General features: G+C 67.1%; 59 protein-coding genes and 2 pseudogenes (2 of these 61 cut by a window edge). 38 read left to right on the top strand and 23 right to left on the bottom strand.

Features of this window, described 5'->3' with window-relative positions:
* The 6 genes and pseudogenes from ABEA07_RS11950 to ABEA07_RS11925 form a co-directional block, all read left to right on the top strand.
* On the top strand, positions 1–306 hold the end of the coding sequence (locus ABEA07_RS11950) for a Bug family tripartite tricarboxylate transporter substrate binding protein (protein ID WP_345538045.1). The gene continues 663 nt to the left of window position 1, outside the view; 306 of the gene's 969 nt are visible here — the last part of the coding sequence; the start codon falls outside the window, past its left edge; its stop codon occupies positions 304–306.
* Between the two features lie 58 nt (positions 307–364).
* Positions 365–1,333, top strand: a complete 969-nt coding sequence (locus ABEA07_RS11945) for a Bug family tripartite tricarboxylate transporter substrate binding protein (protein ID WP_345538044.1) — start codon at positions 365–367, stop codon at positions 1,331–1,333.
* Positions 1,334–1,353: 20 nt separating this feature from the next.
* Positions 1,354–2,304: a quinone oxidoreductase family protein gene (locus ABEA07_RS11940; RefSeq protein ID WP_345538043.1), complete on the top strand. Its 951-nt coding sequence runs from the start codon at positions 1,354–1,356 to the stop codon at positions 2,302–2,304.
* Positions 2,304–3,134 carry a 2-keto-4-pentenoate hydratase gene (locus tag ABEA07_RS11935; protein WP_345538042.1) on the top strand — a complete coding sequence of 277 codons (831 nt, stop codon included), beginning with the start codon at positions 2,304–2,306 and terminating at the stop codon, positions 3,132–3,134. The genes ABEA07_RS11940 and ABEA07_RS11935 overlap by 1 nt, the downstream gene beginning before the upstream one ends.
* On the top strand, positions 3,131–3,445 hold the full coding sequence (locus ABEA07_RS11930) for a DUF1330 domain-containing protein (protein WP_345538041.1): 315 nt from the start codon (positions 3,131–3,133) through the stop codon (positions 3,443–3,445). The genes ABEA07_RS11935 and ABEA07_RS11930 overlap by 4 nt, the downstream gene beginning before the upstream one ends.
* A gap of 65 nt (positions 3,446–3,510) precedes the next feature.
* Positions 3,511–4,607 (top strand): annotated as a pseudogene (locus tag ABEA07_RS11925) (IS630 family transposase).
* 32 nt (positions 4,608–4,639) lie between these two features.
* On the opposite strand, the pseudogene ABEA07_RS11920 reads toward ABEA07_RS11925, so the two are convergent.
* A pseudogene (locus tag ABEA07_RS11920) lies at positions 4,640–5,011 on the bottom strand (CoA transferase); the annotation flags it as partial.
* Positions 5,012–5,172: 161 nt separating this feature from the next.
* Between ABEA07_RS11920 and ABEA07_RS11915 the strand changes: the two are divergent.
* From ABEA07_RS11915 to ABEA07_RS11855, 13 genes are all read left to right on the top strand, one after another.
* Positions 5,173–5,496, top strand: coding sequence for a 2Fe-2S iron-sulfur cluster-binding protein (locus ABEA07_RS11915; protein ID WP_345538039.1), 324 nt, complete (start codon positions 5,173–5,175; stop codon positions 5,494–5,496).
* Positions 5,497–5,520: 24 nt separating this feature from the next.
* Entirely contained in the window at positions 5,521–6,162 is a 642-nt protein-coding gene (locus ABEA07_RS11910) for a VOC family protein (RefSeq protein ID WP_345538038.1), read from the top strand.
* Between the two features lie 9 nt (positions 6,163–6,171).
* Positions 6,172–6,849, top strand: coding sequence for a VOC family protein (locus tag ABEA07_RS11905; RefSeq protein ID WP_345538036.1), 678 nt, complete (start codon positions 6,172–6,174; stop codon positions 6,847–6,849).
* An 878-nt stretch (positions 6,850–7,727) separates the two neighbouring features.
* The gene (locus ABEA07_RS11900; protein ID WP_345538035.1) at positions 7,728–8,066 is read left to right on the top strand and encodes a hypothetical protein; all 339 of its coding nucleotides are present in this window, start codon (positions 7,728–7,730) and stop codon (positions 8,064–8,066) included.
* On the top strand, positions 8,063–9,484 hold the full coding sequence (locus ABEA07_RS11895; protein WP_345538034.1) for a TolC family protein: 1,422 nt from the start codon (positions 8,063–8,065) through the stop codon (positions 9,482–9,484). Before ABEA07_RS11900 ends, ABEA07_RS11895 begins: the two co-directional genes overlap by 4 nt.
* Positions 9,485–9,505: 21 nt before the next feature.
* Positions 9,506–10,921 (top strand): multicopper oxidase family protein, encoded by a 1,416-nt coding sequence (locus ABEA07_RS11890; protein ID WP_345538032.1) that lies wholly within the window; start codon positions 9,506–9,508, stop codon positions 10,919–10,921.
* A gap of 37 nt (positions 10,922–10,958) precedes the next feature.
* Positions 10,959–11,441 (top strand): cupredoxin domain-containing protein, encoded by a 483-nt coding sequence (locus ABEA07_RS11885; RefSeq protein WP_345538031.1) that lies wholly within the window; start codon positions 10,959–10,961, stop codon positions 11,439–11,441.
* A 61-nt stretch (positions 11,442–11,502) separates the two neighbouring features.
* A complete protein-coding gene (locus ABEA07_RS11880) occupies positions 11,503–11,856 on the top strand; it encodes a copper-binding protein (RefSeq protein ID WP_345538030.1) in 354 nt (117 codons plus the stop codon).
* Between the two features lie 43 nt (positions 11,857–11,899).
* Positions 11,900–13,051 (top strand): glycosyltransferase family 4 protein, encoded by a 1,152-nt coding sequence (locus tag ABEA07_RS11875; RefSeq protein ID WP_345538029.1) that lies wholly within the window; start codon positions 11,900–11,902, stop codon positions 13,049–13,051.
* A 177-nt stretch (positions 13,052–13,228) separates the two neighbouring features.
* Entirely contained in the window at positions 13,229–13,495 is a 267-nt protein-coding gene (locus ABEA07_RS11870) for a heavy-metal-associated domain-containing protein (RefSeq protein ID WP_345538028.1), read from the top strand.
* Between the two features lie 46 nt (positions 13,496–13,541).
* Positions 13,542–13,946, top strand: coding sequence for a hypothetical protein (locus ABEA07_RS11865; protein WP_345538027.1), 405 nt, complete (start codon positions 13,542–13,544; stop codon positions 13,944–13,946).
* A gap of 51 nt (positions 13,947–13,997) precedes the next feature.
* Positions 13,998–16,217 carry a copper-transporting P-type ATPase gene (locus tag ABEA07_RS11860; RefSeq protein ID WP_345538026.1) on the top strand — a complete coding sequence of 740 codons (2,220 nt, stop codon included), beginning with the start codon at positions 13,998–14,000 and terminating at the stop codon, positions 16,215–16,217.
* 444 nt (positions 16,218–16,661) lie between these two features.
* On the top strand, positions 16,662–21,014 hold the full coding sequence (locus ABEA07_RS11855) for a DEAD/DEAH box helicase (RefSeq protein WP_345538024.1): 4,353 nt from the start codon (positions 16,662–16,664) through the stop codon (positions 21,012–21,014).
* A gap of 323 nt (positions 21,015–21,337) precedes the next feature.
* Here the strand turns inward: ABEA07_RS11855 and ABEA07_RS11850 are convergent, their stop codons facing one another.
* The 5 genes from ABEA07_RS11850 to ABEA07_RS11830 form a co-directional block, all read right to left on the bottom strand.
* On the bottom strand, positions 21,338–21,991 hold the full coding sequence (locus ABEA07_RS11850) for a helix-turn-helix domain-containing protein (RefSeq protein ID WP_345538023.1): 654 nt from the start codon (positions 21,989–21,991) through the stop codon (positions 21,338–21,340).
* An 11-nt stretch (positions 21,992–22,002) separates the two neighbouring features.
* Entirely contained in the window at positions 22,003–22,341 is a 339-nt protein-coding gene (locus ABEA07_RS11845; protein ID WP_345538021.1) for a 4Fe-4S binding protein, read from the bottom strand.
* A gap of 9 nt (positions 22,342–22,350) precedes the next feature.
* Positions 22,351–22,752 carry a cupin domain-containing protein gene (locus ABEA07_RS11840; RefSeq protein ID WP_345538020.1) on the bottom strand — a complete coding sequence of 134 codons (402 nt, stop codon included), beginning with the start codon at positions 22,750–22,752 and terminating at the stop codon, positions 22,351–22,353.
* A gap of 43 nt (positions 22,753–22,795) precedes the next feature.
* Entirely contained in the window at positions 22,796–24,121 is a 1,326-nt protein-coding gene (locus tag ABEA07_RS11835; protein ID WP_345538018.1) for an MFS transporter, read from the bottom strand.
* A 98-nt stretch (positions 24,122–24,219) separates the two neighbouring features.
* Entirely contained in the window at positions 24,220–24,882 is a 663-nt protein-coding gene (locus ABEA07_RS11830) for a DJ-1/PfpI family protein (protein WP_345538016.1), read from the bottom strand.
* Positions 24,883–25,121: 239 nt separating this feature from the next.
* On the opposite strand from ABEA07_RS11830, the gene ABEA07_RS11825 reads away from it, so the two are divergent.
* Positions 25,122–25,568 (top strand): response regulator, encoded by a 447-nt coding sequence (locus ABEA07_RS11825; RefSeq protein ID WP_345538014.1) that lies wholly within the window; start codon positions 25,122–25,124, stop codon positions 25,566–25,568.
* Between the two features lie 72 nt (positions 25,569–25,640).
* Here the strand turns inward: ABEA07_RS11825 and ABEA07_RS11820 are convergent, their stop codons facing one another.
* On the bottom strand, positions 25,641–26,000 hold the full coding sequence (locus ABEA07_RS11820; protein ID WP_345538012.1) for a hypothetical protein: 360 nt from the start codon (positions 25,998–26,000) through the stop codon (positions 25,641–25,643).
* The gene (locus ABEA07_RS11815) at positions 25,997–26,179 is read right to left on the bottom strand and encodes a hypothetical protein (RefSeq protein WP_345538011.1); all 183 of its coding nucleotides are present in this window, start codon (positions 26,177–26,179) and stop codon (positions 25,997–25,999) included. The genes ABEA07_RS11820 and ABEA07_RS11815 overlap by 4 nt, the downstream gene beginning before the upstream one ends.
* A 453-nt stretch (positions 26,180–26,632) precedes the next feature.
* Between ABEA07_RS11815 and ABEA07_RS11810 the strand changes: the two genes are divergently transcribed.
* The 3 genes from ABEA07_RS11810 (at position 26,633) to ABEA07_RS11800 (ending at position 27,762) form a co-directional block, all read left to right on the top strand.
* Positions 26,633–26,761 (top strand): hypothetical protein, encoded by a 129-nt coding sequence (locus ABEA07_RS11810; RefSeq protein WP_345538010.1) that lies wholly within the window; start codon positions 26,633–26,635, stop codon positions 26,759–26,761.
* A 180-nt stretch (positions 26,762–26,941) separates the two neighbouring features.
* Positions 26,942–27,202: a hypothetical protein gene (locus ABEA07_RS11805; RefSeq protein WP_345538009.1), complete on the top strand. Its 261-nt coding sequence runs from the start codon at positions 26,942–26,944 to the stop codon at positions 27,200–27,202.
* 152 nt (positions 27,203–27,354) lie between these two features.
* Positions 27,355–27,762 carry a hypothetical protein gene (locus ABEA07_RS11800; RefSeq protein WP_345538007.1) on the top strand — a complete coding sequence of 136 codons (408 nt, stop codon included), beginning with the start codon at positions 27,355–27,357 and terminating at the stop codon, positions 27,760–27,762.
* A gap of 67 nt (positions 27,763–27,829) precedes the next feature.
* Here ABEA07_RS11800 and ABEA07_RS11795 read toward each other — a convergent pair whose 3' ends face one another.
* Together ABEA07_RS11795 and phbB are read right to left on the bottom strand one after the other, a co-directional pair.
* On the bottom strand, positions 27,830–29,521 hold the full coding sequence (locus ABEA07_RS11795; RefSeq protein WP_345538006.1) for a cation:proton antiporter domain-containing protein: 1,692 nt from the start codon (positions 29,519–29,521) through the stop codon (positions 27,830–27,832).
* 142 nt (positions 29,522–29,663) lie between these two features.
* A complete protein-coding gene (gene phbB, locus ABEA07_RS11790; protein WP_345538005.1) occupies positions 29,664–30,401 on the bottom strand; it encodes an acetoacetyl-CoA reductase in 738 nt (245 codons plus the stop codon).
* A 189-nt stretch (positions 30,402–30,590) separates the two neighbouring features.
* Between phbB and ABEA07_RS11785 the strand changes: the two genes are divergently transcribed.
* Entirely contained in the window at positions 30,591–31,460 is an 870-nt protein-coding gene (locus ABEA07_RS11785) for an endonuclease/exonuclease/phosphatase family protein (RefSeq protein WP_345538004.1), read from the top strand.
* 45 nt (positions 31,461–31,505) lie between these two features.
* Here ABEA07_RS11785 and ABEA07_RS11780 read toward each other — a convergent pair whose 3' ends face one another.
* From ABEA07_RS11780 to phaC, 3 genes are all read right to left on the bottom strand, one after another.
* The gene (locus ABEA07_RS11780) at positions 31,506–32,192 is read right to left on the bottom strand and encodes an SIR2 family NAD-dependent protein deacylase (RefSeq protein ID WP_345538003.1); all 687 of its coding nucleotides are present in this window, start codon (positions 32,190–32,192) and stop codon (positions 31,506–31,508) included.
* Between the two features lie 96 nt (positions 32,193–32,288).
* Positions 32,289–33,467 (bottom strand): acetyl-CoA C-acetyltransferase, encoded by a 1,179-nt coding sequence (locus ABEA07_RS11775; protein ID WP_345538002.1) that lies wholly within the window; start codon positions 33,465–33,467, stop codon positions 32,289–32,291.
* 63 nt (positions 33,468–33,530) lie between these two features.
* Entirely contained in the window at positions 33,531–35,264 is a 1,734-nt protein-coding gene (phaC, locus tag ABEA07_RS11770; RefSeq protein WP_345538000.1) for a class I poly(R)-hydroxyalkanoic acid synthase, read from the bottom strand.
* 110 nt (positions 35,265–35,374) lie between these two features.
* On the opposite strand from phaC, the gene ABEA07_RS11765 reads away from it, so the two are divergent.
* Positions 35,375–35,671, top strand: a complete 297-nt coding sequence (locus ABEA07_RS11765; protein WP_345537999.1) for a hypothetical protein — start codon at positions 35,375–35,377, stop codon at positions 35,669–35,671.
* Here the strand turns inward: ABEA07_RS11765 and pgeF are convergent.
* Positions 35,603–36,358 carry a peptidoglycan editing factor PgeF gene (gene pgeF / locus ABEA07_RS11760; protein ID WP_345538145.1) on the bottom strand — a complete coding sequence of 252 codons (756 nt, stop codon included), beginning with the start codon at positions 36,356–36,358 and terminating at the stop codon, positions 35,603–35,605. The genes ABEA07_RS11765 and pgeF overlap by 69 nt on opposite strands.
* A gap of 2 nt (positions 36,359–36,360) precedes the next feature.
* Positions 36,361–36,999, bottom strand: a complete 639-nt coding sequence (gene maiA / locus ABEA07_RS11755) for a maleylacetoacetate isomerase (RefSeq protein WP_345538143.1) — start codon at positions 36,997–36,999, stop codon at positions 36,361–36,363.
* 108 nt (positions 37,000–37,107) lie between these two features.
* Here maiA and ABEA07_RS11750 point away from each other — a divergent pair, with 108 nt between their 5' ends.
* The 6 genes from ABEA07_RS11750 to ABEA07_RS11725 all read left to right on the top strand — a co-directional run bounded on the left by ABEA07_RS11750 (position 37,108) and on the right by ABEA07_RS11725 (position 41,190).
* Positions 37,108–37,809, top strand: a complete 702-nt coding sequence (locus ABEA07_RS11750) for a fumarylacetoacetate hydrolase family protein (RefSeq protein ID WP_345537998.1) — start codon at positions 37,108–37,110, stop codon at positions 37,807–37,809.
* Positions 37,810–37,825: 16 nt separating this feature from the next.
* Positions 37,826–38,377: an NUDIX hydrolase gene (locus ABEA07_RS11745; RefSeq protein WP_345537997.1), complete on the top strand. Its 552-nt coding sequence runs from the start codon at positions 37,826–37,828 to the stop codon at positions 38,375–38,377.
* Complete coding sequence (locus ABEA07_RS11740; protein ID WP_345537995.1) at positions 38,374–38,844, top strand: CreA family protein; 471 nt, start codon at positions 38,374–38,376, stop codon at positions 38,842–38,844. Before ABEA07_RS11745 ends, ABEA07_RS11740 begins: the two co-directional genes overlap by 4 nt.
* Before the next feature lie 113 nt (positions 38,845–38,957).
* Positions 38,958–39,485: a murein hydrolase activator EnvC family protein gene (locus ABEA07_RS11735; RefSeq protein ID WP_345537994.1), complete on the top strand. Its 528-nt coding sequence runs from the start codon at positions 38,958–38,960 to the stop codon at positions 39,483–39,485.
* A gap of 104 nt (positions 39,486–39,589) precedes the next feature.
* A complete protein-coding gene (locus tag ABEA07_RS11730; RefSeq protein WP_345537992.1) occupies positions 39,590–40,501 on the top strand; it encodes a LysR family transcriptional regulator in 912 nt (303 codons plus the stop codon).
* A 311-nt stretch (positions 40,502–40,812) separates the two neighbouring features.
* Entirely contained in the window at positions 40,813–41,190 is a 378-nt protein-coding gene (locus ABEA07_RS11725; RefSeq protein ID WP_345537991.1) for a helicase SNF2, read from the top strand.
* 111 nt (positions 41,191–41,301) lie between these two features.
* Here the strand turns inward: ABEA07_RS11725 and ABEA07_RS11720 are convergent, their stop codons facing one another.
* The gene (locus tag ABEA07_RS11720) at positions 41,302–41,595 is read right to left on the bottom strand and encodes a DUF4148 domain-containing protein (protein ID WP_345537989.1); all 294 of its coding nucleotides are present in this window, start codon (positions 41,593–41,595) and stop codon (positions 41,302–41,304) included.
* A 219-nt stretch (positions 41,596–41,814) separates the two neighbouring features.
* Here ABEA07_RS11720 and ABEA07_RS11715 point away from each other — a divergent pair, with 219 nt between their 5' ends.
* From ABEA07_RS11715 to ABEA07_RS11705, 3 genes are read left to right on the top strand one after another with little or no spacing between them, the layout of a single operon-like run.
* A complete protein-coding gene (locus ABEA07_RS11715) occupies positions 41,815–41,991 on the top strand; it encodes a DUF3606 domain-containing protein (RefSeq protein WP_345537987.1) in 177 nt (58 codons plus the stop codon).
* 40 nt (positions 41,992–42,031) lie between these two features.
* Positions 42,032–42,268, top strand: coding sequence for a hypothetical protein (locus ABEA07_RS11710; RefSeq protein ID WP_345537986.1), 237 nt, complete (start codon positions 42,032–42,034; stop codon positions 42,266–42,268).
* A gap of 19 nt (positions 42,269–42,287) precedes the next feature.
* Positions 42,288–42,572 (top strand): hypothetical protein, encoded by a 285-nt coding sequence (locus tag ABEA07_RS11705; RefSeq protein ID WP_345537984.1) that lies wholly within the window; start codon positions 42,288–42,290, stop codon positions 42,570–42,572.
* 152 nt (positions 42,573–42,724) lie between these two features.
* Here the strand turns inward: ABEA07_RS11705 and ABEA07_RS11700 are convergent, their stop codons facing one another.
* The 5 genes from ABEA07_RS11700 to ABEA07_RS11680 form a co-directional block, all read right to left on the bottom strand.
* Complete coding sequence (locus ABEA07_RS11700; RefSeq protein ID WP_345537983.1) at positions 42,725–43,072, bottom strand: hypothetical protein; 348 nt, start codon at positions 43,070–43,072, stop codon at positions 42,725–42,727.
* Positions 43,073–43,211: 139 nt separating this feature from the next.
* A complete protein-coding gene (locus tag ABEA07_RS11695) occupies positions 43,212–44,675 on the bottom strand; it encodes a DegQ family serine endoprotease (protein ID WP_345537981.1) in 1,464 nt (487 codons plus the stop codon).
* A gap of 75 nt (positions 44,676–44,750) precedes the next feature.
* Positions 44,751–46,064, bottom strand: a complete 1,314-nt coding sequence (locus ABEA07_RS11690) for an ATP-binding protein (RefSeq protein ID WP_345537979.1) — start codon at positions 46,062–46,064, stop codon at positions 44,751–44,753.
* A gap of 7 nt (positions 46,065–46,071) precedes the next feature.
* Positions 46,072–46,731, bottom strand: coding sequence for a response regulator (locus ABEA07_RS11685; protein ID WP_345537978.1), 660 nt, complete (start codon positions 46,729–46,731; stop codon positions 46,072–46,074).
* A gap of 57 nt (positions 46,732–46,788) precedes the next feature.
* On the bottom strand, positions 46,789–47,559 hold the full coding sequence (locus ABEA07_RS11680) for an IclR family transcriptional regulator domain-containing protein (RefSeq protein ID WP_345537976.1): 771 nt from the start codon (positions 47,557–47,559) through the stop codon (positions 46,789–46,791).
* A gap of 134 nt (positions 47,560–47,693) precedes the next feature.
* On the opposite strand from ABEA07_RS11680, the gene pobA reads away from it, so the two are divergent.
* The gene (gene pobA, locus ABEA07_RS11675; RefSeq protein ID WP_345537974.1) at positions 47,694–48,875 is read left to right on the top strand and encodes a 4-hydroxybenzoate 3-monooxygenase; all 1,182 of its coding nucleotides are present in this window, start codon (positions 47,694–47,696) and stop codon (positions 48,873–48,875) included.
* Between the two features lie 10 nt (positions 48,876–48,885).
* Here the strand turns inward: pobA and ABEA07_RS11670 are convergent, their stop codons facing one another.
* Positions 48,886–51,216, bottom strand: a complete 2,331-nt coding sequence (locus ABEA07_RS11670; protein WP_345537973.1) for a xanthine dehydrogenase family protein molybdopterin-binding subunit — start codon at positions 51,214–51,216, stop codon at positions 48,886–48,888.
* Between the two features lie 171 nt (positions 51,217–51,387).
* Between ABEA07_RS11670 and aat the strand changes: the two genes are divergently transcribed.
* From aat to ABEA07_RS11655, 3 genes are read left to right on the top strand one after another with little or no spacing between them, the layout of a single operon-like run.
* Complete coding sequence (gene aat, locus ABEA07_RS11665; RefSeq protein WP_345537971.1) at positions 51,388–52,140, top strand: leucyl/phenylalanyl-tRNA--protein transferase; 753 nt, start codon at positions 51,388–51,390, stop codon at positions 52,138–52,140.
* Complete coding sequence (locus tag ABEA07_RS11660) at positions 52,137–52,886, top strand: arginyltransferase (protein WP_345537969.1); 750 nt, start codon at positions 52,137–52,139, stop codon at positions 52,884–52,886. Before aat ends, ABEA07_RS11660 begins: the two co-directional genes overlap by 4 nt.
* A 32-nt stretch (positions 52,887–52,918) precedes the next feature.
* The gene (locus ABEA07_RS11655) at positions 52,919–53,719 is read left to right on the top strand and encodes an IclR family transcriptional regulator (RefSeq protein ID WP_345538142.1); all 801 of its coding nucleotides are present in this window, start codon (positions 52,919–52,921) and stop codon (positions 53,717–53,719) included.
* Positions 53,720–53,767: 48 nt separating this feature from the next.
* On the opposite strand, the gene ABEA07_RS11650 is transcribed toward ABEA07_RS11655, so the two are convergent.
* A protein-coding gene (locus ABEA07_RS11650) for a serine hydrolase (protein WP_345538140.1) crosses the window boundary here: on the bottom strand, positions 53,768–54,028 show its end. The gene runs 918 nt beyond the window's last position; 261 of the gene's 1,179 nt are visible here — the last part of the coding sequence; its start codon lies beyond the right edge, outside the window; the stop codon is at positions 53,768–53,770.

Here is a 54,028-nt window from a genome sequence, read left to right as displayed (position 1 = left end):
GTTTTGGCTCCCAAGCGGATCGCGCAACTGCCTAACGTCCCCACGGCTGCAGAAGCCGGTGTCGAAGGTGTGGAGGCCTCCCCTTGGGTGGGCGTTGCCGCTCCACGCGGGACGCCAGCGAACATCATTTCGCGCCTGAGTTCCACCATTCGCGAAGTTGTCACGAGCCCCGAGATCTCGAAGAGATTCACCGACCTTGGGATGGAGCCATTCGCGACGACACCGGAGCAGTTCAGCTCATTCGTGAAACAGGAGATCGCCCGCTGGCATCCCCTTATCAAGGAATTGAACATCCGGCTCGACTGAGCTTGGTCGTCGTGAGACCGCTGCGCTGCTCGTTATCCATATACCCACAGGAGACAACATGAAAATCACTCGGCGGCATTTCACCATCGGGGCCGCGGCAGCGGCTACCCAACCCACCTGGGCGCAGACCTATCCGTCCAAGCCAATCACCATCGTCGTCGGCTTTGCGGCTGGCGGTGGCATCGATGTGGTGATGCGCAATCTGGCACCGGGCCTCTCGCAGCGACTCGGGCAGCCTGTAGTGATCGAGAACCGTCCAGGTGCGGGTGGCATGCTTGCCGCGAGCTACGTTGCCAAGGCTGCTCCGGACGGCTACACGCTGTTACCCGGCGACGGTGCGACGCTCGCGTTGAATGGAGCTCTTTTCTCGAAGCTGCCCTACGACCCGGTCGCGGACTTCACCCCCATCTCGTTGATCATCCGCGCGCCCCTCCTCATAGTGGCGCACCCGCAAGCTCCCTATTCCGATTTGCGCGGGCTCATTGACTACGCCAAACGTCAGCCCGGTGGTGTTTCGTATGCATCCCCGGGCAATGGGACTATCCACCAGTTGGGAATGGAGCTGCTCAGGCAGCGCGCCGGGTTTCCCGTTACGCCGATCCAGTACAAGGGTGCCGGCGCCGCCATTCAGGACATCCTTAGCGGGCAGGTGCCCGTTGGGCCGATCGATACGATCGTCGCGTTGCCGCACGTGAACGCCGGCAAGCTTAAGGCGCTGGCGGTCCTCGAACCAAAACGCATTCCTCAGTTACCAAACGTGCCTACTGGCGCTGAGGCCGGTGTCCAAGGGGTGGAGGTGTACCCCTGGATCGGCCTTTCGGCTCCAAAGGGAACGCCGGCCACCATCATTGCTCGCCTGAGCTCCGACCTGCGCGAAGTGCTCACGAGTCCCGAAATTACCAGGAAGTTCACCGATCTGGGGATGGAGCCGTTCGCGACAACGCCGGAGCAGTTCGATACGTTCGTGAAGAAAGAGATCGCACGCTGGCATCCCCTGATCAAGGAACTGAACATCCGCCTCGACTGAAACCCGCTACCAGGACCCTCATGAAATCTTTTATCGCTACGACGAATGGGCTTCGGCTCGTGGACACACCGCGCCCTGTCCCCAAACCCACCGAAGTCCTCGTGCGCACGAGAGCGGTCGGCGTGAATCGCATCGACCTTCACTCGCTCGCGAATGCCGCCGACCAGGTCATCGGCATGGAATGGTCCGGCGAAGTGGTCGAGGTCGGTGCCGAGTGTCAGGGATTCAGCGTGGGTGATCGCGTGATGGGCACCGGGCCCGCCGCCTATGCTGAATACGTGGTGACGGACTACGGCCGCGCGGTGCCGATCCCCAAGGCGGAAGTCGACTGGGCATCAGCGGCGTCGGCCATGCTCGGGCTGCAGACGATGCACGATGCCCTTGTCACCCGCGGGAGGCTCCGTCCCGGGCATGCCGTCCTCATGCAGGGCGCCGCTTCCGTGATGGGGTTGATCGGCCTTCAGATCGCCAAGGCACTCGGCGCCGGCGTCATCCTCGGCACCTCCGGAAATGCGGAGCGCCGCGGCAGACTCAAGGAGTTCGGGTGCGATGTCGCGATCGACAGCAGTCAGGAGGGATGGTCGCGCGAGGTCCTGGACGCCACCAGCGGCAAGGGAGCGGACATCGTCGTGGACAACGTCTCCGGAGCTGCTTTTAACCAGTGCATGGCCGCGGCGGCGCTTGAGGGCCGTCTCGTCAACGTCGGCCGCCTCGGTGGAGCGACCGCAGCATTCGACTTCAACCTGCATGCACTTCGTCGGCTCGAGTACATCGGGGTCACGTTCCGCACTCGCACCGTGGAACAGGTGCGAACCCTGAATTCACTCATGCTCGCAGACCTCCGGCAGATGTTGGCCGATGGCGGTCCGCGGGTGCCGATCGCCGGCCGGTTTGCCTTCGACCGGGCCACGGAGGCCCTCGACACGATGCGACGCAGCGAGCACTTCGGCAAGCTGGTGCTGGAGCTTTGATGGATCGGGGGAAGGCGCTTCTGCAAGCCGCCGAGATTCTCTGGAGTGAATGGCAGCAGGGATCGGTGATCCCATCCTTGCCTGATGATTGCCGCCCCAGCACGCGTGCCGAGGGGTACCAGGTCCAGGCGGCGATCGAGGCGCGCTCGGCGGGCCCGCTCTTTGGCTGGAAGATCGCCGCGACAAGTCCTGCAGGTCAACGCCACATCAACGTGGCCGGGCCGATCGCGGGCCGTCTGCTGCGCGAGCGCGTGCACGCCTCCGGATCGCAGCTGTCGCTTGCGCACAACCGCATGGCAGTCGCCGAGCCTGAGTTCGCCTTCCGCATGCGTCGCGACATCCCCCCCAGGAAGCTGCCCTATTCCGCCGGCGAAGTCCTGGCAGCAACGGCTAGCCTGCATCCGGCGATCGAGGTGCCGGACTCGCGCTTTGCCGACTTCACCGCCGTGGGAGAGGCGCAACTCCTCGCAGACAATGCGTGCGCCCACGATTTCATCCTTGGCGATGCATCGCCGCACGACTGGCGGACCATCGATCTTTCGCAGCACCGCGTCCGGGGACAAGTCTCCGGCGAGTCACGCAGCTATGCGCGCGAGGGCAGCGGCGCGGCCGTGCTCGGCAATCCGATCGACGCACTCGTCTGGCTCGTCAACGAACTGTCCTCACTGGGGATCACGTTGCATGCGGATCAAGTGGTGACGACGGGAGCATGCACCCCTCCACTCGAGGTCCTCCCCGGGGACCAGGTCGTCGCCGACTTCGGCCAGCTCGGGACGGTGTCGGTGACCTTCGCCGATCAGCTATTCGGAACAAATGGAGAGATTAGATGACAGCAGGCAAGGGCTACCTGTTCGCGGAGCTGGACGTGGTCGACGCAGCACACTTTTACAACGAGTACATGCCGCGCGTGCACCCCGTCCTGAAGAAATACGGTGCGACCTTCCTGGCCGGCAGCGACGCTCCGATCGTCAAGGAAGGTGGCAGGAGCGTCAAGCGGGTCGTACTGCTGGAATTCGAGTCCTTGCACCGCGCCGAAGAGTTCTATCACTCCGAGGACTACCAGGCCGTCATCGGCTACCGGTTCGACTCGGCACGGTCGCATCTCTACATCTTCGAAGGATTGGGAGCGCAGCCAGGCTAGTGTGCTGTCCCGTTAATTCATAGGCACAAAAACTGCATGGGATGAGGCATCCTTGGAGATGCCCCATGCCCAACGCATACACGCGAACGACGACCATTCGCCTCACTGAAGGCGAGCGAGCGGAATTGGCCTCGATGGCCAGATCGCGATCGCTGCCGGCCGCATTGGCGTTGCGTGCGCGGATCGTGTTGGCCTGTGAAGGCGAAGACAGGGCCAGCACCGATGTAGCGCAAGCGTTGGGGATTAATCGAGCGACGGTGACGAAGTGGCGCGGCGCTATGCGCGCGATCGCCTGCCTGGGCTGTATGACGAGCTGCGCCCTGGCCGCCCGCGCACGGTAGGCGACGAGCGGGTTGCCGAGTTGATCAACAAGACGTTGCACACGAAGCCGGGCGACGGCTCTACGCACTGGAGCACGCGCACATTGGCGGGCGAAACAGGCATCAGCAAGAGCACCGTTGCGCGCTACCTGCAAGCCTTCCAGCTCAAGCCGCATCGAGTAGAGAGCTTCAAGCTGTCCACCGATCCGTTGTTCATCGAGAAGCTACGCGACGTGGTGGGGTTGTATCTGAATCCACCCGAGAACGCTCTAGTGCTGTGCGTGGACGAGAAGAGCCAGTGCCAGGCGCTGGAGCGCACCCAACCGATGCTGCCGATGGGACTGGGCTACGTGGAAGGTGTCACCCATGACTACGTGCGTCATGGCACCACCACGCTTTTTGCAGCGCTGAACGTGCTCAATGGGGCGGTGCTGGCCAGCTGCAAGCCACGCCACCGCCATCAAGAGTTTCTGGCCTTCCTGCGCGAAATCGACAAGGCCGTGCCGCAAGATCTAGACGTGCATTGCGTCGTGGATAACTACGCGAGCCACAAGCATCCGAAGGTGCGCGCATGGCTGGCACAGCGCCCGCGCTGGCACATGCACTTTGTTCCGACCTATTCCAGCTGGCTCAATCAGGTCGAGCGCTTCTTCGCAATCATCACCGACAAGGCGATCCGGCGCGGCTCGTTCAACAGCGTCAAGGAATTGACCAAGAAGATCGACAGCTTCGTCAGCCAATACAACGAAAACTGCAAGCCGTTCACCTGGACCGCCACCGCCGATTCAATCCTTGAAAAACTCGCCCGCCTGTGCGGGCGAATTACTGGGACAGGACACTAGTGCGGCGCCACCGCCCGCTTCATGCAGGCTGGCGGCGCGATCCCCGGGAGTGCGCTTCCGGCGTCACCGCGAACCGCTCCGAATGCACCGTATTCCGGCAGAAGGCTCTCCATGCAGTTGAAGACGGCCTCGTACAACCCGATATCGATCATTTGGCCGCGACCCGATTGCTCGACGGAGCGCTTGTTGCGCGACTGAACTTGCCACCAGACGGAGGTGCCGTCCTTGAGCAGGCGTCACTTGCGAAGCGGGTCACCCGCACCTGGAGGTTCGATCTTGATCACTTCGGCGCCAAAATCGGCCAATGTCTTGGCTGCGAAGGGCCCCGCAATGAGTTGGCCCATTTCGAGAACTCCGAGGCCTGTGAGCGGGGTGGTAGGAGCAGTGGGGACAAGGCAGTCAATCGTGGTTGCGCTTCGGAGCCAATGTAAATGCTCGCCGCCTCAGCGTCAGTCCCCCCGGCGGGGGCGACTCATTGCAACAGACCGGGCGGGCGCGAGGGCAGCGCCGAAACGTCCCCGCAGAGGGGACTGACACCACGATGCACGTCAGGGACATTTCACCCATGCCCCGCGTCATCTACACCCATCCCACCGGCGAGCACAGAGAGGTTGAAGTGCCCGTTGGCCAGAACCTCATGCTGGGCGCCGCCGCCCATGGCATCGAAGGCATCGTCGGCGACTGCGGCGGCGCCATGAGCTGCGCCACCTGTCATGTCATCGTGGACGCGGCGTTCGCCGCGTTGCTGCCTGCGCCGGACGACACCGAGAGCCAGATGTTGGACTTCACGGCAGCGCCGCGCGAGGCGAACAGCCGTCTTTCCTGTCAGATCGTGATGAGCGACAGGCTTGACGGGATCGCCATCCGCATCGCCGACCCCCAAGTTTGAACCGCAATCATCCGGAGAATCATCATGCAAACCACAGCGCCCGAAGCAATCAGCGCCAAGCCCTCTGCGGCCCTGACGCCCAATCCCGGCCTGACGCCGATGATGTTGAATCATGCGGCCTGGGTGACGCCCGATGCGGCCGCGACGACTGACTTCTACACGCGCATCATGGGAATGGAGCTAGCGAGTACGGTCCTCGACGACAGCATCCCGTCCACCGGCGATGACATCCCCTACTTCCATATCTTCTTTCGCATGCAAGACGGCTCGACCCTGGCCTTTTTCGAAGCACCCGGCGTGCCGCCGCCGGCGAAGGCCAGCCATCCCGCTTACGACCTCTTCAACCACGTCGCCCTGCAAGCGAAGGACCGCGCCGAGGTACTGCGCTGGTACGAGTGGCTGAAATCGCAAGGCGTGGAGGTCATCGGCCCGACGGACCACAAGGGCATGATCCTGTCGATTTACTTCCACGACCCTGCGGGTGTTCGCCTGGAAATCACGACGCCCCTCGACAAAGAGTGGAACCGCCACACCGAGAAGGGTTACGCCGACCTGAAGCTGTGGGAAGACTGCAAGGCCAAGGCCAAGGCGGAGGGAAAAGATGTGCCCGGGGCCCTCGTCGAGATGATCAAGGACGTGCGTAAGCGCTACGGGGCGAAGGCCTGACTCAGACCTATGGCCGACACGATTGACGCTCTTCCGAAGCGCCCCGACCTCTCGCTGAGTGTGTCTGGGCGCCCCAATCCCGGTCTGACCCCGATGATGCTCAATCATGCGGCGTGGGTGACCCCCGACGCCGCGGCGACGGCCGAGTTCTACACCCGGATCATGGGGATGGACCTGGTCAGCACGGTGATCGAAGACACCAGTCCGTCCACCGGCCTGAAGATTCCCTACTTTCACCTCTTCTTCCGAATGGCGGACGGCTCGACCCTGGCATTCTTCGAAGCGCCGGGCGTACCGCCGCCGGCGAAGTCCTCGCACATCGCCTACGATGTTTTCACCCACGTAGCGCTGCAGGCTGCGGATCGCAGTGAAGTCATGAGGTGGTACGAATGGCTGAAATCCAATGGCCTGGACGTTCAGGGTCCCACGGACCACAAGGGTTTGATCCTGAGCATCTACTTCACGGACCCGGCCGGTCTTCGCATGGAGATCACGACGCCGCTGGACAAGAACTGGAACCGGCACGACGCCAAGGCAAGAGCTGATCTCGACTTGTGGGTGCAGACCAAGAGCAAGGCGGAGCAGGAGGGTCGTGACGTCGTGGAAGCGCTGACTGATCTTTGCGTGGAAGTGCGGAAGCGCTATGAGCGTGAGACCGGGAGCGCAGGACACGCAGTGTCAGCATAGCTCGCGCTCGAGGCGAGCATCGGGCGCCTTGGAAGCGATGGCCGTCAGGTGGCGGATGCAGCCTCGGCGGCCTCGGGTTGGTCGACAACTACCATGGACCTGCGCCAACGGAATGTTAGGATCATCCGGTGCGATTCGGCTGCAAACTGGCGACAAGTGATGCCGGAATCGGCGTCATTCTTTGCCCAAATTAACAGCTGGCTCGAGACCCCGCTTTTCCCGAGCGCCATCAGGCCGAGGACTTGTCGGCGCGCAGAACCGGCAGCATGTCCCCCGGATACCCAGGCGTCACGGCCAGGCTCTGAAGCAGGTGAATAGCCAAGGCCGGACAACGCCTCTACAATTTTCGCGATGCTCAATCTCCGCGCAGTCCTGCTGTGGCTCATGATGCTGGCAGTGCCCTTTCAGGGCTCTGCAGCCGCGGCCATGGCGTTTTGCGCCCCGTGGCCGGCGCCCTCGAAATCGAGCGTCGTTCACGATCACAGCCGGCACGACCACGGCTCAACGGATGCGGAGCACCATCATGCGGGTGCGCACATCGATGACAGCGCGGACCACCATGAGGCACCGGGCGCGCATGATGCTTCATCCGACGCCTCGCACACATGCGGCAACTGCGCTGCATGTCACTCGGTCGGCATGACGCCGACCCTCGAAACGCCCATCCTTCACGGGCTCCCTCAGGCCGATCTCGCTGAGCCTCCGCGCGCCATGGCGACTGTGTCGCCCGGCGTCCCCCACCGACCACCTCGCGCGTAACCGCGTCCAGCGCCAGGCAGTGCTGCTGCCGGCGATGGGACGCGCATGCACCGTCCGTGCCGTCACGCCTGTCGCAGGCTCGATGACGGCATGCCGCTCATGAACACCGCGAGGATTCCATGTTTACTTTCTTGCCGGCCCCTTGGCTGGCTGCCTTCGCCGCGCTGGCTGCGTTGCCGGCTGGCGCCCATGCCGGTCAGGCGCCCGTTGCCGGCGGCGCGGCCGAAACCAATACAGTGCCTTACTTCCGCTCGGCGATGGATGGCTACAAGCCTTTCACCGACGAAAAACCAACCGCCTGGAAGGAGGCCAACGACACCGTCCTTCAGCGCGGCGGCTGGCGCGCCTATGCCAAGGAAGGCACGGGCGAGGCCGGCCACCAGCCGACCGGCGCCGCCGATCCGCATGCCGGGCATTCGACGCCCATGCCGAAATCGGCACCGAAGGACAAGCCATGACGCGACCGCCATGCATGGCCCCGATCGCACTGGCCGCTGCGCTCCTCGCCGGTTGCGCCTCGGTCAGCATCGACGACACCCTCAAGGCGACGAACACCTCGGCCGCGCAGTTCACCGGGGGACAGCTGGAGCTGAGCCGGACGGATGAGCGGCGTGAGGCGCGTGCGGCACTCGCCCAGGAGCTTCTCGAGCAGCCCTTGTCGCAGGACAACGCCGTCCGTCTGGCGCTGGTGAACAGCCCCGCCCTCCAGGCATTGATCGCACAGAGCTGGACCGACGTGGCGAGGGCCCATCAAACCAGCCGGCTGCCGAATCCGATCTTTTCATTCGAGCGTCTGCGCCTGGGCCAGGAGCTGGAGGTGGGGCGCCTGCTGTCCTTCGGCCTGATCGATCTGATCCTGCTGCCGCAGCGACTGGCGATCTCGCGCAGCCAGACCGTTCAAGCCCAGGTGCAATTGAGCGGCGCAGTGGTGGATCAGGTCACGCTGGTGCGTCAAGCGTGGGTGCGGGCGCTGGCAGCGCGGCAATTGCTGCGCTACGCCGAGCAGGTCCAGGAATCGGCGGAGGCCAGCGCCGAACTCGCAAGGCGGATGCAACTCGTCGGCAACTTCAGCAAATTGCAGCGCGCACGCCAGCAGGTGTTCTATGCCGATGCCACCACGCAGCTCGCCTCGGCGCGCCACGCGGAGACCGCCGCGCGGGAGGCCCTGGTGCGTGCCCTCGGCCTGAACGATGCGCAGGCCGCGAAGCTGACGTTGCCGGAACGCCTGCCGGATCTGCCCAAGACGCCGCGCGAAGCAAGCGAGGTGGCAGCGACAGCCAGGGAACAACGGCTGGATGTACAGCAGGCACGCGCCGAACTCGACGTCGCCGGAAAGTCGCAGGGCATCAACCTGCTGTCGACCTTCATCGACGTCGAAGCCGGCATTCGGCGCGACACCGTCTTCGACAACCAGGAAGGAACGCGCGGGACGCGGCGCGGTTTCGAACTCGACATCCGCCTCCCCCTCTTCGACTGGGGGTCCGCACGGCGAGACGCATTGAATGCCCAAACGCTCGCCGCGGCCAACCGCTATGACGCCACGGTCCGCGGCGCGACATCCCAGCTGCGCGAGGACTATTCCGCCTATCGCACGGCCTACGACATCGCACGGCACTACCGCGACGAGATCGTGCCGCTGCGCCGCACCATGCAGGACGAGAACCTGCTTCGCTACAACGGAATGCTGATCGGAGTCTTCGAGTTGCTGGCAGAGGCCCGCGATCAGATCGCCGGCGTGAAAAGCGCGATCCAGGCCCAGCAGCAGTTCTGGCTGGCCGACGCTGCGCTGGCGGCGTCGCTGATCGGCAAGCCCGCGGCGACGGCCGCCCCACTGGCCGAGGCGAGCCCGTCCGCTGCATCCGGTGCAGCCCACTGAAGGTCCATCCACCTCCACGACATGACAAACCGACGCAATTTCCTGAGCGGTGCCGGCGCCATCACAGGCGCCGTCGCAGCGGCTTCAGTCAGCAAGGCCGCGATGGCCGCCTTGCCAGAACCGGTCCTCCAGGCCCGGCCCGACACGATGCCGCCTCTCGCGCCGGCCAGCGGCCGGCCCTACAACCCCGTGGTGACCCTCAACGGTTGGACGCTGCCCTGGCGCATGAACAACGGCGTCAAGGAGTTCCACCTGGTGGCCGAACCCGTGGTGCGCGAGATGGCGCCCGGCTTCAAGGCCCACCTGTGGGGCTACAACGGCCAGTCGCCAGGCCCGACGATCGAAGTGGTCGAGGGTGACCGGGTCCGCATCTTCGTGACCAACAAGCTGCCCGAGCACACCAGCATCCACTGGCATGGCCAGCGCCTGCCCAACGGCATGGATGGCGTGACGGGCCTCACCCAGCCGGCGATTCAGCCTGGCAAGACCTTCGTCTACGAATTCGTCGCGCGCCGCCCCGGCACCTTCATGTACCACCCGCATGCCGACGAGATGACGCAGATGGCGATGGGGATGATGGGCTTCTGGGTCACGCACCCGAGGGGCAAACATCCGCTGATCGACGAAGTGGACCGCGACTTCGTGTTCCTGCTCAACGCCTATGACATCGAGCCCGGCAGCGCGACGCCGAAGATCATGACGATGCTCGACTTCAACCTCTGGTCGTGGAACAGCCGTGTCTTCCCCGGCATCGATTCGCTGAACGTACGCCTGAACGACAAGGTGCGCATCCGCTTCGGCAACCTGACCATGACGAACCATCCGATGCACCTGCACGGGCACGAATTCGTGGTGACCGGCACGGACGGGGGACCCACGCCGAGGAGCACGCGCTGGCACGAAGTGACGACCGATGTGGCGGTCGGACAGATGCGGCAGATCGAGTTCGTCGCCGACGAGGAAGGCGACTGGGCTTTTCATTGCCACAAGAGCCATCACACGATGAACGCGATGGGCCATGACGTGCCCACCATGATCGGCGTGGACCACCGGGACATGGTGAAGAAGATCACGAAGCTGGTGCCCGACTACATGGTCATGGGAGAGCGCGGCATGGCCGACATGACCGAGATGGAGATGCCCATTCCCGACAACACCGTCCCGATGATGGGCGGCCAAGGTCCCTTCGGTTCGGTCGAGATGGGCGGCATGTTCAGCGTCGTCAAGGTGCGCAGAGGACAGAAGCCGGGCGACTATTCGAATCCGGGCTGGTTCAGGCACCCCCAGGGCACCGTTGCCTACGAGTTCGAAGGGCAGCGGCCGGAGCCCCCGCGATCGCGCAGCGCGGGCGCGGCGGGCATGCCTGCGCGCGACAAGTCGGCCTCGGACCTCGAGGTCCGGATCCGCAAGCCCGCCGGCCGCCACTCAGGCCATTGACGACCTTCACTTCCCTCGTCCCTATCAAGGAAATCCCGTGAACAAATTCTTCACCCTCAGCGCCGCGGCATCGATTGCCCTCATCTCCACAGGAACAGGGGCCACCGGCAAGCATGCCGGCGGCCACGGCCACGGCGAGGCCATCGGCAAGCCCGGCATCGCTGCCAAGGCGACGCGCACCGTCCGTGTCGAGATGACGGACGGCATGCGCTTCGACCCGGCCAGCATTGACGTGAAACAAGGCGAAACGGTGCGCTTCGTCGTCACCAACGCCGGAAAGCTCAAGCATGAACTGGTGCTCGGCACCGACAAGGAGCTGAAGGAGCACTATGAACTCATGAAGAAGAACCCCGAGATGGAACACGCCGACCCGAACATGGTGACCCTCGCCGGCGGCAAGACCGGCGAGATCGTCTGGCAGTTCACCCAAGCCGGCAAAGTGGACTTCGCGTGTCTGCAACCGGGCCACTACGACGCCGGCATGAAAGGCGCAGTGAACGTCTCGAAGCCCAGGAAGTAGTCCGCCGCATTCCAGCGGCGCCGGCCGCTGGGCTCTTCATCTCCACTTGTCAAGAACGCTCATGATCAACATTCGATACGCACTCCTGGCCTCACTTTCCGCGCTCACTCTCCATCTCGCATCTGCGGCAAGCGCGCAGCCCAGCGCCAGCGCCGCGCCGGCGGCCAGCGACGCCTCGGCCGCGGCCAACGCCGAGCTGGTGGACGGCGAGGTCCGCAAGGTGGACAAGGACGCCAGAAAGCTCACGCTCAGGCACGGCCCGCTGCAGAACCTCGACATGCCGGCCATGACGATGGTCTTCCAGGTGAAAGAGGCCGCATGGCTGGACAAGATCCAGCCGGGCGACAAGGTGCGCTTCCAGGCGGAAAAGATCGACGGCAAGTTCACCGTCATCAGGCTGGAAGCAGCACGCTGATCGGGCACCAAGACGCGCCGTCTCCAATGAAAGGCATCCTTCCATGAAGATTCTGCTGGTCGGCAACTATGCGCCGGACAACCAGGCCAGCATGCAGGCGTTCCGGCGCGCCCTCGAGCGGGATTTGCCCAGGCATGGTTGCGAACTGCGGGTCATCGCCCCGCCACAGCGGCTCCATCGCCTCGCCACCGGTCCTCGCTGGCGAAAATGGCTTGGATACCTGGACAAGTTCGTCCTCTTCATCCCCAGCCTTCCAGCACAGTCGCGCTGGGCGGACGTGGTCCACATCTGCGATCACTCGAACAGCATGTACGTGCGCTGGGTCAAGGGCAGGCCGACGGTCATCACCTGCCACGACGTGATCGCCGTCCAGGCCGCCAGGGGCATGGTCGAAGGCTGGAATGTCGGATGGAGCGGCCGGATTTTCCAGCGCCTGATTTCTTCCGGGCTGGCGAAGGCTGACCTGGTCGCGTGCGTTTCGCACACGACCGCCCGCGACCTTGCCGAGCTGCAGTTGGTGGATGAGCGTCGGGTGACGACTGTGCTGAACGGGCTGAACGACAGTTTCTCCCTCGTCCAGCCCCGGGACGCCGAAGCCTTGATCCGGCGATTCGGATTGGGAGCGCAAGACAGCTACTTGCTCCATGTCGGCTTGGATCTGCCACGCAAGAATCGCCGGGCCGTGGTGGAGACTTTCGTCGCGCTGCAGCGACGGGCTGCCGAATCCGGCTCCCCTGCCCTCGTGCAGCACTTGATCCTGGTGGGTCCGATGCTGGACCCGGAGCTGAGCGCGCTGGCATCCCGCCATGGCCTCGCAGAGCGGATCAGGGCCTTTCAAGGTGTCTCGCACGAGGAACTGCGTGCCCTGTATGCCCGGGCCACGGCCTTGCTGTTTCCATCTCTGCAGGAAGGATTCGGCTGGCCGGTGATCGAAGCCCAGGCGTGCGGCTGCCCCGTCTTCACGTCGGACCTGGCGCCGATGAATGAGATCGGCGGCCCGGGGGCATGCTACGTCGACCCCCACGACCCCGAAGCGATGGCGGAAGCCATCGAACAGTCCGCCGAGCGATTCGAGTCGATGCGCGCCCAGGGCCTGGAAAACGCTCTGAACTACTCGGCTGCAACGATGATGGCCAACTACCTCGCCGTGTATCGCGAGGCGCTCAGGGCGCGGCAGCGCAGCGGCGGAGCTTAGCCTCCGGAACCCGCAGAACTCGGAGAGGCCGAAGCCCAGCGTACATCCGCGCCGCCAGCATGCTTGAGGCAGCGATTCCAGTTGATCTACATCAACAACCCGCATGCCAATGCATTGACCTTCCCATAGGGGGAGGGTTCACACTTGTCAACATATCCATTGCGAAAGGGACTTGCGATGCACACCTACCGAGTCGACGACATGACCTGCGGTCACTGCGCCAGCACCATCACGAAATACGTTCGCTCAGCCGATTCGGACGCAAAGGTGGACGTGGACCTGACACGACATCTTGTTCGGATCGAGTCGGCCAGCGTCGCGGCAGACGAACTGCTGGACGTCATCACCGCAGCGGGCTACACCCCTGTGCAGGTCGCGTCCGAGGCCAAGTCGGAGGCGGGGCCATCCACTCGCCGCGGCGGCTGCTGTGGCTGCTGCGACTGATGCGTTGACGGGCTCGATTTCTGATCCACATCTCTTGGGAATTCTTATGCGTACCTTGCTCGCAATCGTTACTTCGGCCCTTCTCGGCGGCTGTGCGCTCGCCCCCTCGGCCTCTACCGCCCCGGCCGACCACGACCATGCGAGCGTCGCCGCACCGTCCGAAGCTCAGATGGACGCCATGATGAAGTCGATGCAGGCCATGCACGACAAGATGAAGGCGGCCAAGACCCCCGAGGAGCGCCACGCCCTGATGAGTGAACACATGAAGACCATGCAGGAGGGCATGTCCATGATGGGCCGGATGCGCGGCGGCAAGGGAGCCATGGGCTCGGCCGGCGGCATGCGAATGGGGATGGGTCCGGACACCATGAGCAAACGCATGGACATGATGGAAATGATGATGCAGATGATGATGGAGCGCGAAGCGGGCCGGTCCGCTCCCCCGAAGTGATGCGAGGGTGACGCGCGCCCCCAGGCCAGCACGCGCAGGCAAGGAGAGCTGATGCCCTCATCGAGCACGAAGCGCAACAGCCATCCGGGCCACGGGCGTCACGAGCACCATGCGCAAGCGCCGGTCGTGATCAGGCCGGCTGCGGGCGACCCAAGCCCGGTCGAGTACACCTGCCCGATGCACCCACAGGTGCGGCAGATGGGCCCTGGCCACTGCCCCCTCTGCGGCATGGCGCTGGAGCCCGTTCTGGCAGCGGCAGCGCCAGGTGAAAGCCCCGAACTGCGCGACATGACGCGCCGATTCTGGTTCGGCACCGCACTCACGCTGCCGGTCTTTGCGCTCGAGATGGGCGGGCATCTTTTCAACATCCACCACCTCATTGCGCAGCCAACGTCGAACTGGGTCCAGTTGCTGTTGGGTACGCCGGTCGTCCTCTGCGCAGGCTGGCCCTTCTTCACTCGGGCAGCCGCTTCCGTGAAGAACCGCAGCCTCAACATGTTCACCCTGATCGCGCTGGGCACCGGCGCGGCCTGGCTCTACAGCATCGTCGCGACCCTCGCACCGGGCGCTTTTCCCGCGGCGCTGCGCAGCGAAGGCGGCGCCGTCGCGGTCTACTTCGAAGCCGCCGCCGTTATCACGGTGCTGGTCCTTCTGGGACAGGTGCTCGAACTCAGGGCGCGCGAGAAGACCTCAGGCGCCATCAAGGCCCTGCTGGGACTCGCACCGAAGACGGCGACCAAGGTCAACGCCGACGGCAGCGATGCGAGCGTCGACGTCGAGGCCATCCAGGTCGGCGACCTGCTGCGGGTGCGGCCGGGCGAGAAGGTGCCGGTCGACGGCGCGCTGACGGAAGGCAAGACCAACCTGGACGAGTCGATGGTGACCGGCGAACCGATGCCGGTCGCGAAGGCAGTCGGGGCCAAGGTGACTGCCGGCACGCTGAACCAGACCGGCAGCTTCGTGATGCGTGCGGAGAAGGTCGGCGCCGATACCCTTCTCTCGCAAATCGTTCATATGGTGGCCGCGGCGCAGCGCAGCCGCGCGCCTATTCAACGGATGGCCGATCAGGTGGCCGGCTGGTTCGTGCCGGTGGTCATCCTGGTGGCGCTTCTCACTTTTGTCGCTTGGCTGGCCTGGGGGCCCTCGCCGGCACTCAGCTATGCGCTCATCACCTCGGTCGCAGTCCTCATCATCGCGTGTCCCTGTGCGCTCGGCCTGGCGACGCCGATGTCCATCATGGTCGGCGTCGGCGAGGGGGCGCAGCATGGTGTGCTCATTCGCGACGCGGAGGCGCTCGAGAAGATGGAGAAGGTCGACACCCTGGTGGTCGACAAGACAGGCACCTTGACCGAAGGCCGGCCTCAAGTGGTGCACATCGAAGCGGCCGGCGGCTTCGTCGCCGACGATGTACTGCAGATGCTGGCAAGCGTCGAGCGTGCCAGCGAACATCCGTTGGCCATGGCCATCGTGGCGGACGCCCTGAAGCGCAAGTTGGCCCTGTCGCCGGTGACAGACTTCGATTCGCCGGTCGGCAAGGGCGTGATCGGCACGGTGGATGGCCGAGCGGTCGTCTCGGGCAGTGGTAACTTCCTGTCCGAACAAGGCGTCGACACTTCGAGCCTCGCGGCGCTCGCCGAGGCGCAGCGTCAGCGGGCGGCAACGGTCATCTTCGTGGGCGTGGGCGGGCGACTGGCAGGCTTTGTGGCCATTGCAGATCCCATCAAGGCGACCACCCCGCGTGCGCTGCAGGCCCTGCAGAGCGATGGCGTCCGCGTGGTGATGCTGACGGGCGACGGCAAGACCACCGCGCAGGCCGTCGGACGCGAACTCGGCATCGAGGACGTCGTGGCGGAGGTGTTCCCTGAAGACAAGGCGGCGGTCGTCAAGCGCCTGCAGGCCGAGGGCCGGATCGTCGCGATGGCGGGGGACGGGGTGAACGATGCACCGGCGCTGGCCCAGGCCACGGTGGGCATCGCGATGGGCACCGGAACGGACGTCGCGATGGAAAGCGCCGGTATCACCTTGCTGAAAGGCGACCTGATGGGCATCGTGCGCGCGAGAACGCTCTCCCGGGCGACGATGCGCAATATCCGCCAGAACCTTTTTCTATCCTTCGCTTACAACGTGGCCGGCATTCCCCTGGCGGCCGGCGTGCTTTACCCTGTCTTCGGGCTTCTGTTGTCACCGGTCGTCGCCGCGGCTGCCATGGCGCTGTCGTCGGTGAGCGTGATCACGAATGCGCTGCGTTTGCGAGCGGTCAAGGTGGATTGAAGCATCTTGGCTGGTGCGCCACGACTGCCGTCGCTGACAGTCGGCCTCTGCGCCATAGCCCGTGACGGTGACCTGGACCGAGGTTTGCCCGTGAAACGCAGAATCCGCAAGAGTTTGGCCATCGCCATGCGACGAAGGGCGAGCAGTTCGTGATGCGCAGGCTCAAAAAAAAAGGCTCGCATGAAGCGAGCCTAATGATTGCCTTTGCAGCAATCCCCCAGAGAAACCGTGTACGTAGTGTGCGCCGATTCTGCGGGGCGCGGTGTGAACAAGTCGACGGAAGACTACCTGCGGCCTGATGTTTTGTAACGACGTCGGCAGAATTTGAGTAATTTGATGGATATGCGAGGAAGGGCCCCGACCTGCAAGGATGCCGCGGCCTTCGCCGCAGCCGCGTAACATGCCCAAGCGCCGGACGCCACACAGCAGCCCTCGCAACCTTCCATGCCCCTGGCCGATTTCCACCCCGCCGTCACCGGCTGGTTCAGCCGCAGCTTTCCGGCGCCCACCGAGGCACAAAGGGCCGCCTGGCCGGCGATCCGCGCCGGGCGCCATACTCTGGTCGCCGCACCGACGGGCTCCGGCAAGACACTGACCGCCTTCCTCGCCGCGCTCGACGCCCTGGTGCGCCAGGGCCTCGCGCCGGAGGGGCTGCCGGACGAGACCCGCGTGGTCTACGTGTCGCCGCTGAAGGCCCTGTCCAACGACATCCACCTGAACCTCGAACTGCCGCTGGCCGGCATCCGCGACGAGCTCGCGCGCCTGGGCCTGCCGGACGTCGCGATCCGCAGCGCCGTTCGAACCGGCGATACCGCCCCACGCGAGCGTCAGCAGAGCGTGCGCCGGCCGCCGCACATCCTGGTGACCACGCCGGAATCGCTCTACGTGCTGCTGGGCTCGGCCTCGGGCCGGCGCATGCTGTCCACCGTTCGCACGGTGATCGTGGACGAGATCCATGCCATTGCCCCCGGCAAGCGCGGCAGCCACCTCGCACTGTCGCTGGAACGCCTGCAGGCGCTGGCCGGCGGCCCGCACACCCGCATCGGCCTCTCGGCCACGCAGAAGCCGATCGAAGAGGTCGCGCGCTTCCTGGTGGGCGCGGCGCACGTCCATGCCGGCGTGGCCGACTGCGAGATCGTCGACATCGGCTATGCGAAGGAGCGAGACCTGGCGCTCGAGCTGCCGCCCCAGCCCCTGGGCGCGGTGATGACGCACGAGCAATGGGAGCAGGTCTACGCCCGCGTGGCCGAACTGGTGCTGATGCACCGTACCACCCTGGTTTTCGTGAACACGCGGCGCATGGCCGAGCGCGCTGCGCGCCACCTGGGCGAACGCCTCGGCAAGGAGGCCGTCGCCGCGCACCACGGCAGCCTGGCGAAGGAAGCCCGCCTGGAAGCTGAGCAGCGCCTCAAGCGCGGCGAGCTGCAGGTGCTGGTGGCCACCGCCTCGCTGGAGCTGGGCCTGGACATCGGCGACGTCGACCTGGTGTGCCAGCTCGGCTCGCCGCGCTCGATCGCCACCTTCCTGCAACGCGCCGGTCGCTCCGGCCACGCGGTGGGCGGCACGCCGAAGGCGCGGCTCTTTCCGCAGTCACGCGACGAACTGGTCGAATGCGCGGCGCTGCTGGACTGCATCCGCCGCGGCGAGCTCGACACCCTGCGCATGCCGCGCGCGCCGCTGGACGTGCTGGCCCAGCAGATCGTGGCCGAAACCGCGTGCCGGGAATGGGAGGAAGAGACCCTCTTCGCCCTGGTCCGCCGTGCCTGGCCCTACGCCGACCTGGAGCGCGCTTCCTACGAGGCCGTCCTGCGCATGCTGGTCGAAGGTTTCGCGACCCGCAATGGTCCCCGCGCCGGCTACGTGCACCGGGACGCCGTGCACCACCGCCTGCGCGAGCGCCGCGGCGCGCGCATGACCGCCCTCACCTCCGGCGGCACCATCCCCGAGACCGGCGACTACAGCGTGGTGCTGGAGCCGCAGGCTCACCAGATCGGCACGGTCAACGAGGACTTCGCCGTCGAGAGCCTGGCCGGCGACGTGTTCCAGCTCGGCAACACCAGCTACCGCATCCTGCGTATCGAGCCCGGCCGCGTGCGGGTGGAAGACGCTCAGGGCGCCGCACCCAACATCCCCTTCTGGCTCGGCGAGGCGCCGGGCCGCAGCGACGAGCTGTCGGCCGGCGTGTCGCGCCTGCGCGAGGAGATCGGCGAGTGCATCCAGACCGACGGTGCGCCCGCGGCGGTGCGCTGGCTGCAGTCGCGCATCGCCGGCCTGTCCGAGGATGCGGCGCAGCAACTGGTGGACCACCTCGCGCGCACGCTGGGTGTGCTGGGCCTGCTGCCCAGCCAGCGTCAGATCGTGCTGGAGCGCTTCTTCGACGAATCGGGCGGCATGCAACTGGTCATCCATTCGCCCTTCGGCAGCCGGCTCAACCGGGCCTGGGGACTGGCCCTGCGCAAGCGCTTCTGCCGCAAGTTCAACTTCGAGCTGCAGGCCGCGGCGACGGAGGACGCGATCGTGCTGTCGCTCTCCACCAGCCACAGCTTCGCGCTGGACGAGGTGGCGCGCTACCTGCACTCGGCCACGGCGCTGGACGTGCTGGTGCAGGCGCTGCTCGACGCGCCGCTGTTCGGCGTGCGCTGGCGCTGGAACGCGACCACCGCGCTGGCGCTGCCGCGCTTCGTCGGCGGGCGCAAGGTCGCGCCGCAGTTGCAGCGCATGAAGTCCGAGGATCTGCTGGCCGGCGTCTTCCCCGACCAGGTCGCCTGTGCCGAGAATCTCGCCGGCGAGCGCGAGGTGCCCGACCATCCGCTGGTGGTGCAGACGCTGGACGACTGCCTGCACGAGGCCATGGACGCCGAAGGCTGGCTGGCCCTGCTGCGCCGCATGGAGGCCGGCGAGGTGCGCGTCACGGCGCGCGACCTGCCCGCGCCCTCTCCGCTCGCGGCCGAGGTGCTTTCCGCGCGGCCCTATGCCTTCCTCGACGATGCCCCGCTGGAAGAACGCCGCACGCAGGCCGTGCTAAGCCGCCGCTACACCGATCCTGAAAATGCCGACGACCTGGGGCGCCTGGACCCCGAGGCGATCGCCGCCGTGCGCCAGGAGGCCTGGCCCGATCCGCGCCATGCCGACGAGATGCACGAGGCTCTCAACGGCCTGGGCCTGCTGGCCGACGAGGAGGTGGCACGCCACCCGGCCTGGACGCCGTGGCTCGCAGCGCTGGTGCGCGCAGGCCGGGCGACGCGGCTGCGTCCGCCGGGCGACGAAGACGGCCTCTGGGTAGCCGCAGAACGCCTCGCGCTGCTGCGCGTGCTGCATCCCGCAGCCGGCATCGACCCGGCCGTCGAGCCCCCCGCCGGTGACGGCGAGGCGCCGGCATCGCGCGACGAAGCTTTGCGCGAACTGCTGCAGGCGCGCCTGGGCGGCCTCGGCCCCGTCGACCTGCCGTCGTTGGCGCAGCAACTTCGCCTGACCGCCCCCGAGATCGAGACCGCCCTGCTCGGACTGCAGGCCGAAGGCTTGGTCATGCATGGCCGCTTCACGCCCGCTGCCGAGGCGCCCGAATGGTGCGAACGCCATCTGCTCGCACGCATCCACCGCTACACCCTCAAGCGCCTGCGGCGGGAGATCGAGCCGGTCGAGCCACGCGACTTCGCGCGCTTCCTCTTCGAATGGCAGCACCTGAGCGCAGCCGCCCGCGTCAGCGGCCCCGAGGCACTTGCCGGCGTGCTGACCCAGCTCGAGGGATACGAGGCGCCCGCCGCTCTGTGGGAGTCGGAGCTGCTGAGCGCACGCGTCAACGACTATGCGAGCCCCTGGCTCGACGACCTCTGCACCGCCGGCCGCGTGTTGTGGACGCGCCTGCGCCCCGCCGTCGTCGATGGCCGCGCGGGCCGCGCCGGCACCTCGCTGCGCAGCACGCCGATCCTTTTGCTGCCGCGCCGCAGCGCCGCGCTGTGGAACGGCCTTGCCCCGCTCCCTGCCGACGACGAAGCCCTGGGCTCGCGCGCGAAGCGGGTGGCGCAGTGGCTGGACGAGCATGGCGCCTCCTTCTTCGACGAAATCGCGGATGGCACCCGCCTGCTCGGCACCGAGTTGGAGGATGCCCTGTCGGAGCTCGTCGCGCGCGGCCGCGTTCGCTGCGACAGCTTCGCCGGGCTGCGGGCGCTGCTGGTGCCGGCCTCCAAGCGAGCCGGAACGCACACGCACCACCGCCGCCGGCGGGGGACGCTGTTCGGCATCGAGGATGCGGGCCGCTGGTCGCTGACGCGGCCTGTCGGCAGCGCCACCGGGCCATCTTCCGCCGAGGCCGTCGAGCAGGTGGCGCGCGTGCTCCTGCGGCGCTACGGCGTGATGGGCTGGCACCTGATCGAGCGCGAGGCCGCGTGGTTGCCGCCGTGGCGTGAACTGGTGCGCTGCTACCGCCGGCTGGAGGCACGCGGAGAGATCCGCGGCGGCCGCTTCATCGCCGGCCTGTCGGGCGAGCAATTCGCGCTGCCGGAAGCGATCGGACTGCTGCGCCAGGTGCGGCGCCAATCACCGGGCGCGGAGCTGATCTGCCTGTCCGCCGCCGACCCGGCCAACCTGCTGGGCAGCGTGCTGCCGGGCCAGCGCGTGCCGCGCGTGCCGGGCTCGCGGGTGCTCTATCGGGGCGGAGTGCCGATCGCCGCGAGCGTGGGCGGCGAAATCCAGCTGCTGGCCCCGCTCGATGCGGCCTTGGAGAAGCAGGCGCGCCGCGTCCTCACAATTTCGCCCGCGCTGCGCGGCGGAACGGCGGCCGAAGAGATCCCGGCCTGAAGCCCCACCCGCGTCTTACCATGTACCCGGCACCAGCGCCCGCCGCGGCGACGAGGCGCCGGCCGGCGCCGCCGGCACCGGCGAGAAGCTGTGCTCCCGCTGCGGCGGCTCGGGGCGCCTCGCTGGCGACCAGCCCTGCCCCACCTGCAGCGGAACCGGCAAGATCACCGCCGGCCTTGGAGGCGGCTGAGGAGCGCCCACCTGGCCATGACGGCCGGCGACGACGTGATCGGCCTCGCGACCACGGGCCCCGCGGTGCCCCATGCCTTCGCGGCGACGCGGAGGAGAGTAGACCGGGGCGCTGACCCTTTGGGGGCGCCGGCTCAGCCCAGGTTGGCCTGCTTGCCCGGCGAGTACATCACCACCAGCGCCGTGGCCGCACCGGACAGCGCATGGCCGCGGTGCGGCATGCGCGAATCGAAGTGCAGGGTGTCGCCGGCCTCGAGGATGTATTTGTCCATGCCCACCTGCCACTCGATGCGGCCGGTCAGCACGTGCAGCATTTCCTCGCCCTCGTGCTCGAAGAAGACGAACTTGTCGACCTCGGCCGGGAAGGAAAACAGAAAGGGCTGCAAGGCCCGTCCCTCGGTGGCATCGGTAAGCGCGAAGTAGTCGTAGCCGAACGCGCTGCCCCCCATCACCGTCTGCCGCTTCTCGTTGCGCCGCACCAGGCTCACGCCGCGCCAGCGCGTCTGCACGCCCGCGCTCTGCAGCAGCGCAGCCGCTTCGATGCCCAGCACGTCCGCGATGCGCGAGAGCGTGCCGATCGGCGGGACCTTTTTGCCGTTCTCGATGCGGGACAGATAGGCCTTGCCGAAGCCGGCCCGCTCGGCCAGTTCGGCGAGCGTGAGGCCGGCGGCCAGGCGTTGATGCTTGATGCGGGCGCCGAGATCGGCGGTGGGCAGCACGGCATCCTGCTGGACCGGATCCGACACGCCCTCCGATGTAGTGGCGGCGGAACGCTTCTTCGTTGGCATGGCGTCCGATTCTACGGACGCCCCTCGCCTGTTCCCTCCAGCAGCGCACGCTTGCCCGCGCGGGTGGCCAACGCATCCGCGTCCGGGAGCGGACCGCGGTAGCGCGCCTTGGGCCACTGGCGCGCGAGTTGTGCATTCAAAGCGGCAAACGGCCGCATCGCCTCTCCCAGGCCGTGCAAGGGGCGGATCGCCTGCACCGGGCACACCATCTCGCACACGGCGCAGTTGGCGCAAGCCTGCGGGTCGATCACGACGAAGTTCGGCCCTTCGTGAAAGGCCTCCTGCGGACAGACCTCGATGCACTCGCCGTAGCGGCAGCCGATGCATGCCTCGGTCACGACGTAGGCCAAGCGCGCTCCTCAGGCCGCCTGGAAACCGGCGGTGTGGAAGAACACGTTCGGCTTGCGGTAGATGGCCAGCAGCAGGCAGCCCTCGTCGGAACGCGTCTCGTGCAGCGAGCCCGGCTGCCGCCACACGTACTGTCCGGCCCGGCAGATGCCGTCATGGTCGTAGAAGCTGCCTTCCAGCACCCAGCTCTGCTCGATCTCCGGATGCTTGTGGAAGGGCAGCACGGCGCCGGGCTCCCACTTCAGCAGCACCGTCATCTCGCCGGCCTCATCGTTGCGGTAGAGCACCTTCATCCAGATCTTGTCGAACTGGGACTTCTGCCATTCCAGCTTTTCGGGGTCGACGTATACGGAGCCGCCCGGCGTGGGTTCGAGCTTGCCGGCGAGACGCTGCGCGGTGTGGGCGTTGGACATGGGATCTCCTTTTGCAATCAATGAGGGAAGGGAACAACAGGACTCATAGCTCTGCCACCGAACGGTTGCGCGTCTCGTGTGCGCAGAAGGCGGCGATCAGCGTGACGAGGGCCAGCGCGATCAGCATGAGCGACACGCCGGCGGTGCCGCTCCATTTCTGCGTCAGCCACGTGGCGAGCACCGGCGTCAATCCACCGCCGATCGCGGCGGCCACCTGGAAGCCGAAGGAGGCGCCGCTATAGCGCGCACGGGCGCCGAAGAGTTCCGGGAAGTAAGTGGCCTCGGGCGCGAACATCAGGCCATGGCCGAAGCTCAGCGCCACCGCGACGGCCGCCACGATCACCAGCGGATCGCGCAGATCCAGCAGCCAGAACATCGGGAACGCGAAGCCGATGGTGAAAAGCGCACCGGCAAAGTAGAAGGGCCGGCGCCCGAACACATCGGACAGGTGACCGAAAAGCGGAATGGTGACGATCTCGATGGCCGCGGCGATCATGATCGCGTCGAGGATCTGCGCCTTGGGCAGGCCCAGCCGGGTGGTGGCATACACCACCACGAAGACGGTGAGCATGTAGACCCACGACACCTCCGAGATCTTCAGGCCGATGGCCACGAGGAAGCTTTTGGGATGCCTGAAAATCGCCTCCGCCAGCGGGTTGCGCGCGATCTCCTTCTTGGCCTTCATGGCCTCGAACACCGGCGACTCCTCCACCTTCAGGCGGATGAAAGCCCCGAGGATGACAAGCACCAGGCTGGACAGGAATGGCACGCGCCAGCCCCAGGACAGGAATTCCTCCTCGGGCAACTTGGACACCAGCCCGAACACGCCGGCCGAGAGGATCAACCCGATCGGAAAGCCCACCTGCACCAGGCTGCCGCACAGCCCGCGGCGCCTGGCAGGCGCATGCTCCAGCACCATGAGCGCTGCCCCGCCCCACTCTCCGCCCAGGCCGATGCCCTGGACGATGCGCAGCAGGATCAGCAGGATCGGCGCCCAGATGCCGATCTGCGCATAGGTCGGCAACAGTCCGATCGCGAAGGTGCCCAGGCCCATGATCACCAGCGTGAGCAGCAGCATCGACTTGCGGCCGAGCCGGTCCCCGAAGTAGCCGAACACCGCGCCGCCGAAGGGCCGCGCAAAGAAACCCACGGCCGCGCTGCCCAGCGCGGCCATCGTGCCGAGGAAGGGATCTTCCGAGGGGAAGAACAGTTTGTTGAACACCAGCGCCGCGGCCGCGCCGTAGATGAGGAAGTCGTACCACTCGATGATCGTTCCCAGTGCACTGGCGAACACCACCCGCCCGACACGGCGGTCCTTCTGCTCCGACGCCGCGGCGCCATAGGCCGCGGCGGCCTGCGTGATTTCCATCGCCTTCTCCAGTTGATTCAACACGCGCCGCGCGGCGGCACTTCGATAGGCAACCAATGTTGTCTATCAGGAAACTATAAGTTGCCCAACGGGACGCGTCAACGCCATGTTGCGCTGGGACAAACCCGAGGCTGATCGCTGGATGCAAGAAGCGTGGGCAGGCGGGCGCGGTTGGCCTCCCAGGCCGCGCCGTACTCGATGATGCGAGCGACCTCGGCGGCCTCGGCAGCGCCGATGCGCGTGGCGATGAGGTGCAGCATGGCGTCGATACACAGGCTCACGCCGCCGCCGGTGAGCACGGTGCCGCTATCCACCATGAGGGCATGCCGCGCATCGATGCGGGGATGGTCGCGCGCCAGCAGCGAAAGCGGCGACACCTCGGGCGCACGCACCTCGCACTTGGTGGTCGCCATGCGGCCGTCGAGCAGTCCGGACGCCGCCAGCAGCATCGCGCCGGTGCAGAGGGACAGCAGCAGCGCGCCGTCACCGCGGCGCCGCAGGAAATCGCGAATGGCCGCATCCTCGCTCGCCCTCGCCCAGCCGGGGCCGCCAGGCACGATCAACACGTCGAAGGGCGGGCAGTCGTCAAAGCCGTGGTCGGCCGCGACGCGCAGGCCGTTGGCCATGCGTTGCAGGCCGGGGGATGCAGCGACCGTCAGGTACTCGAGTCCCGGCACCACCCGCTTCGCCATCGAGACCACGCCGATGGCGGCGAGGTCGATGGGCTCGACGTCTTCGTACAGCAGAAAGGCAAACTTCATCCGTGTTCCTTGGCATTGGCATCCGGCGGACGCCTCGGGCAACACTCTAGACACAAGTTTCCCAATAAGCAACTGCAATGCTTGATTCGCTGCCCTGCCGATACGTGCTCCGGTCACGAAGCACGATTCGCAGACGCCGGCCGACACACGGTGGGCAGTTGATTGCGGCGCACTCCTACACCCGCCTCAGTGAAATTCGCCAATGCTGCTGCGCGATTACGACAAAGAGGAAAGTCCCCATGAGCCCACACGATGCAGCGGGTGCAGCCGGTTCTGACGACACATGCTGCGGCTTGCGCGTGCTGGTGGTCGAAGACGACCCCGAGGTGCTGGAGGCCTCCCTCGAGGCGCTGGAATTGCTGGGTCACTGGGCAACGGGCGTGCGCAGTGCCGAAAGCGCGCTGGACCGGTTCCTCGAAAGTGCCTTCGACGTGCTGATGGCAGACGTCGGACTGCCGGCCCTCTCGGGGCTGGAGCTGGCGGACAAGCTCCAGGCCCGATGCACGCTGCCGATCATCTTCGCGACGGCCAGCCAGCCACCTTCCAAACCGCTGCCGGGCACCGTCTGGCTGAGCAAGCCTTTTGGCATCGAGCAGCTGGCACAGGCACTGCGGCAGGTCCGCCGCCCGCGGACGCAGCCTGCCTCCGGCCCCACCCAGACTCCAGGAACGGTCGAACTTCCCTGAAGCTGTCCCGCCGCGCGCGCTCATCCGACGCGCCGGATACATTCGCAGCCTCCGAGGCGCTGCAGAAGCGCCTCAGCCCCGGCAGTATTCGTAGGCCAGCGCCAAATAGTCGGCCTGCTTGCGCAGGTTTTCCAGCTGCTGCAGGGCGGTGCCACGGATCGGGTCCTTGGGATCGAAGCGCACTTCGCCATCGGCCATCAGGATGAAATGGGTGCGGCCGGCCGGGCGGTCCTGGGCCTGTGCATTGACGTAGCCGCAGGCGGTGCCGGTGTGCTTGTCGTAGATCACGCCGGAGAAGCGCGCCGCCGCAGGGTGGGTCAGCCGGCTCTTCACACGCGACTCCACATGCCAGGCCGGCCAGTAGAACCACCAGGCGGCGATGCAGCCAGCGAATACCGCAAGGCTGACGATCAAGCAGGTGAAAAGTCTCATGGCGCCTCCTGGTCAGGTTGCACGAACTGCATGGCGAACCGGCCCAGCGGGGTCAGCTCCGTCACCGTGGCACTGCCCGGCGTGCCCGGCGCCGCCGAAAACGTGGCCTTGATCCAACCGCCGTCCCTCAGGATGCGCAGGGCCTCGACGTCCTCCATCGCCGTGAACACCATGGGCAAGGGCCCCCTGTCCAGCCGATGAAGAACGCTAAACGGCGACAAGGCGGTCTCCGCGGTTGAGCCGGGGGGACGACATCGGACGCGTCTCGGGACGTGAATGCATGTAGCCAATTGTAATTACTATGTAGTACTTACAGACTACTATTTCCCGTGAGAGTTTTCACAAAAAAATGATCGAGTAGTACCTTCTCTGGACATACGTCCTGGACAACCGTCATGCCTCCAGTGAAAAGTATGAAGAAGTTGCGGAAGTGACCCGCGATTAACCAGGCCCACCATCGCTAAGTGGCGCCTCTTTGTGTAGCCTAAAGGTAGCAACGACGAGGCCGACATCGGCACCACCCGTCTGTCGCGAATTGGAGGCACAGCATGCAAGACTCGGTGTTAGCTATCGACACTTCGTTCGACCGATGGACGCAGTTGTCGGATGCTTTCGAGCAGCATCTTTCGCACATGAAACAAGGCGACGCCCAGGCACGCGCCGAGGCGCTGCGCCTGGCGCGCGAACTGGACGCGCTGACGCGCCGCATCACCGGGGAACAAGGCAGCAGCAGGTCTGCGCACTACAGCTGGTCGACCTGACGGGGCAGATTCCCGACAAGGTGGTCTTGCGCCATCCTGTGCCGGATGACGGCGGGCCATGCCGGCGCAACAGGATGCGCCGCTTTTTCCGGTTTTTTTTGGCGCAGTGCCCGACTGCTGCAGCCACAATGAAAAGTGCCGGGACCGTTCAGCAGATGGCGCGGCACAATGTCACCCAGCATGACGCAGCAACTGCCCCACCCTGACGACCTGAGCAATGAGGAACTTGCCGCGCAGGCCCAAGCCTGGCGGCGACTCGCGCTGCGCGGCGACCGCGGTGCGCGGGCACCCGCCCACGCTTACGAGACGGCTCTGCGCGAACGCGTGCGCGCCACCATGGCGGCCGAGTTGATCGCCAACGCGACCGCCGGCCCTGCCCCGAAGCGCCCTTGGTGGCGCCGCCTGTGGCCCTTGTCGACCGAACAGCGGATCTCGTCCTGAGCGCGCGGTCCGCCGCATCGCCCCTCTCTTCCGCGAACCCCTTCGCGGCATGGCCTCGAGCGCGGCGCCTACGGGCTTTTCCTACAACCGGCGCGTGCGGGCAGGCCTAAGCTGAGTTCTCCCGTCAGAAATCGTCGGACTGAGGAGGCCTCATGAAGCATTTCATCCTCGACCCTCACATGTGCGCTGCGTTCGGCGGCGCCTTCTACCCGACCGGGCATTCCATGGTGATGTTTCCCAACGCGGAGGACGCCAACCGCGTCGGCCACCAGTTGATCGACAAGGGCTTCAGCGGCGACGAGGTCTACCTGATCCCGCCCAAAACCATGCTGGCGCAGATTTCGCCGACCGTGCGCGACGACGCCGACACGCCCCTGCCCTCCGCGGGCACCGACGGCGCGACCGTGCGCATGTACACCAAGCTGGCGCAGGAGGGCCACACGGGCTTGCTGGTGAAAACAGAAAACCGGGCGGCGGCCGACCGCCTGATGGAAGTGGTGCGCCAGGTGCCGTATTCGGTGGCCGAGCGCTATTGCAGGCTGGTGATAGAAGACCTCTGAAGCGGCGATCCGGTGGTATCGACGCTTGTGACCGCGGTACGAGCCCTTTGGAGCCCGAAGCGAGGGCTCAGGCCAGGGCGGCCCGGCTGACCACTGCGCGCGCCATCGACTGCGCGAGTTCCTGCTCGCCCAGGAAGACAGTGACGGCGACCTCCTGCGTGAGAAGCCGCGCTTCATCCTCGTTGTGGCTGCGGATCACGGTCTCGATGGCAGGGTTGAGCGTGCGCGCCGCCTCCATCATCTGCCGCACGTTGATCGCGTCGGCCGTGGCCACCACCAGCACCCGTGCGCGTGCGATGTGGGCCTGGATCAGCACGGCCGGGTCGGCCGCGTCGCCCCACACGGCCGCCTTGCCCTCGGCGCGCAGCTTCTCGACCAACTCGCGGTTCTGTTCGGCCACCACGAAGGGGATGTCGTGGGCAGTGAGTTCCGCTGCGATGCGCCGGCCCACGCGACCGTAACCCACCAGCACCACCTGGCGCGACAGGTACTTCGCCTCGGTGCTCATGGGCAGCTCGGCCAGGGGGTCGTCGCGCTGGGCGAGCCCCCGGACGAGGCTCGAATGGGCATGCAGCCACTTCTGCAGGGGCTCGATCAGCCCGAACCACAGCGGATTGCTGGCGATGGAAATCAGTGCTCCCGCCAGCAACATGCTCTGCCCCTCCTTCGGAAGCAGGCCCTCGGCCACGCCAAGCGAGGCCAGGATGAAGGAGAACTCGCCGATCTGCGCCAGGCTGGCGCTCACCGTCAGCGCCGTGCCCAGCGGGTAGCGCATCAGCAGCACCAGCGCGCAAGCGGCGATCGACTTGCCCACCACGATCACCAGCACCACCGCGAGTACCTGCAGCGGGTAGTCGATCAGCACCGACGGATCGAACAGCATGCCCACCGAGACGAAGAACAGCACCGCGAAAGCGTCGCGCAGCGGCAGCGACTCCTCGGCCGCCCTGTGACTGAATTCGGATTCGCGCATGACCATGCCAGCGAAGAAGGCCCCCAGCGCGAAGGAGACGCCGAACAGCGCCGCCGCGGCGAAGGCGATGCTCACCGCCGCGGCCACCACGCACAGCGTGAAGAGCTCGCGCGAACCGGTGCGCGTGACCTGCCACAGCAGCCAGGGGAAGACACGGCGTCCCACCACCAGCATCAGCAGCACGAAGCCCCCGACCTGCAAGAGCGTGAGACCCAGCGTCTGCCAGACCGGCGCCGCAGCCGGGCCACGGGTGCCGCCGCCCAGCACCTCGGCCACCGGCGGCAGCAGCACCAGGACCAGCACCATCGCCAGGTCCTCCACCACCAGCCAGCCGACCGCGATGCGGCCGGTGAAGGATTCCAGGATGCCCAGGCTTTCGAGCGCGCGCAGCAGCACCACGGTGCTCGCCACCGACAGCGCCAACCCGAAGACCAGCGCGCCGCCGAGGCTCCAGCCCCACCAGGTGGCCAGCGCCCCGCCCAGCATCGTGGCCACGGCCATCTGCACCAGGGCGCCAGGCAGTGCGATCTTGCGCACCGCCAGCAGGTCGTCGAGCGAGAAGTGCAGGCCCACGCCGAACATCAGCAGCATGACGCCGATTTCGGCAAGCTGCGAGGCTATCTCTGCATCGGCCACGAAGCCCGGTGTGAAGGGACCGATGATCACGCCCGCGAGCAGATAGCCCACCAGGGCCGGCAGACGCAGACGCGCCGCGAGAAAGCCGAGCACCAGGGCCAGGCCCAGCCCGGTGGCGACGGTGTTGATGAGTGAAATGCTGTGGGGCATCGGCTTGCATTGTGCAAGAGCATCGCCGGCGGGCCGGCAATGTCCCGCCAATCTCCGGCGCACAAAAGCAAAGAGCCCGCCGAAGCGGGCCCTGCTCGGTTCGAGGCGGGGCTGCGCGCCCCGGTCCCTCGATGCCCCAGCCTCAATGCATGTGCAGGCCGCCGTTGACCGAGAAGTCGGCGCCGGTCGAGTAACCGCCCTCGTCGGTCGCGAGCCAGGAGATGATGGAAGCGATCTCGCTCGGCTCGCCCAGCCGCTTGACCGGGATGGTGGCCACGATCTTGTCGAGCACTTCCTGCCGGATGGCGCGAACCATGTCGGTGCCGATGTAGCCCGGGCTCACGGTGTTCACCGTCACGCCCTTGGAAGCCAGTTCCTGCGCCAACGCCATCGTGAAGCCGTGCATGCCCGCCTTGGCGGCGGAATAGTTGGTCTGCCCTGCCTGACCCTTCGCGCCATTGACCGAGCTGATGTTGATGATGCGACCCCAGCCCTTCTCGACCATGTCGCCCACCACCTGCTTGGTGACGTTGAACATGCTGTTGAGGTTGGTCTCGATCACCGCGCTCCAGTCCTCCGGTGTCATCTTGAGGAACATGCGGTCGCGGGTGATCCCGGCGTTGTTGACCAGCACGTCGATGCTGCCGTGCTCGGCCTTGGCCTTGGTGAAGGCGTCCACCGTGGACTGCCAGTCGCCGACGTTGCCGACCGAGGCATGGAACTCGTAACCCAGCGCCTTCTGTTCCGCCAGCCACTTGGCGTGGTCGCGCGTGGGGCCGCAGCCCGCGATCACCGTGAAGCCATCCTTGTGCAGGCGCTGGCAGATGGCAGTCCCGATGCCCCCCATGCCGCCGGTGACGTATGCAACTTTCTTGCTCATGATTTTTCCCTCGATGTTGACGCTGTTGACGCGCCTGGACAGGCGCGATTCACTGTAGCGAAGTTTCTCACGGCACCCGGCTCAGGAAAACACTGACCCCTCAATGCAACCGGGTGTCACAGAAGCTGCACCTCATATCGAGTTCGAAATCGGGTGCGAGCCAGGAAAGCAAAGGAAGGTTCACATCCCATGAAACTCGTGACCTGGAACACCCAGTGGTGCCGAGGGCTGGACGGCATGGTCAGCCCCCGGCGCATCGTCGAAGGCGCGCGTGCGCTGGCCGACTTCGACGTGCTGTGCCTGCAGGAAGTCGCCTCCGGCTACACGCGCATGCCCGGTGCCCCGGCCGACCAGCCGGCCGAGCTGCAGGCCCTGCTGCCGGGCTTCCGCCTGTTCTTCGGTGCCGCGGTCGAGGAGTTCGACGCGCAGGGCGGCCACCTGCGTTTCGGCAACCTGATCGCGACCCGCCTGCCGGTGGCCATGGTGCGGCATCACCCGCTGCCCTGGCCGGCCGACCCGGCAGTCAGCACCATGCCGCGCATGTGCACCGTGGTCACACTGAACAGCCCGGACCTGGGCGCCGTGCGGGTGATGACGACCCATCTCGAGTACTACTCGGCCGCCCAGCGCAGCGCACAAGCCCGGGCGCTGCGCGCCCTGCACGCCGAAGCGTGCGAACAGGCCGCGGCGCCGCCCCAGGCCGGCGACGAGCATTCGCCCTTCCAGCCCAAGCCGCACACGCAGCAGGCGATCCTGTGCGGCGACTTCAACATGGAGGCCACCGACCCGGCCCATGCGGAAATCCAGCAGCCCTTCGGCCTTCAGGCGGCCGGCGGCACGCCTGGCATGCGGCTTCAGGATGCCTGGCCGATCGTGCACGGCCAGCGGCCGCACGACCCGACCTTCCGTCTCTTCGACAAGCAGTACGGCCCCGAGCCGGCCGCCTTCGACTTCGTGTTCGTCAGCGAGCCTTTGATACCTCGGTTGCGGCGCATCGAGGTCGACCGGCAGAGCCGGGCCTCCGACCATCAGCCGGTCGTCGTCGAACTCGAGGGATGATCGGCCCGGTGGCCACCGAGCCACGGTGCGGTTCCGAGAGCGCGATCAGCGGATGCCGTCGAGCAACTGCGGCAGCAGCAACTCCGCCTTGCCGCGCAGCACCGCATCCGCGAAGACATCGACGTGACGGATCGGCTCGGCATTCAGCGTGATGATGGTGGCGCCCTTCTTCATCGCCTCCAGCGGCAGGTCGGCCGCGGGGTAGACCACCGCAGTGCTGCCCACCACGAGGAGGAGATCGCATTGAAGGACGGCATCCTGGGCCGCCACGAGCACGCCCTCGTCGAGCATCTCGCCGAACATCACCACGTCGGGCCGGGCGCGCCCAGCGCAGCGCAGGCAGCGCTTCAAGGGCCAGGGACCGCGGCGATTGCCGCATCCGTCACAGCGCCAGCGCCGCAGCGAGCCGTGCAGTTCGAGCACGTCGTGGCAGCCGGCCAATCCCAGCAGGCCGTCCACGTTCTGCGTGATCAGGCGCGTCGCGGGACGCAAGCGCTGCAGGCGCGCGAGCGCCAGGTGCGCCGGGTTGGGCGCAGCGGCTTCCACCTGCGCCAGCCGCTGCGACCAGAAGCGGCTGAAGCCCGCCGCATTGCGCGCCAGATCGTCGGCATGCGAGAAGCGGACGGCCCCCCGGTTCATCCAGAGGCCGTCCGCATCGCGGTAAGTCGGAATGCCGGAGGCCTTCGACAGGCCTGCGCCCGAGAAGACGACAACGCGTCTCGCGCTGCGCATCAGTTCCTGCGCAGCCTCCAATGTGCCTGCGTCCGTCATGCATACGGGGACCACCGCGCGCCCGGCAACCGGCCGGGCCGCCGTCTGGCCCCGGGCCTACCTTTCGATCGTCAGCGCCACACCCATGCCGCCGCCGATGCACAGCGAGGCAATGCCCTTCTTCGCGTTCTGGCGCTGCATCTCGTGCAGCAAGGTCACCAGGATGCGGCAGCCGGACGCGCCGATCGGGTGGCCGATGGCGATGGCGCCGCCGTTCACGTTGACCTTGTTGATGTCCCAGCCCATCTCGCGATTGACCGCGCAGGCCTGCGCCGCGAAGGCCTCGTTGATCTCGAGCAGGTCGAGGTCGGCGGGCTTCCAGCCGGCGCGCTGCAGGGCCTTCTGCGAGGCCGGCACCGGGCCCATGCCCATGAAGGCCGGGTCGAGGCCGGTGGTCGCATAGCTGGCGATGCGGCCCAGCGGCGTCAGGCCCAGTGCCGCGGCCTTCTTGGCGGTCATCACGAGCACCGCGGCCGCGCCGTCGTTGAGGCCGGAGGCGTTGCCCGCCGTCACGCCGCCGGCCTTGTCGAAGGCGGGACGCAGCGCGGCCAGGCCTTCGGCGTTGGTCTTGCGGTTGATGAACTCGTCCTTGTCGAAGACCACCGGGTCACCCTTCTTCTGCGGGATGGTGACCGAAACGATCTCGTCCTTGAACTTGCCGGCATCCTGCGCCGCGGCGGCCTTGGTCTGGCTGGCGAGCGCGAGTTCGTCCTGCGCGGCGCGGCTGATGTCGTACTTCTTGGCCACGTTCTCGGCCGTGATGCCCATGTGGTACTGGTTGTAGACGTCCCACAGGCCGTCGGTGATCATCGAGTCGACCATCTTCCAGTCGCCCATGCGCTGGCCGTTGCGCGAGTTCATCAGCACGTGCGGGGCCAGGCTCATGCTCTCCTGTCCGCCCGCCACCACGATCTCGCTGTCGCCCGTGGCCACGGCCTGGGCAGCCAGCATCACGGCCTTGAGGCCGGAGCCGCACACGGCGTTGATGGTGAGCGCCGGGGTTTCCTTGGTGATGCCGCTCTTGAGCAGCGCCTGGCGTGCCGGGTTCTGGCCGCAGCCCGCGGTGAGCACCTGGCCCATGATCACCTCGCCGACCTGGTCGGTGCCCACCTTGGCGCGCTCCAGCACGGCCTTGATCACGACCGAGCCCAGTTCGGTGGCCGGAATGCCGGCGATCGTTCCGCCGAACTTGCCCACGGCCGTGCGCGCGGCCGAAACGATGACGATGTCTTCCATGGTGTGTGCTCCGAGGCTGGGGATGGAAAAAGAGAGAGGGAAGGAAAGAAAGAACGAAGGAGATCAGGCTTTCGCCTTGACGTAGCGGCCCGGCGCGGGCTCGATCGCCTGATAGGCGCTGCCCTTGCCGTAGGACCTGGGCGCGGGAATCTGTTTGCCCGCGTGGGTCTTGAGCCAGTCGGACCAGTCGGTCCACCAGCTGCCGGGATGCTCGGTGGCACCCGCGAGCCACTCGGAATGCGTCTTCGGCAGCTTGCCGTCGGCGCGGATCCAGTGGCTGCGCTTCTTCTTCGCGGGCGGATTGATCACGCCGGCGATGTGGCCCGAAGCGCCCATCACGAAGCGCTTCTTGCCTTTGAGCAACTGCGTCGAGGCATAGGCGCCTCCGATGGGCACGATGTGGTCCTCGCGCGAGCCGTAAATGTAGACCGGCGCCTGGATCAGACCGAGGTCGACCGGTTCGCCCGCGACGGTGAGCGCACCCGGAACGGCCAGCTGGTTTTCGTGGTAGGTGTGCCGGATATACCAGCAGTACATGGGCCCGGGCAGATTGGTCGCGTCGCTGTTCCAGTACAGCAGGTCGAAGGGGGGCGGCGTCTCGCCCTTCAGGTAGTTGCCGACGACGTAGTTCCACACCAGATCGTTCGGCCGCAGGAAGCTGAAGGTGGAGGCCAGCTCGCTGCCCGGCAGGAGGCCGCCCGCGCCCATCTGCATCTCGCGGAAGCGCACGAATGCCTCGTCGATGAAGATGTCGAGGATGCCGGTGTCTTCGAAATCCAGCAGCGTGGTCAGCAGCGTGACCGAGGCCGCGGGCTGCTCGCCGCGCGCGGCCAGCAAGGCCAGCGCGGTGGAAAGGATGGTGCCGCCGACGCAGAAGCCCAGCGTGTCGATCTGGCCGCCTTTCTTGTCCTGGCCGGTGATCTCGCGCGTGACCTGGATGGCCTTGATCGCCGCGTCCTCGATGTAGTCGTCCCAGGTGTAGTGCCCCATGGAGCTGTCGGGGTTGCGCCAGCTCACGACGAAGACGCGATGCCCTTGCTCCACCGCATAGCGGATCAGCGAGTTTTCGGGCTGCAGATCGAGGATGTAGAACTTGTTGATGCAAGGCGGCACCAGCAACAGGGGCCGCTCGTAGACCTTGGCCGTCAGCGGCTTGTATTCGAGCAACTGGAACAGCTCGTTCTCGAACACGACCGCGCCCTCGGTGGTCGCGACGTTGCGGCCGACCTCGAAGGCGCTCTCGTCGGTCATGCTGAGGTGGCCCTGGCGCACGTCCTTCAGCAGGTTCTGGATGCCCTTGGCGATGCTCTCGCCTTGCGTGTCGATCGCCTTCTTCTGCGCCTCGGCGTTGAAGGCGATGTAGTTGCTGGGGGCAGAGGCGGCCACCCATTGCTCGACCGCGAAGCGCAGGCGAGCACGCGTCTTTTCATCGGCCTCGACCGCCTCGGCCATGCCGAGCAGGGTGCGGGTGTTGAGCAGGTAGATGGCCGCGGAGAAGGCGGCCACCGGATTGCTGCCCCAGGCCTCGGCCGCGAAGCGACGGTCGCCCCGCGTGCGTGCCGCCATGTCCTGGCGCCACAACGCGGTGGCTTCTTCGACGTATTGCTGTTGCAGTTCCTGGAGCTTGGGTGCCGAGAAAGAGAAATGGGGCATCGCCATGGGCATGGCGGAGGGGGCGCCGCTACCGAGAGACTGGAAGGAGGCCAGCGCCTTCTCCCATCCCTGGGCGAGCGCCTGCTGGAAAGGCGCGAAGGTGGGGTCCGCCGCCTGTTGCGCTGCCTGTTGTTGTTCTCTCATCGTATCTCTCCTGAATCCTCGCCTTGTCGCATCGGCGCTGAGTATGCTGCATCCAGAGCCCCCCGGCCAGCAAACCCCGCCATAACTTTCTGCTTTCCGAAAACTCGCCCATGCATCTCGTCGTCATTGCCTGGCTGTACGTAGCGCTCATGATGGCGGTGGCCGAGGCCACCAACACCAACGGCACGGTGCTCGGCGCGGTTTTTACCTTTCTACTCTACGGCTTGGCGCCGGTGACACTGGTGGTTTACCTGATGGGCGCACCGGGCCGCCGAAAGGCCCTGCGCGCGCGCGAAGCGGCCGAACGAGAGGCCGCCATCCGTGCCGCCGCTGCCGCTTCAGCGGCGCCAGATGCAGGCGGCGAAGCGTCCGCTGGTCCGGTCGCGCCGGTGCGAGAAAAAGAGTAACGGGTTGTTCACGGTGCACCATCGCGCGCTGCCGTCGTTGCCGTAAAGCTGCGTGACGCCGGCCGCCTGCAGGCGCTGGCGCGCGAGTCCCGCGAGGTCGGCCAGCCACTTGCCGGGGACCGCACCTGCTTGGAAGCAGCCCGCGGCCTGGGGCGCGCGGGCCGTGAAGGCCGCGCGCACCTCGTCGCCCACCTCGAAGGCATCCGGCCCGATGCAGGGGCCCAGCCAGGCCAGCAGCTTCCCCGGACCGCCTTCCTCATCGAAAGCGGCTGCAGTGGCCTCGAGCACACCCGCCGCCAGCCCGCGCCAGCCGGCATGTGCAGCGGCCACGCGGCGCCCCCCGCAGTCAGCGAAGAGCACCGGCAGGCAGTCGGCCACCATGATCGTGCAGGCGATGCGAGGGTTCGCGGTAGTGCACGCGTCCCCCTCGCTGCCGTCGGGCGTGTGCGTCTCCATCTCCAGAACGTGCGTGCCATGCACCTGCTGCAGGAACACGGGCCGCACCCCGATCGTCTCCTGAAGCCGCTTCCGATTGGCCGCCACGTGCGCCGGCTCGTCGCCGACGTGATCGCCGAGATTGAGGCTTTCATAGGCGCCGCCGGACACACCTCCCGCACGGGTGGTGCACAGCGCCTGCACGCCGGCTGGCAAGGGCCAGTCCGGCACCAGCACCTCGCGGAGCGGCATCATCAGGTTTCTGCGTCGGGGCAGCGCGAGGGCTGCGCGCGCTGGAAGGCATCGAGCTGCATGCAGGCCTCGTAGACCGCCATGGTGCGCGGCAGTCCGCTCAGGTCGCAGTCGAAGCGCTGGGCGTTGAAGATCTGCGGCACCAGGCAGCAATCCGCCAGCGTGGGCGTATCGCCCCAGCAGTAGACGCTGGCCGGACGCTGCGCCAGCTGGCGCTCGAAGCCCAGCATGCCCTCGCGCACCCAGTGGCGATACCAGGTGTTCTTGGCGTCGTCGTCGAGCTTGAGTTCACGCACGAGGTACTTCAGCACGCGCAGGTTGTTGAGCGGATGGATCTCGCAGGCGATGGACTGCGCCATCGCCCGGACGTGGGCACGGCCCACCGGGTCATGCGGCAGCAGCGAGGGCTCGGGCTGGATCTCGTCCAGGTACTCGATGATGGCCATCGACTGGGTAAAGCGCTCGCCGTCGTCTTCCAGAAGCGGCACGAGCATGTCGGGCGAGATAGCCGAGAAGGGCCCGGTCTTGTGGTCGCCGCGGGCGATGTGGACCGGAATGTACTCGTAGTCCAGCCCCTTGAGGTTCAGGGCGATGCGCACGCGGAATGAGGCGGAGGAGCGGAAATAGTTGTGCAGCTTCATCATGGCCCGAAGCATAGTCCTCCTCGCCGGGCCGGAGCCGAAAGCCGGGCGCCGCCCGGCGCCCTCTGGCAAACTGCCGCTTTCGTTCGAAAAGGACTTTTTCCCCCCATGGCTTCCGACTACGTCTTCACGCCCCCGGCGACGGTATCCCTGCCCGTGGTGGGCCGCAGCGCGCGCTTCCCGGTCCACCGCATCTACTGCGTCGGCCGCAACTACGAGGAGCATGCGAAGGAGATGGGCTTCACCGGCCGCGAGCCACCCTTCTTCTTCATGAAGCCGGCCGACGCCGCAGTCGCGGTGGATGCCGGCAGCACGGGCACGATGGCCTACCCCACGCTGACGAAGAACCTCCACCATGAGATCGAGCTGGTCGCGGCCATCGGCACCGGCGGCAAGAACATCAAGGCGGCCGATGCGATGAAGCACATCTTCGGCTATGCCGTCGGCCTGGACATGACGCGCCGCGACCTGCAGGGCGACATGAAGAAGCAGGGCCGCCCCTGGGACATCGGCAAGAGCTTCGAACAGAGCGCGCCCACCGGCCCGATCGTGCCCGCGGCCGACGCCGGCGACATCGAGCACGCCGAGATCTCGCTGCAGGTCAACGGCCAGGATCGCCAGCGCAGCAACGTGAGCAAGCTGATCTGGAACATCGCCGAGACCATCGAGCATCTCTCGGCCGCCTGGGAACTGCAGCCCGGCGATCTGATTTTCACCGGCACCCCCGAGGGCGTGGCCGCCGTGGTGGCGGGCGACACCCTGGTCGGCCAGGTCACCGGCCTGCCCGCGCTCACCGTGAAGATCGTCTGACTGACCGCGGCCTCCGATGCTCCTGCGCGTTCCCATCAAGCACTGCAAGAACTGCGGCACGGCGGTGGTCTACCGCATTCCCGACGACGGCGACACGCGCGAGCGTGCCGTCTGCCCGACCTGCCACACCGTGCATTACGAGAACCCACTCAACGTGGTGGGCACCATCCCCGTCCTGGACGATCGCGTGCTGCTCTGCAAACGCAATATCGAGCCGCGCTGGGGCAAGTGGACGCTGCCGGCAGGCTTCATGGAGCTCAACGAAACCACGGCACAGGGCGCGGCCCGCGAGACCGACGAGGAGGCCGGCGCCGAGTACGAAATGGAAGGCCTGTTCGCGGTGATGAGCGTGGTGCGGGTCGGGCAGGTGCACCTGTTCTACCGGGCCCGCCTCCTGAGCGACAAGTTCGACCCCGGCCACGAGACCATCGAGGCCCGCCTCTTCAAGGAAGACGAGATCCCCTGGGACGAGATCGCCTTCCGCACCGTGCGGGAGGCGCTCACCCACTACTTCGAGGACCGGCGCCGGGGCAGTTTCGACCGCGTCCACACGCTGGACATCGTATGAAAGCCTGGCATGCATCGCTGTGCGGCGCGTTGCTGCTCGCCGCTCAGGCCCACGCCGAGCCCGTTGGCGAAGTCGACACCGCCTTCAAGCTGATCGGCCCGGACCACAAGATCGTGGTAGAGGCCTACGACGACCCGAAGGTCATCGGCGTCACCTGCTACGTCTCGCGCGCCAAGACCGGCGGCGTCTCCGGCGCGCTCGGCCTGGCCGAGGACAAGGCAGAGGCCTCCATCGCCTGTCGACAGGTCGGTCCTGTGCGGGTGACCCAGCCGCTGGCCAAGCGCGAGGAGGTCTACAGTGAGCGCCTGTCGATCCTGTTCAAGCGCCTTCGCGTGGTGCGCATGGTGGACGCCACGCGCAACACCCTTGTCTACCTGACTTACTCCGACCTGCTGATCGACGGCTCCCCCAAGAACAGCGTGACCGCCGTGCCCATCGACCGCGCCACGCCGATCCCGTTGAAATGACGCAGCGCCCCCGTGCTTCTTCCTTTGCATCTCGCCACCCTGCGCCCGTGAATTCGGCCAGGTCCTACACCGATCCGGGAACCGGCGGTGTCAAATGCCTTCGAAAAAGCGTCATGCATTCCAAGACCTTCGCACTTCGCGCCGGCCTGCTCGCCGCTGTGGCCACCGGGCTCGTTGCCTGCAGCACCACGCCCCTGCCGCCGCAGCGCCCCCTGCCTTCCTCCATTCCCGCCACGCCGCCGACCGCCAAACCACCGCCGGCGCCGGTGCCGGCGGCCTTCATCCGGCCCGCCTCCGGGCCCACCCTTTCGCGCTTCGACGGCAAGAACAACAAGGGCCTGGACATCGCCGGCAGCCTGGGCGACCCGATCATCGCCTCCGCCGATGGCCGCGTGGTCTATGTGGGCGGCGAACTGCGTGGCTACGGCAACATGGTGATCCTCAAGCACAACGAGACCTACCTCACGGCCTACGCCCACGCGCAGAGCATCCTGGTCAAGGAAAAGGACGTGGTGCGCCAGGGCCAGAAGATCGCCGAGATGGGCAGCAGCGGCGCCGATCGCGTCAAGCTGCACTTCGAGCTGCGCAAGCAGGGCGTGGCGGTCGATCCCGAGCCCTATCTCAGCGGCCAGCTTCGCTGATCGTCTCCGTCGCGCCCCGAGGAGAAAGTACGCCGCCACCCGGCGGGTGGGGGCAATAATGCCGCCACCGTCGCGCAGCGGCCTTCTCCATTCGCGGGGCTTCCATGGATCGCATCGATGCGATGAACACCTTCGTCCGGGTCGTCGAGGCAGGCAGCTTCACGCGGGCCGCCAGCCAGCTCGACCTGCCGAAGGCCACCGTGACGCGGCTCATCCAGGGCCTGGAGCAAGACCTGCAGGTCCGCCTGCTCCATCGCAGCACGCGCTCGCTCACGGTGACGCCCGAAGGCGCGTCCTACTACGAGCGGATCGTGAAGTTGCTGGACGAACTCGCCGAGATCGAATCCGCCACCCGACAGTCGAGGGCGAGGCCCTCCGGCAAGGTCCGCATCGAGACCACCGCCGCGATTGCCACGATGGTCATCGTGCCGGCACTGGCCGAGTTCTACCGCGACTACCCCGACGTGGGGATCGAGCTGAGCATCGGCAACAAGACCATCGACCTCGTGGCCGAAGGCATGGACTGTGCGATCCGTGTCGGTGAGGTGAGCGAACAGCAGGTGGTGGCCCGAAGGATCGGCGACTTCCAGTTCGCCATCTGCGCAACGCCTGGCTTCGTCGCGGCCCATGGCGCGCCCAGGACGCCGGACGAGCTGAGCACGCGCGCCACCATCGGCCTGACGGCCGGCTCGGGCCGCACCCTGCCATTCCGCTTTGCCGACGGCCGCTCGGAGACCGAGGTGGCGCTGAACCACCGCCTCGCCGTGAACGACAGCAACACCTACCTGGCCGCGGCCCTCGCCGGGCTGGGCATCATCCAGGCACCCACCTACTCGGTCCGTGACGCCATCGAGAACGGCCAGCTCGTCCCGCTGCTGCAGGACTGGCAGACGCCCGTCCATCCGGTGAGCGTCGTGTATGCCCCCAATCGCTACCTCAGCGCCAAGGTCCGCGTCTTCATCGACTGGGCCGTGACGCTGTTCGAGCGCCACGCGTCGCTGCGCCGGGCACCCTAAGGCCTGTCAAGGCTATGCGAGGGTCACCGTCGCGGATTCGTGAGGCGTCATGAGGCGCACACGCTTCGCGCCAGGAGGTGCGCAGGTGGCCTCCCGCCCTTCGCCCCAGCGATTGTTTCCGTGATGGCAACGCCGCGGTTCAGAAACGCTAGGGTTTTTACCTAGTTTTTGGTGCAAACTTCATTGCACAGAGCAGCCAACGACTGTTCTGAGCGAACAGGGCACCGAGCGAGGTGGCCGCCCCCCGAAGGGCGACGACCACACGCACGACCGGTTCGACATCGTTCAAAGCCAAGACCAAGGAATCTGAAATGAAGACCTCGAAGATCATCGCTGCCGCCGCTCTTTCCCTCCTCGCCGCCGTCGGCGCTCAGGCCGAGACCTACCAGGGCGTGCATCCCCTCGTCGACGGCAAGAGCCGCGCCGAAGTGCGTGCCGAAGCCGTGGTTGCCGCGCGCGCCGACAACCCCTACGGTGAGGGCGTCTCCTCGCATGTCGCGGCGCCGCTGCTGGCCTCCGCCCCCCGCGCCATCGTGCGCAACGAAGCGGTCGCCGCGGCGCACGGCCCGAACCCCTACGCCGACGGCTTCGGCCAGGGCGTGGCCTCGGTCCAGCGCGGCATCGTCGACCGCGCCACGGTTCGCGCTCAGGCCCGGGCCACCGCGCGCGGCGACCAACTCGCGCTGTAAGCCGATTTAACCGACGCCGGTTGAAGGGAAGAGCCGGGGCCATGCACTGCATGGCCCCGGCTTTTTGCTGCGCGAAGTGATTGCACGGCTTGCGCGCCTTCGCGCTGAAATTCAACGCTGGGTCTCGCCATAGGTAGCGGCGCCCTTGGCGCTGATCGCCCGCGCTTCCGAGCGCACGGTGGCGCGATCCGCCAGCCGGGCCGGTTGCGCCATGCCCGTTCCGCCGTTGCTGATCCGCAGAGGACGCATCGCTTCCTGCTGCACCGCAGCGCGCGACAGCGACGGCTGGAACGGTTGTGGCGGCAGCGGATTCTGCTCGCCCTGGTAGGCCTGCGCCCCAATGCTGGCGAAACTCGCGCAGCCGAGGGCGACCAGCGGAACGAAGCGGCGGAAGTGGATCTGCATGAGCGTGCTCCTGAGTTGAACGCCGCGGCGAACCACGCAGCGGCTTCAACACATACGTCGCGCAGCGGGTTTCGGATTCACAGCCCTGCCCCGGCGTCAGCCGCGCCCGTCCCGGTTGTCAGACCGCCTCTCGCAAGCCCGCGCGTTCGCGTCCGGCGATTGCACTTTCCGGCAGCTCACACACTCCAACCCACCACACACCCAACAAGGAGACAAGACATGCCGGATGACCTCAGCCAACGCGGCCCGCAGGACCGGTCGCGCATCAACGTCAGCGAAATCCACGAACTGCGCTACTGGACCCAGACGCTGGGCGTCAGCGAAGCGCAGCTGCGCGCGGCTGTCGCAGCCGCGGGCACTTCGGCCGAGGCAGTGCGCCGGTACCTCGGCAAATGAAGCGAGATCACTGAGACGTCGGCTGAACCAGGGGCCGGACATGGCCAGGAACATCCTCTTCGTCTATCGCGGTTTCCACTTCATGTGCAGCGCCGAGAAGGAGGGGCCGGCCCGCTTTCGGCCGGTGGTCGTGCGCGAGCTGGGATGGCCGAGCGAACAGCGCGTGCCGCTGATTTACGACGCCGACGTCTGCCGGACCGAAGCGCAGGCGCTGCGCCATGCGGAGCAACAGGCCATGCACTGGGCCGACAGCCGGGTGGTGCTGCACGAGACCTGAAGTGCAAAGGAGAACCTCCATGCCGCCGATGGAACTGCTTCACCAGATCGCGCGCGAGCCGCTGCCCTGCACCATTTACGCGCCGGCCGAGATCGACAAGCTGCGCGTGCTGCGTGCCGCCGAACTGGTGACCGCCTTCATCCCCCCGGCCGAAACGCTGCCTCACGGCGAAAGCCACAAGCCGGCCCAGGTGTTGAGCATCACGGACAAGGGGCAGCAGGCCCTCGAAGGAGGCCTGGAAGATGCCGTGGCGGCAGAGCTGGCGCTCGCCAGGATGCATTGCCGAAACCAGGGAAGTCACTGATCAATCGGGGCATCCAGTATCCATTGCGGCAACAGCAGTACCCATTCCGCCGTGCTGGGCGTGCTGCTGGCCTTGCTGTTCAACGAGCCCTTCCTTCGGGCGTATCGCGCACGTGCTGCTGCCTTCTTCGCTTCGTCGGAAGAAGCGCCGCGCTAAAGCAGCGAATGGCCGGTGGTGAGCATGCACGAATCAGGCTCGGAAGACTCCCGCGAAGGGGGCAGGTCCGCGAGCCGCGACGCAGGCTCAGGCTCAGGCTCAACTTCGCCGATGCCGATGGCAGCCATGGGCTTCCCGAAGGGCGCCAAGCCCTGCAGCACGCGCAGCGCCGAGGCGCCCTGGATCAGCGCCTCCGAATAATCGGGCAGGCCCTTGGTGGAGGAGTCCACCGGCCGATAGACCAGGCACTCCTCCGAATCCGCCTGCACGGCCTCCATCAGGACCCAATGGAATTCAAAGGGCTCGAGTTCGAGAACGGTCAGGGCAAGATCGCGCAGCGCCATGGGGGAAACCTCTTATCCGTTGTTTCGCTGAATTGTTGCAGGCGCAGAATTCGCGACAAAGGGAATATTGCACGATGCGGCACGGCGAAGACCGAAGCCTCCGCCGCGCGTGACAAGGTGCCGCGGCGCGGCGCGGTGATCAGCCGAGGCGCACCGGTACGAAGATGCGGTCGCCGTCACGCTGGATCAGCAGCGCGACCGACTTGTCGGCCTTGGCCGCCACCTCGCGCACCTGCTCGACGCTCTTGGCCGGCGTGCCGTTGATGGCCAGCAGCACGTCGCCGGGCTGCACACCCGCCATGGCTGCAGGGCCGCCGGTGCCTTCGATCAGCAGGCCGGCATCCACGTGGGCTTCGCGCCGCTCCTGCGGCTGCAGCGGCCGCAGCGCCAGGCCGAGCTTGCCGTTGCCGGGGCCAGCTTCGTTCTTCGCGACCGTGCGCGTCTTGTCGCCGGCGTCGCCCAGGCGCGCGCTGATCTCGTGGCGCTCACCCTGGCGCCACACGTCCAGCGTGATGCGCGTGCCGGGCTTCTTCTGGCCGATCAGAGCCGGCAGGTCGCCTGAGGCGACGATGGACTGGCCGTCGACCCCGCGGATGACGTCGCCCGAGCGCAGGCCGGCCTCGTCCGCCGGGCCGCCCTTCTCCACGTTCGACACCAGCGCGCCCTCGGGCTTGTCGAGCTTGAAGGAATCGGCCAGGGTCTGGTTGACCTCCTGCACCGCGACGCCCAGGCGGCCGTGGGTCGCTTTGCCGGTGGCGACGATCTGGTCCTTGACCTGGACCGCGATGTCGATCGGGATCGAGAAGGACACGCCCTGGAAGCCGCCGCTGCGGCTGTAGATCTGCGAGTTGATGCCGACCACCTCGCCGCGCGTGTTGAGCAGCGGGCCGCCGGAGTTGCCGGGGTTGATCGCGACGTCGGTCTGGATGAACGGTACGTAGGTGTCGTCAGGCAGCGAGCGGCCCTTGGCGCTCACCACGCCGGCCGTGACCGTGTTTTCGAAGCCGAAAGGCGAGCCGATGGCCAGCACCCATTCGCCGACCTTCAGGTCCTTGTTGCTGCCCAGCGCGAGCGTCGGCAGGTTCTTCGCGTCGATCTTGAGCACGGCGATGTCGGTCTTGGCATCGGAGCCCAGCACCTTCGCGCGGAACTCGCGGCGGTCGGTCAGCTTGACCGTGACCTCGTTGGCGTCCTTCACGACGTGGGCGTTGGTGAGGATCACGCCGTCGGGGCTGACGATGAAGCCCGAGCCCTGGCCGCGCACGGGCATCTCGCGCTGCTGGCCGCGAGGGCCGAAGCCGCCGCCGAAACGGCGGAAGAACTCGAACATGGGATCGTCAGGGTCCAGGCCGGCTGCGCCGTCCATGGATGTCTTGGTGATGCCGGTCACGCTGATGTTGACCACGGCCGGGCCGACGCGCGAGGTGAGGGCCGAGAAGTCTGGCATGGTGACCAGCGGCGTGGCCGCAACGGCAACCGGCGCGGCAGCCGGTGTGCCCACGGCGCTGGCGCTGGTGTAGGCGCCCGCGCCGACGGCACCGATCACGCCGGCAGCAGCGAGTGCGGCTGCGAGCGCACGGGGCGAATTCAGACGGACTTTCATGGAGCTTCCTTTCGATGTGTCAGGGGAACACGATGGAAAGGAATGTCGGCGCAGTCGCTTAAGCTCGACTTAAATTCAATAAGGGAAACGCAGCGCGACCCGCAACCCACCCAGGGCCTCGGAGTGGCCGATGTCCAGTTGCGCGCCATGCTGGTCGGCGATGGACTTGACGATCGCGAGCCCCAGCCCGCTGCCCGGCGCCTGCGGCTCGCCGGCGCGGTAAAAGCGGTCCAGCACGCGCTCGCGCTCCGCGGCCGGCAGGCCGGGGCCGCTGTCCTCGACGGTGAGTTCGGTGGCACCGCCCTGCCGCGCGATGCGGATGTCGACGCGCCCGCCCTCGGGGGTGTACTTGACCGCGTTGTCGAGCAGGTTGCGCAGCAGCGTACGCAGAGCGTCCTGCCGGCCCCGCACTCGGGCGGCGTCGGCCTCCGCGTCGGCGATGCCGATGTCGATCCGGCGTGCCTGCGCGCCGGCAATGGCATCGGAAAGCGCGAGCCGCGCGACCTCGCGCAGGTCCACCCACTCGGGCGGCACGCCGGCCGCGCTGCTGGCTTCATGCCGGGCCAGCGCCAGCATCTGCTCGACCAAGCGGGTGGCGCGGTCGATGCCGGCGGCCAGGCGGCCGACGGCCAGGTCCCGCGCGGCGGCGTCGTGCGCGCGCTGCAGACCCTGCACCTGCAGCTTGAGCGCGGCCAGCGGCGAGCGCAGCTCGTGGGCGGCGTCGGCCACGAAATGCTTCTGCGCCTCGAAGGCGCGGTGGACGCGGCCGAACAGCAGGTTGAGCTCGTGCACCAGCGGACGCACCTCCTCCGGCAGGCCGCCCTCGCTGACCGGCGACAGATCGTCGGCCTGGCGCGCCGCGACCTGGCTGCGCACGCGCGCCACCGGCGCCAGCGAGCGGCTCACCACCCACCACACCACGAGCATCAGGAGTGGAGCGGCCAACGCGATCGGGGCAACCGTGCGCAGCGCCAGCGTACCCGCCATGTTCCGTCGCGCGGCCATGTCCTGCGCGACCTGGATCACCAGCGTGCGGCTCTGCAGCGAGAACACGCGGTAGGTCGTGCCGCGGGCACGGACGTTGGAGAAGCCCAGCACCGCGCGCTGGGGCAGCGCGGCCTGCGCGGCCGACTCGAAGATGCGCTGGCCGTCCAGGGTCCACACCTGGACGACGAATTCGATGTTCTCTTCGCCGTCGCCCAGGCCGCTCACGGCCGCGCTCGGCGGCAGGCCAGCGCGCAGGGACAGGGCCATCTGCTGCATGTGGTAGTCGAAGATCTGGTCGGCTTCCTGGAGCACGGTGCGGTAGGCGACGAAGCCCTGCACACCGGCGGCCAGCACGATGGCCGCCAGCAGGAACAGCAGCAGCCTGGCTCTCAAGGACTTCATCAAGGCGTCATTCCTTCGGCACCATGTATCCCACCCCCCGCACGTTGCGGATCAGGTCCGCGCCCAGCTTCTTGCGCAGGCCGTGCACGTAGACCTCGACCGCGTTGCTGCTGATCTCGTCCTTCCAGCCGTAGAGCTTTTCCTCCAGCTGCGCGCGCGACAGCACCATGCCGGGCCGCGCGATCAGGGGCTCCAGCACGGCCCATTCGCGCGCGGACAGCACCACGGGCTGGCCGTTCACCGTCACTTCTCGGGTGGTCGGCTGGATGCTCACGCCCATGTGCTCGTAGACCGGCTCGGCCCGGCCGGAAGCGCGGCGCAGGAGCGCCCGGATGCGGGCCAGCAGCTCGTCGAGGTCGTAGGGCTTGAGGACGTAGTCGTCCGCGCCGGCGTCCAGGCCCTCGATGCGCTGCTGCACCGAGTCGCGCGCGGTGGCGATCAGCACCGGCATGCGCTGCTTGCGCGCGCGCAATGCACGCAGCACGTCCAGGCCGTCGCGGCGGGGCACGCCGAGGTCCAGCAGAACCAGGTCGTACTGCTGGGTGCGCAGTGCGGTGTCGGCGGTCTCGCCGTCCTTCACCCAGTCGACCGCGTAGTTCTCGGCGCGCAGGAGGTCGAGCACGGCCTCGCCGATCATCACGTCGTCTTCGACCAGCAGGAGTCGCATGGAGTTGGTCCGGCAAAAGAGGGGTGGGAGATCGTAGCGTGCGCGAAGTTCAGTGCATCAGAGCAGCGAGCGCACCTCGCGCGCGGCCTCGAAGAGAAGCGGCAGCATGTCGCGGCGCAGGGCCTCTTCCTGGTAACGCCCGCCCGACAGCACCACGTTGAGCGCGGCCACGGTATGGCCCCGCATGTCGCGCAAGGGCACGGCCAGGGCCTGGACACCGAGCTCATGCTCCTCGCTGGCGAAGCAACAGTCGTCCTTGCGCACTTGCGCGATGCGCTGGCGCAGCTGCCGCACCTGAGTGACCGTGTGCGGCGTGAGACGTGGCAGCACGCGCCCCTTGAGCCAGCGCGCGAGCTGCGACGTATTCATCGACGCCAGCAGCACGCGGCCGGTGGAGGTCGCATGCGCGGGCAGGCGCGCACCCAGGTGCAGGCCGTAGGCGAGGACGCGGGTGGGCGTGCCGTAGTTGCCGCTGCGCGCGATGATCACCACCTCCTCTCCGTCCAGTACCACGGCGGAGAATGATTCGCCGGTCTGCGCCGCCAGGCGGTTGAGCGTGGGCTGCAGCGCGCGCGGCAGGCGCGAGGAAGCCAGGTAGCTGCCCGAGAAGCGCAGCACCTTCGGCGCCATCCAGAAGTAGCTGCCGTCGGTCTCCAGGTAGCCCAGGTGGGCCAGCGTCAGCAGGTGGCGGCGGGCGGCGGCGCGGGTCAGGCCGGCGCGCTCGGCGGCCAGCGTGGCATTGAGGCGCTGGCGCTCGGTGTCGAAGCTCTCTAGCACGGCCATGCCCTTGGCAATGCCCTCGATGAAGTCCGGCTTGGCGATGGTCACGGCGATGCGGCAGGTTCAAGTGTTGCGCGATCATCGCGCAGCTGACCTCATCATCGCACAGCGCGTCGACGCATGGCGCCCAGGAAAGGCCGCTTCGCCCTACGCTCGGATTCGTTGCCAGACAGGAGAAACCCATGCGCACCCAAGTCGCGATCATCGGCGCCGGCCCGGCCGGATTGCTGCTCGGCCAGCTTCTTTTCAGGGCCGGCATCGACAACGTCATCGTCGAACGGCAGAGCGCCGACTACGTGCTCGGCCGCATCCGCGCCGGCGTGCTGGAGCAGGTCACGATGGACCTGCTCCAGCGCGCGGGGGTCGACGCGCGCGCCCAGGCCGAAGGGCTGCCGCACCAGGGCATCGAGCTGTTGTTCAAGGGCGCGCGCCACCGCATCGACATGCATGGCCTGACCGGCGGCAAGCAGGTCACGGTCTATGGCCAGACCGAGGTGACTCACGACCTCATGAACGCACGGGAAGCGGAAGGCCTGCGCACCATCTACGGCGCCGCCAACGTGAGCCTGCACGGCTTCGACGGCGAGCGCCCCACCGTGCGCTACGAGAAGGACGGCGCCACGCACGAGATCCAGTGCGACTTCATCGCCGGGTGTGACGGCTACCACGGCGTAAGCCGCACCAGCGTGCCGGCCGGGGCCATTCACACCTACGAGAAGGTTTATCCCTTCGGCTGGCTCGGCGTGCTCGCCGACGTTCCGCCGGTGTCGCACGAGCTGATCTACGCGAACACCCAACGCGGCTTCGCACTGTGCAGCATGCGCAGCACCACGCGCAGCCGCTTCTACGTGCAGGTGCCGGTGGAGGAGCGCGTGGAGAACTGGAGCGACGAGGCCTTCTGGAACGAGCTGCGCCTGCGCCTGGACCCGGAGGCGCGCGAGCGCCTGGTGACCGGCCCCTCGCTGGAGAAGAGCATCGCGCCGCTGCGCAGCTTCGTGGCAGAGCCGATGCGCTTCGGCCGGCTGTTCCTCGCGGGCGATGCGGCCCACATCGTGCCGCCCACGGGCGCCAAGGGCCTCAACCTCGCGACCGCCGATGTCGGCTTCCTGTCGCGCGCCTTCGAGATCTTCTACCGCGAGCGCAGCACCTCGGCGCTGGACCGCTATTCGGAGCTCTGTCTGCGCAGGGTCTGGAAGGCGGAACGCTTTTCATGGTGGTTCACCTCGCTCATGCACCGCTTTCCGGACACCGGCGAATTCGGACAGAAGATCCAGGAAGCCGAACTCGACTACCTGGTGCACTCGCATGCCGCCTCGACTTCGCTGGCGGAGAACTACGTCGGCCTGCCACTCGAGGATTTCTGAGGCCCCGGCCTCAAGGCCCGGGCTGCATGAGCTGCCAGACGCGCGCGGGCGTCAGCGGCATGTCGAGTCGCTCGGCCAACGTCTCCATGCCGTTGCGCGCCAGCGCATCAGCCACCGCGTTGACCACTGCCGGAGTGGCGCCGATGGTGCCGAGTTCGCCCACGCCCTTCACGCCCAGGGGGTTGTTGAGGCAGGGCGTGCTCTCGTCCATCTCGGTCTTCATCATGGCACTGACGATCTCGGCGCGCGGTGCGGCATAGTCCATCAGGCTGCCGGTCACGGGCTGGCCGGTCTCCGGGTCGTAGACCACGCGCTCGACCAGCGCCTGCCCGATGCCCTGCACGGCGCCGCCCTCGAGCTGGCCGCGCACGATGAGGGGGTTGATGACCCGGCCCACGTCGTTGACGGACGCATAGGCCACGACGCCGATCTCGCCGGTGGGCGGGTCGATCTCGACCTCGCAGATGTGGCAGCCGTTGGGCCAGGTGGGGCCGGCGACGGCGCTGGTGGAGTCGACGAAGATTTCGCGTTCCGGCTGGCGCCCGGCCAGGGCGAACAGGTCCAGCTGCAAATCGGTGCCCGGCACCTGGAAAATCCCGCCGCTGTACTGGAGGTCTTCGGGCGCGACTTCGAGTTCCTGCGCGGCCAGGCCGCGAGCCTTGTCGATGGTGCGCTCGGCGCCCACGCGCACGGCCGACCCGCCCGTGAAGATGGAACGCGAGCCGGCGCTGCCGAAACCGTCGCCGCGGTCCGTGTCGCCCAGCACGATGCGCACCCGGTCCAGGGGCACTCCGAAGGCGTCGACCACCAGCTGCGCCAGCGTGGTGCCGATGCCCTGCCCCATCGCATTGACGGCTGAGAACACCTCGATCACACCATCGGCTTGCACTGAGACGGTCACGCGCTCTTCGAAGACGTTGCCGCCGGTCCATTCGAGAAAGGTGGCAATGCCGAGCCCGCGCAGGCAACCCCGCTGCCGCGACTCCTCGGCGCGCGCGTCGAATCCCTGCCAGTCGGCCAGGGCCAGGGCCTGGTCCATCACCGATTCGAAGCGGCCGGTGTCGTAGGTCTGCTGCATCGGATTGGTGTAGGGCATCTGGTCCGGCTGGATGAAATTGCGCCGGCGCAACTCGATGCGGTCGATGCCGATCTGTCGGGCCGCTTCGTCCATGAGCCGCTCGATGGTGTAGATCGCCTCCGGCCGGCCGGCGCCCCGGTAGGCGCCGGTCGGGGCGGTGTTGGTGAGCACCGCCAGGAAGTGAAAGTCGATGGTCCGGATGTCGTAGACACTGGTTTGCACCCAGGGGCCGATCAGCAGCTGGATCGCGACGCCGGTGCCGGTGGCGTAGGCGCCCACGTTGGCCAGGGTGCGAATGCGCAGCGCGAGGATCTTCCCCTGCCCATCGAGCGCCAACTCGGCCCGCGCCTCGATGTCGCGGCCGTGGGACGTGGCCAGGAATTCCTCGCTGCGGTCGGCCACCCACTTGACCGGACGGCGCAGCACGTGGGCGGCATAGGCCACCACGATGTCCTCGGGGTAGGCACCGGTTTTCATGCCGAAGCCGCCACCGACGTCGCCCACGACCACGCGCACCTGCTCCCGCGGCAGGCCGATTGCGTCGCACACGGAGTTGCGCACGCCCGAGGGCATCTGGGTGCTCATCCGGATGGTGAGCCGGCCCGAGGGCGCGTCCACGTCGGCCAGCACGGAGCGCGGCTCGATGGTGAGGGCGACCACGCGCTGGTTGACGATGTCCAGCGCCACCACGTGTTCGGCCCGGGAGAAGGCTTCGCTGGCCGCTTCGACGCTGCCGTGACGCATCTCGGCCGCGATGTTGCCGGTGGCCGCCGGCCAGATCAGCGGGGCGCCTTCGGCGGCCGCGGCCTGGGTCTCCACCACCATCGGCAGTTCCTCGTAGTCGACCAGCACCGCCTCGGCGGCATCGCGGGCCTCGCGCACGCTCTCGGCGATCACGGCCGCGACCGGCTCGCCCACGAAACGCACCGTGTCCACCGCCAGCACATGGCGCGGCGGCGTCGCGCAGTCCGCGCCGTCGGACCGCTTGAAGGCCACGGCGCCCGGCATGGGCCGCACGTTGGCCTGGCGGAGCTCGGCGCCGGTGAGCACGCGCAGTACACCGGGCATCGCCGACGCGGCAGCCGTGTCGACCGATGCCACCTTCGCGTGCGGATAGGGGGAACGCACGAACACGAGATGGGTCTGACCCGGCAGCGTGACGTCGTCCGTGTAGCGGCCGGCGCCGGCCAGGAGGCTCTCGTCCTCGACGCGCCGAACGGCCTGGCCGCTGCCGAAGCGGGTGGGGGTGGTTTGTGCTGTCACCGTGGTCCTCTTGCAGTTGTGCGCTGTGGGGTGTGGTGCGTGCTGCAGACGCGCTGGCTTGGCATGCAGCTGTTGTGCGCCGGCCGCACGCAGGGAACGACTATATGGGCTTCCCGCCTTTTCGGCGCCCGACGACAACGTGCGCCCTGGAAGACGTGTATACCTTCGACCATGCAACTGCCCTGGCTCGCTCCCGGTGACCCCCTGCCCGACGCCGCGACGGCCTGGGGTGAATCCGACCCCGTGCCCGGCCTGCTGGCGGCCGGCGGCGGCCTCGACGTGGCCAGCCTGCTGCAGGCCTATTCGCACGGCATCTTTCCGTGGTTCAGCGAGGGCCAGCCCATTCTTTGGTGGAGCCCGGACCCGCGCATGGTGCTGGAGACAGACCGGTTCCACCTGCATCGGTCGCTGCGCAAGGCGCTGCAGCGCTTTGCCGCCGCGCCGGACTGCGAGATCCGGATCGACCACGGCTTCGAGGCGGTGATCCGGGCCTGCGCCGAGGCACCCCGGGTCGGGCAGAACGGCACCTGGATCCTGCCGGAGATGGTTCAGGCGTACACCGCCTTGCACCTGGCCGGGCACGCGCACAGTGTCGAGACCTGGATCGGCGGCGAACTGACAGGCGGGCTCTACTGCGTGGCTGTCGGCCGCGCCGTATTCGGCGAGTCGATGTTCGCGCGCCGGCCCGATGCATCCAAGATCGCGCTGGCCGCACTGGTGGCCTTCTGCCGTCGTCACGGCATCGGCATGATCGACTGTCAGCAGAACACCAGCCACCTGGCCAGCCTCGGCGCGCGTGAAATGCCACGTGCGCGCTTTCTGTCGCACGTGGCAGGGGCACGTCAGCAAGGCGGCCCATCGTGGCGTTTCGACCCCGTATACTGGTCCGAACTCCTGTCCGCGCGAAGCTCCCGACCGACGTGACGCACCTCAAGGATCTCCCGCTCCACACGCTGCAGTTCTACGCGACGGCACCCTACCCCTGCAGCTACCTGCCGGACCGGCAGGCCCGATCGCAGGTGGCGACGCCGAGCCACCTGATCCACAACGACGCCTACTCCGACCTGGTGCTCAGCGGCTTCCGCCGCAGCGGCATGTTCACCTACCGGCCCCACTGCGACGGCTGCAACGCCTGCGTGCCGCTGCGCGTGCTGGTCAACGAGTTCAAACCCAAGCGCAGCCAGCGCCGCGCGCAAGCGCGCCATGCCGACCTGCAGGCCCGGGTGCTCAAGCTGTGCTTCGTACCAGAGCACTACCAGCTCTACCTTCGCTACCAGAACGGCAGGCATGCGGGCGGCGGCATGGACCACGACAGCATCGACCAGTACACCCAGTTCCTGCTGCAGAGCCGGGTCAACTCACGCCTGGTCGAATTCCGCGAGACCCAGCCGGATGGCAGTCCAGGCGCGCTGAAGATGGTGTCCATCCTCGACGTGCTGAACGATGGGCTCTCGGCTGTCTACACCTTCTACGAGCCGGAACCCGGGGCGGGCTATGGCAACTACAGCGTGCTCTGGCAGATCGAACAGGCGCGCAAGCTGGGCCTGGCGCACGTCTATCTGGGCTACTGGATCAAGGGCAGTGCCAAGATGAACTACAAGGCTCGCTTCACCCCTCATGAGGTGCTGGTCGGCGGCCAGTGGCAAGCCATGAACGATTTCACCAAGTAAAATCGCAACCGGTTCCTTCCACCGCGTTGCCCATGAGAAAAACCCAATCAGATATCCCGGCCGCGCCCGTCATCCAGGTGATCGAGCGCATGTTCTCGCTGATCGACGTGCTGGCTTCCCGAGAGGAAGCGATCTCGCTGAAGGAAATCAGCGAAAAAACCGGCCTGCATCCCTCCACCGCCCACCGGATCCTGAACGACCTCGCGGTCGGCCGCTTCGTCGACCGGCCGGAAGCGGGAAGTTACCGGCTCGGCATGCGGCTGCTGGAGCTAGGCAACCTGGTAAAGGGCCGCCTCAACGTGCGCGATGCCGCGATGGCGCCGATGCGCGAACTGCACAAGCTCACCCAGCAGCCGGTCAACCTCAGCATGCGGCAAGGCGACGAAATCGTCTACATCGAGCGCGCCTACAGCGAGCGTTCCGGGATGCAGGTGGTGCGCGCCATCGGCGGCCGTGCCCCGCTGCACCTCACGTCCACCGGCAAGCTCTTCCTCGCGCTGGACGAACCCCAGCGGGTGCGCAGCTATGCGACGCGCACGGGCCTCGCCGGCCACACGCGCAACAGCATCACGCAGTTGCCGGCCCTGGAGCGCGAATTGTCCAAAGCCCGCCAGTACGGCATTGCCCGCGACAACGAGGAACTGGAACTGGGCGTGCGCTGCATGGCTGCCGGCATCTATGACGACCAGGGAAAGCTGGTTGCCGGCCTGTCGATCTCGGCACCGGCCGACCGGCTGGACGATGGCTGGCTGCCCAAATTGCAGGCTACTGCCAACGAGATCTCGACCGCGCTCGGCTACAACGCAAAAACGCCGCCCGTGTCGGCGGCGTGATGAAGTCCCGTGGCGTCGGGCACTCCGCCCGGCGCTGACAAGACGAGGTCAGCCCGCGACCTGGGTCGACGGGGCCCGGTGCGCGGCAGCCGGGTTGACCAGGTGGTGATTGGCCTCCACCCAACGCCGCACGCGCTCGGCATCGCCGATGCGGGCGAACTTACCCGCAGAATCCAGGAACACCATGATCAGCTTGCGCCCGGCAATACGGGCCTGCATCACGAGGCATTGGCCGGCCTCGGAGATGTAGCCGGTCTTCTGCAGACCGATGTCCCAGTCGGGGCTCTTCACGAGACGGTTGGTGGTGTT

The sequence above is a fragment of the Variovorax defluvii genome, assembly GCF_039541515.1.
In the GTDB taxonomy this organism is placed as follows: Bacteria; Pseudomonadota; Gammaproteobacteria; order Burkholderiales; family Burkholderiaceae_C; genus Variovorax; species Variovorax defluvii.
Note: the sequence above shows the minus strand (reverse complement) of the source record. Positions and strands in the feature narration are given on the sequence as shown.

Excerpts from the sequence above, each read along its gene's own strand:
- ABEA07_RS11945 (WP_345538044.1), top strand. The coding sequence starts at position 365 with ATGAAAATCACTCGGCGGCATTTCACCATCGGGGCCGCGGCAGCGGCT.
- ABEA07_RS11940 (WP_345538043.1), top strand. The coding sequence starts at position 1,354 with ATGAAATCTTTTATCGCTACGACGAATGGGCTTCGGCTCGTGGACACA.
- ABEA07_RS11935 (WP_345538042.1), top strand. The coding sequence starts at position 2,304 with ATGGATCGGGGGAAGGCGCTTCTGCAAGCCGCCGAGATTCTCTGGAGT.
- ABEA07_RS11930 (WP_345538041.1), top strand. The coding sequence starts at position 3,131 with ATGACAGCAGGCAAGGGCTACCTGTTCGCGGAGCTGGACGTGGTCGAC.
- ABEA07_RS11915 (WP_345538039.1), top strand. The coding sequence starts at position 5,173 with ATGCCCCGCGTCATCTACACCCATCCCACCGGCGAGCACAGAGAGGTT.
- ABEA07_RS11910 (WP_345538038.1), top strand. The coding sequence starts at position 5,521 with ATGCAAACCACAGCGCCCGAAGCAATCAGCGCCAAGCCCTCTGCGGCC.
- ABEA07_RS11905 (WP_345538036.1), top strand. The coding sequence starts at position 6,172 with ATGGCCGACACGATTGACGCTCTTCCGAAGCGCCCCGACCTCTCGCTG.
- ABEA07_RS11900 (WP_345538035.1), top strand. The coding sequence starts at position 7,728 with ATGTTTACTTTCTTGCCGGCCCCTTGGCTGGCTGCCTTCGCCGCGCTG.
- ABEA07_RS11895 (WP_345538034.1), top strand. The coding sequence starts at position 8,063 with ATGACGCGACCGCCATGCATGGCCCCGATCGCACTGGCCGCTGCGCTC.
- ABEA07_RS11890 (WP_345538032.1), top strand. The coding sequence starts at position 9,506 with ATGACAAACCGACGCAATTTCCTGAGCGGTGCCGGCGCCATCACAGGC.
- ABEA07_RS11880 (WP_345538030.1), top strand. The coding sequence starts at position 11,503 with ATGATCAACATTCGATACGCACTCCTGGCCTCACTTTCCGCGCTCACT.
- ABEA07_RS11875 (WP_345538029.1), top strand. The coding sequence starts at position 11,900 with ATGAAGATTCTGCTGGTCGGCAACTATGCGCCGGACAACCAGGCCAGC.
- ABEA07_RS11870 (WP_345538028.1), top strand. The coding sequence starts at position 13,229 with ATGCACACCTACCGAGTCGACGACATGACCTGCGGTCACTGCGCCAGC.
- ABEA07_RS11865 (WP_345538027.1), top strand. The coding sequence starts at position 13,542 with ATGCGTACCTTGCTCGCAATCGTTACTTCGGCCCTTCTCGGCGGCTGT.
- ABEA07_RS11860 (WP_345538026.1), top strand. The coding sequence starts at position 13,998 with ATGCCCTCATCGAGCACGAAGCGCAACAGCCATCCGGGCCACGGGCGT.
- ABEA07_RS11855 (WP_345538024.1), top strand. The coding sequence starts at position 16,662 with ATGCCCCTGGCCGATTTCCACCCCGCCGTCACCGGCTGGTTCAGCCGC.
- ABEA07_RS11850 (WP_345538023.1), bottom strand. The coding sequence starts at position 21,991 with ATGCCAACGAAGAAGCGTTCCGCCGCCACTACATCGGAGGGCGTGTCG.
- ABEA07_RS11840 (WP_345538020.1), bottom strand. The coding sequence starts at position 22,752 with ATGTCCAACGCCCACACCGCGCAGCGTCTCGCCGGCAAGCTCGAACCC.
- ABEA07_RS11835 (WP_345538018.1), bottom strand. The coding sequence starts at position 24,121 with ATGGAAATCACGCAGGCCGCCGCGGCCTATGGCGCCGCGGCGTCGGAG.
- ABEA07_RS11830 (WP_345538016.1), bottom strand. The coding sequence starts at position 24,882 with ATGAAGTTTGCCTTTCTGCTGTACGAAGACGTCGAGCCCATCGACCTC.
- ABEA07_RS11825 (WP_345538014.1), top strand. The coding sequence starts at position 25,122 with ATGAGCCCACACGATGCAGCGGGTGCAGCCGGTTCTGACGACACATGC.
- ABEA07_RS11820 (WP_345538012.1), bottom strand. The coding sequence starts at position 26,000 with ATGAGACTTTTCACCTGCTTGATCGTCAGCCTTGCGGTATTCGCTGGC.
- ABEA07_RS11810 (WP_345538010.1), top strand. The coding sequence starts at position 26,633 with ATGAAACAAGGCGACGCCCAGGCACGCGCCGAGGCGCTGCGCCTGGCG.
- ABEA07_RS11805 (WP_345538009.1), top strand. The coding sequence starts at position 26,942 with ATGACGCAGCAACTGCCCCACCCTGACGACCTGAGCAATGAGGAACTT.
- ABEA07_RS11800 (WP_345538007.1), top strand. The coding sequence starts at position 27,355 with ATGAAGCATTTCATCCTCGACCCTCACATGTGCGCTGCGTTCGGCGGC.
- ABEA07_RS11795 (WP_345538006.1), bottom strand. The coding sequence starts at position 29,521 with ATGCCCCACAGCATTTCACTCATCAACACCGTCGCCACCGGGCTGGGC.
- phbB (WP_345538005.1), bottom strand. The coding sequence starts at position 30,401 with ATGAGCAAGAAAGTTGCATACGTCACCGGCGGCATGGGGGGCATCGGG.
- ABEA07_RS11785 (WP_345538004.1), top strand. The coding sequence starts at position 30,591 with ATGAAACTCGTGACCTGGAACACCCAGTGGTGCCGAGGGCTGGACGGC.
- ABEA07_RS11780 (WP_345538003.1), bottom strand. The coding sequence starts at position 32,192 with ATGCGCAGCGCGAGACGCGTTGTCGTCTTCTCGGGCGCAGGCCTGTCG.
- ABEA07_RS11775 (WP_345538002.1), bottom strand. The coding sequence starts at position 33,467 with ATGGAAGACATCGTCATCGTTTCGGCCGCGCGCACGGCCGTGGGCAAG.
- phaC (WP_345538000.1), bottom strand. The coding sequence starts at position 35,264 with ATGAGAGAACAACAACAGGCAGCGCAACAGGCGGCGGACCCCACCTTC.
- ABEA07_RS11765 (WP_345537999.1), top strand. The coding sequence starts at position 35,375 with ATGCATCTCGTCGTCATTGCCTGGCTGTACGTAGCGCTCATGATGGCG.
- pgeF (WP_345538145.1), bottom strand. The coding sequence starts at position 36,358 with ATGCCGCTCCGCGAGGTGCTGGTGCCGGACTGGCCCTTGCCAGCCGGC.
- maiA (WP_345538143.1), bottom strand. The coding sequence starts at position 36,999 with ATGAAGCTGCACAACTATTTCCGCTCCTCCGCCTCATTCCGCGTGCGC.
- ABEA07_RS11750 (WP_345537998.1), top strand. The coding sequence starts at position 37,108 with ATGGCTTCCGACTACGTCTTCACGCCCCCGGCGACGGTATCCCTGCCC.
- ABEA07_RS11745 (WP_345537997.1), top strand. The coding sequence starts at position 37,826 with ATGCTCCTGCGCGTTCCCATCAAGCACTGCAAGAACTGCGGCACGGCG.
- ABEA07_RS11740 (WP_345537995.1), top strand. The coding sequence starts at position 38,374 with ATGAAAGCCTGGCATGCATCGCTGTGCGGCGCGTTGCTGCTCGCCGCT.
- ABEA07_RS11735 (WP_345537994.1), top strand. The coding sequence starts at position 38,958 with ATGCATTCCAAGACCTTCGCACTTCGCGCCGGCCTGCTCGCCGCTGTG.
- ABEA07_RS11730 (WP_345537992.1), top strand. The coding sequence starts at position 39,590 with ATGGATCGCATCGATGCGATGAACACCTTCGTCCGGGTCGTCGAGGCA.
- ABEA07_RS11725 (WP_345537991.1), top strand. The coding sequence starts at position 40,813 with ATGAAGACCTCGAAGATCATCGCTGCCGCCGCTCTTTCCCTCCTCGCC.
- ABEA07_RS11720 (WP_345537989.1), bottom strand. The coding sequence starts at position 41,595 with ATGCAGATCCACTTCCGCCGCTTCGTTCCGCTGGTCGCCCTCGGCTGC.
- ABEA07_RS11715 (WP_345537987.1), top strand. The coding sequence starts at position 41,815 with ATGCCGGATGACCTCAGCCAACGCGGCCCGCAGGACCGGTCGCGCATC.
- ABEA07_RS11710 (WP_345537986.1), top strand. The coding sequence starts at position 42,032 with ATGGCCAGGAACATCCTCTTCGTCTATCGCGGTTTCCACTTCATGTGC.
- ABEA07_RS11705 (WP_345537984.1), top strand. The coding sequence starts at position 42,288 with ATGCCGCCGATGGAACTGCTTCACCAGATCGCGCGCGAGCCGCTGCCC.
- ABEA07_RS11700 (WP_345537983.1), bottom strand. The coding sequence starts at position 43,072 with ATGGCGCTGCGCGATCTTGCCCTGACCGTTCTCGAACTCGAGCCCTTT.
- ABEA07_RS11695 (WP_345537981.1), bottom strand. The coding sequence starts at position 44,675 with ATGAAAGTCCGTCTGAATTCGCCCCGTGCGCTCGCAGCCGCACTCGCT.
- ABEA07_RS11690 (WP_345537979.1), bottom strand. The coding sequence starts at position 46,064 with ATGAAGTCCTTGAGAGCCAGGCTGCTGCTGTTCCTGCTGGCGGCCATC.
- ABEA07_RS11685 (WP_345537978.1), bottom strand. The coding sequence starts at position 46,731 with ATGCGACTCCTGCTGGTCGAAGACGACGTGATGATCGGCGAGGCCGTG.
- pobA (WP_345537974.1), top strand. The coding sequence starts at position 47,694 with ATGCGCACCCAAGTCGCGATCATCGGCGCCGGCCCGGCCGGATTGCTG.
- aat (WP_345537971.1), top strand. The coding sequence starts at position 51,388 with ATGCAACTGCCCTGGCTCGCTCCCGGTGACCCCCTGCCCGACGCCGCG.
- ABEA07_RS11655 (WP_345538142.1), top strand. The coding sequence starts at position 52,919 with ATGAGAAAAACCCAATCAGATATCCCGGCCGCGCCCGTCATCCAGGTG.